The 57,671-nt window shown below is 71.7% G+C and carries 37 protein-coding genes (1 of these 37 only partly in view); 20 read left to right on the top strand and 17 right to left on the bottom strand.

Annotated features, from left to right (window positions below):
- Both OC490_RS33765 and OC490_RS33760 read left to right on the top strand, forming a co-directional pair.
- Positions 1–220, top strand: partial view of a DUF6493 family protein gene (locus tag OC490_RS33765; protein ID WP_262061825.1) — the end only. The gene continues 2,444 nt to the left of window position 1, outside the view; 220 of the gene's 2,664 nt are visible here — the last part of the coding sequence; its start codon lies beyond the left edge, outside the window; its stop codon occupies positions 218–220.
- A gap of 180 nt (positions 221–400) precedes the next feature.
- Positions 401–1,816: a GNAT family N-acetyltransferase gene (locus OC490_RS33760; protein WP_262061865.1), complete on the top strand. Its 1,416-nt coding sequence runs from the start codon at positions 401–403 to the stop codon at positions 1,814–1,816.
- Here the strand turns inward: OC490_RS33760 and OC490_RS33755 are convergent.
- Positions 1,785–3,056, bottom strand: coding sequence for a trans-sulfuration enzyme family protein (locus tag OC490_RS33755; protein WP_410099208.1), 1,272 nt, complete (start codon positions 3,054–3,056; stop codon positions 1,785–1,787). The genes OC490_RS33760 and OC490_RS33755 overlap by 32 nt on opposite strands.
- A gap of 60 nt (positions 3,057–3,116) precedes the next feature.
- On the opposite strand from OC490_RS33755, the gene OC490_RS33750 reads away from it, so the two are divergent.
- Both OC490_RS33750 and OC490_RS33745 read left to right on the top strand, forming a co-directional pair.
- On the top strand, positions 3,117–3,611 hold the full coding sequence (locus OC490_RS33750; RefSeq protein WP_262061824.1) for an Lrp/AsnC family transcriptional regulator: 495 nt from the start codon (positions 3,117–3,119) through the stop codon (positions 3,609–3,611).
- A gap of 33 nt (positions 3,612–3,644) precedes the next feature.
- Complete coding sequence (locus OC490_RS33745) at positions 3,645–5,336, top strand: DUF885 domain-containing protein (protein ID WP_262061823.1); 1,692 nt, start codon at positions 3,645–3,647, stop codon at positions 5,334–5,336.
- A gap of 124 nt (positions 5,337–5,460) precedes the next feature.
- On the opposite strand, the gene OC490_RS33740 is transcribed toward OC490_RS33745, so the two are convergent.
- Both OC490_RS33740 and OC490_RS33735 read right to left on the bottom strand, forming a co-directional pair.
- Entirely contained in the window at positions 5,461–5,979 is a 519-nt protein-coding gene (locus tag OC490_RS33740; protein ID WP_262061822.1) for an immunity 21 family protein, read from the bottom strand.
- 104 nt (positions 5,980–6,083) lie between these two features.
- A complete protein-coding gene (locus OC490_RS33735; protein WP_262061821.1) occupies positions 6,084–6,524 on the bottom strand; it encodes a rhodanese-like domain-containing protein in 441 nt (146 codons plus the stop codon).
- 123 nt (positions 6,525–6,647) lie between these two features.
- Between OC490_RS33735 and OC490_RS33730 the strand changes: the two genes are divergently transcribed.
- A complete protein-coding gene (locus OC490_RS33730; RefSeq protein WP_262061820.1) occupies positions 6,648–7,094 on the top strand; it encodes an Lrp/AsnC family transcriptional regulator in 447 nt (148 codons plus the stop codon).
- On the opposite strand, the gene OC490_RS33725 is transcribed toward OC490_RS33730, so the two are convergent.
- Both OC490_RS33725 and OC490_RS33720 read right to left on the bottom strand, forming a co-directional pair.
- Positions 7,088–10,078: an AAA family ATPase gene (locus OC490_RS33725; RefSeq protein ID WP_262061819.1), complete on the bottom strand. Its 2,991-nt coding sequence runs from the start codon at positions 10,076–10,078 to the stop codon at positions 7,088–7,090. The genes OC490_RS33730 and OC490_RS33725 overlap by 7 nt on opposite strands.
- Before the next feature lie 34 nt (positions 10,079–10,112).
- Positions 10,113–11,276 carry an exonuclease SbcCD subunit D gene (locus OC490_RS33720; RefSeq protein ID WP_262061818.1) on the bottom strand — a complete coding sequence of 388 codons (1,164 nt, stop codon included), beginning with the start codon at positions 11,274–11,276 and terminating at the stop codon, positions 10,113–10,115.
- Positions 11,277–11,770: 494 nt separating this feature from the next.
- Here OC490_RS33720 and OC490_RS33715 point away from each other — a divergent pair, with 494 nt between their 5' ends.
- A complete protein-coding gene (locus tag OC490_RS33715) occupies positions 11,771–13,750 on the top strand; it encodes a protein kinase domain-containing protein (protein WP_262061817.1) in 1,980 nt (659 codons plus the stop codon).
- 23 nt (positions 13,751–13,773) lie between these two features.
- Here OC490_RS33715 and OC490_RS33710 read toward each other — a convergent pair whose 3' ends face one another.
- Complete coding sequence (locus tag OC490_RS33710) at positions 13,774–14,400, bottom strand: YigZ family protein (protein ID WP_262061816.1); 627 nt, start codon at positions 14,398–14,400, stop codon at positions 13,774–13,776.
- Positions 14,401–14,525: 125 nt separating this feature from the next.
- Between OC490_RS33710 and OC490_RS33705 the strand changes: the two genes are divergently transcribed.
- Positions 14,526–16,511, top strand: coding sequence for an APC family permease (locus OC490_RS33705; protein WP_262061815.1), 1,986 nt, complete (start codon positions 14,526–14,528; stop codon positions 16,509–16,511).
- A 5-nt stretch (positions 16,512–16,516) separates the two neighbouring features.
- Positions 16,517–17,341 carry an SDR family oxidoreductase gene (locus OC490_RS33700; protein ID WP_262061814.1) on the top strand — a complete coding sequence of 275 codons (825 nt, stop codon included), beginning with the start codon at positions 16,517–16,519 and terminating at the stop codon, positions 17,339–17,341.
- An 8-nt stretch (positions 17,342–17,349) separates the two neighbouring features.
- Here the strand turns inward: OC490_RS33700 and OC490_RS33695 are convergent, their stop codons facing one another.
- The 3 genes from OC490_RS33695 to OC490_RS33685 form a co-directional block, all read right to left on the bottom strand.
- Positions 17,350–17,892 carry a SixA phosphatase family protein gene (locus OC490_RS33695; RefSeq protein ID WP_262061813.1) on the bottom strand — a complete coding sequence of 181 codons (543 nt, stop codon included), beginning with the start codon at positions 17,890–17,892 and terminating at the stop codon, positions 17,350–17,352.
- Positions 17,889–18,653: a hypothetical protein gene (locus tag OC490_RS33690; RefSeq protein ID WP_262061812.1), complete on the bottom strand. Its 765-nt coding sequence runs from the start codon at positions 18,651–18,653 to the stop codon at positions 17,889–17,891. Before OC490_RS33690 ends, OC490_RS33695 begins: the two co-directional genes overlap by 4 nt.
- A 129-nt stretch (positions 18,654–18,782) precedes the next feature.
- Positions 18,783–19,673, bottom strand: coding sequence for an alpha/beta fold hydrolase (locus OC490_RS33685; RefSeq protein ID WP_262061811.1), 891 nt, complete (start codon positions 19,671–19,673; stop codon positions 18,783–18,785).
- Positions 19,674–19,812: 139 nt separating this feature from the next.
- Here OC490_RS33685 and OC490_RS33680 point away from each other — a divergent pair, with 139 nt between their 5' ends.
- Positions 19,813–22,224, top strand: coding sequence for a BTAD domain-containing putative transcriptional regulator (locus OC490_RS33680; RefSeq protein WP_262061810.1), 2,412 nt, complete (start codon positions 19,813–19,815; stop codon positions 22,222–22,224).
- Between the two features lie 13 nt (positions 22,225–22,237).
- On the opposite strand, the gene OC490_RS33675 is transcribed toward OC490_RS33680, so the two are convergent.
- A complete protein-coding gene (locus OC490_RS33675; protein ID WP_262061809.1) occupies positions 22,238–24,196 on the bottom strand; it encodes a hypothetical protein in 1,959 nt (652 codons plus the stop codon).
- 192 nt (positions 24,197–24,388) lie between these two features.
- Here OC490_RS33675 and OC490_RS33670 point away from each other — a divergent pair, with 192 nt between their 5' ends.
- The 5 genes from OC490_RS33670 (at position 24,389) to OC490_RS33650 (ending at position 30,987) form a co-directional block, all read left to right on the top strand.
- The gene (locus OC490_RS33670) at positions 24,389–25,384 is read left to right on the top strand and encodes a LacI family DNA-binding transcriptional regulator (protein ID WP_262061808.1); all 996 of its coding nucleotides are present in this window, start codon (positions 24,389–24,391) and stop codon (positions 25,382–25,384) included.
- A 243-nt stretch (positions 25,385–25,627) separates the two neighbouring features.
- The gene (locus OC490_RS33665; protein WP_262061807.1) at positions 25,628–27,391 is read left to right on the top strand and encodes a right-handed parallel beta-helix repeat-containing protein; all 1,764 of its coding nucleotides are present in this window, start codon (positions 25,628–25,630) and stop codon (positions 27,389–27,391) included.
- Between the two features lie 70 nt (positions 27,392–27,461).
- Positions 27,462–27,902 (top strand): CoA-binding protein, encoded by a 441-nt coding sequence (locus OC490_RS33660; protein WP_262061806.1) that lies wholly within the window; start codon positions 27,462–27,464, stop codon positions 27,900–27,902.
- Positions 27,903–28,041: 139 nt separating this feature from the next.
- Positions 28,042–29,679: an APC family permease gene (locus OC490_RS33655; RefSeq protein WP_262061805.1), complete on the top strand. Its 1,638-nt coding sequence runs from the start codon at positions 28,042–28,044 to the stop codon at positions 29,677–29,679.
- Between the two features lie 84 nt (positions 29,680–29,763).
- The gene (locus OC490_RS33650; RefSeq protein WP_262061804.1) at positions 29,764–30,987 is read left to right on the top strand and encodes a 4-hydroxybenzoate 3-monooxygenase; all 1,224 of its coding nucleotides are present in this window, start codon (positions 29,764–29,766) and stop codon (positions 30,985–30,987) included.
- Between the two features lie 4 nt (positions 30,988–30,991).
- Here OC490_RS33650 and OC490_RS33645 read toward each other — a convergent pair whose 3' ends face one another.
- Complete coding sequence (locus tag OC490_RS33645) at positions 30,992–31,351, bottom strand: ArsR/SmtB family transcription factor (protein ID WP_262061803.1); 360 nt, start codon at positions 31,349–31,351, stop codon at positions 30,992–30,994.
- Between the two features lie 59 nt (positions 31,352–31,410).
- Here OC490_RS33645 and OC490_RS33640 point away from each other — a divergent pair, with 59 nt between their 5' ends.
- Entirely contained in the window at positions 31,411–32,463 is a 1,053-nt protein-coding gene (locus OC490_RS33640; RefSeq protein ID WP_262061802.1) for a cation diffusion facilitator family transporter, read from the top strand.
- Positions 32,464–32,475: 12 nt separating this feature from the next.
- Here OC490_RS33640 and OC490_RS33635 read toward each other — a convergent pair whose 3' ends face one another.
- Together OC490_RS33635 and OC490_RS33630 are read right to left on the bottom strand one after the other, a co-directional pair.
- Complete coding sequence (locus OC490_RS33635; RefSeq protein WP_262061801.1) at positions 32,476–33,033, bottom strand: YbaK/EbsC family protein; 558 nt, start codon at positions 33,031–33,033, stop codon at positions 32,476–32,478.
- Positions 33,034–33,064: 31 nt separating this feature from the next.
- Positions 33,065–33,649 (bottom strand): helix-turn-helix domain-containing protein, encoded by a 585-nt coding sequence (locus tag OC490_RS33630; RefSeq protein ID WP_262061800.1) that lies wholly within the window; start codon positions 33,647–33,649, stop codon positions 33,065–33,067.
- A 105-nt stretch (positions 33,650–33,754) separates the two neighbouring features.
- On the opposite strand from OC490_RS33630, the gene OC490_RS33625 reads away from it, so the two are divergent.
- A complete protein-coding gene (locus OC490_RS33625; RefSeq protein ID WP_262061799.1) occupies positions 33,755–34,612 on the top strand; it encodes a DMT family transporter in 858 nt (285 codons plus the stop codon).
- Between the two features lie 7 nt (positions 34,613–34,619).
- Here the strand turns inward: OC490_RS33625 and OC490_RS33620 are convergent, their stop codons facing one another.
- Positions 34,620–35,417 carry an acyltransferase gene (locus tag OC490_RS33620; RefSeq protein ID WP_262061798.1) on the bottom strand — a complete coding sequence of 266 codons (798 nt, stop codon included), beginning with the start codon at positions 35,415–35,417 and terminating at the stop codon, positions 34,620–34,622.
- Between the two features lie 108 nt (positions 35,418–35,525).
- On the opposite strand from OC490_RS33620, the gene OC490_RS33615 reads away from it, so the two are divergent.
- On the top strand, positions 35,526–36,053 hold the full coding sequence (locus OC490_RS33615) for a gamma carbonic anhydrase family protein (RefSeq protein ID WP_262061863.1): 528 nt from the start codon (positions 35,526–35,528) through the stop codon (positions 36,051–36,053).
- Positions 36,054–36,074: 21 nt separating this feature from the next.
- Here OC490_RS33615 and OC490_RS33610 read toward each other — a convergent pair whose 3' ends face one another.
- The gene (locus tag OC490_RS33610; protein ID WP_262061797.1) at positions 36,075–36,719 is read right to left on the bottom strand and encodes a DedA family protein; all 645 of its coding nucleotides are present in this window, start codon (positions 36,717–36,719) and stop codon (positions 36,075–36,077) included.
- Positions 36,720–36,938: 219 nt separating this feature from the next.
- Here OC490_RS33610 and OC490_RS33605 point away from each other — a divergent pair, with 219 nt between their 5' ends.
- From OC490_RS33605 to OC490_RS33595, 3 genes are read left to right on the top strand one after another with little or no spacing between them, the layout of a single operon-like run.
- Positions 36,939–38,642 (top strand): ABC transporter ATP-binding protein, encoded by a 1,704-nt coding sequence (locus OC490_RS33605; protein WP_262061796.1) that lies wholly within the window; start codon positions 36,939–36,941, stop codon positions 38,640–38,642.
- On the top strand, positions 38,639–40,447 hold the full coding sequence (locus tag OC490_RS33600) for an ABC transporter ATP-binding protein (protein WP_262061795.1): 1,809 nt from the start codon (positions 38,639–38,641) through the stop codon (positions 40,445–40,447). Before OC490_RS33605 ends, OC490_RS33600 begins: the two co-directional genes overlap by 4 nt.
- Positions 40,448–40,495: 48 nt before the next feature.
- Entirely contained in the window at positions 40,496–41,572 is a 1,077-nt protein-coding gene (locus OC490_RS33595) for an iron-siderophore ABC transporter substrate-binding protein (RefSeq protein WP_262061794.1), read from the top strand.
- Between the two features lie 58 nt (positions 41,573–41,630).
- On the opposite strand, the gene OC490_RS33590 is transcribed toward OC490_RS33595, so the two are convergent.
- Both OC490_RS33590 and OC490_RS33585 read right to left on the bottom strand, forming a co-directional pair.
- Positions 41,631–41,834, bottom strand: a complete 204-nt coding sequence (locus OC490_RS33590; RefSeq protein ID WP_093624131.1) for an MbtH family protein — start codon at positions 41,832–41,834, stop codon at positions 41,631–41,633.
- A 50-nt stretch (positions 41,835–41,884) separates the two neighbouring features.
- On the bottom strand, positions 41,885–57,671 hold a 15,787-nt coding region (locus OC490_RS33585; RefSeq protein WP_262061793.1), incomplete at its 5' end, for a non-ribosomal peptide synthetase.

The raw sequence follows: 57,671 nt of genomic DNA, 5'->3' as shown, positions 1-57,671 counted from the left end.
TCTGACCGCGCTGCTCGCCGATCTCGACGGGGACGTCAAGCCCGCCCTGGCGCGGGGGCTCGGGGACCTGCTCGCCGTGGGTGCCGAGTGCGCGGAGCGGTCCGGGGCTCAGGGTGAACTACCGCATCTGGCGCAGGCCGCGGACCGGACCGGCTCGTCCCGACTGGTCACTCAGGCACGTCGGCTGCGCAGCGCGCTGATGGCGGGGGTGGCCGCATGACGTAGGACGCCGGGGCTGACCTTCAGGGCAGCACACTCGTAAAAAGAACTGCAAAAGGTACAGAACCACGCTTTTACCGGTCGGTCACAGAGCGTTCGTGATCACGCAACACCCTTCCTTCACAGTGGTTGCATGAATCGAGACATGTCTGATGTGACGCGGGCCAGGCACGGGCGTCCGGTGCACCACTGGCGGCGCGACCTGGTGGAGCTGGCGGCGCTGTTCACTGCCGTCGCGGTGGCCGACGTCGTGGCGAATCTGGTTGGACACGGGCCCGGGGGCCCGGCGCTGCTGGCGATCTCCGCGCTGGCGCTGATCGCCACGGCGGGGTTCCACACATGGTGGTCACGCCGCCACGGTCACGCACCTCCTACGGGCGATACCGGCGCCCGGTCGGCCGCGCGGGTGCGGCAGGCCGGGCCCTCCGAATCGGAGTCCTCGATCGAATCCGAGTCGGAGTCCCAGCAGTCGTCCGCGGCGCCCGACGGCGTCGCCGAGTCGGCCACGCTGTGGCGCATGCGGACCACGGTGCGGGACGCGCCCGGATCGCTGGCCGCGTTGTGCACGGCGCTGGCCGGGCGCCAGGTCGACATCCTGAGCCTGCAGACACACCCGCTGGCCGAGGGCACGGTGGACGAGTTCCTGCTGCGGGCGCCGGGCGAGGTCGCGGCCTCCGAGATCACCCGGGTGGTCGCGTCGGCCGGCGGTTCGAGCACCTGGATCGAGCGGGCCGACGCCCACGATCTGGTGGACGCGCCGACCCGGATCCTCGGCCTGGCAACCCGCACGGCCCTGGACGCGGCGGAACTGCCGCTGGCGCTGCGGCAGTTGCTGGGCCGGTGCACCATCCGTTCGCTGCCTGCGGCCACTTCGGGCAAGGGACGCGAGCCGGAGTCGGTGCCGACGGAGGGGGCGTTGGAGGACACGGTGATGCGCCTGCGGGCGCCGGAAGGCGGAGTGATCACTGTGGAGCGGCCGTATCTGCCGTTCACGCCCACCGAGTTCGCCCGGGCGCGGGCGCTGGTGGAGCTGGATGCCCGGCTCGGTCCGCGCATCCCGCGCAGCCAGGACGTACTGACGCTGCCCGAGGGCAACGCGATCACCGTGCGGCGCGCGGACACCGGCGATCTGGAGGCGGCGCGGGAGATGCACGAGCGCTGCTCCGCGCGGACGCTCGGTATGCGGTACCACGGGCCGGTCGGTGACGCCGACCGCTATCTCAACCACCTGCTCTCCCCGCGCTTCGGCCGGACGCTCGCGGTGCAGACGGCGTCGGGGCGGATCGTCGGACTCGGGCACCTGTTGTGGGACGGGGACGAGACGGAGGTCGCGCTGCTCGTCGAGGACGACTGGCAACGGCGGGGAATCGGGAGCGAGTTGCTGGAGCGGCTGGTGGGGATGGCTGTCGAGGCGGGGTGCGAGAGCGTGTACGCCGTGACGCAGGCGTCCAACACGGGGATGGTGGCGGCGATGCGGGGGCTCGAGCTGCCGCTCGACTATCAGATCGAGGAGGGGACGCTGGTGGTCACGGCGCGGTTGGATGCGGCGGTGGGTGCCGTCGAGGTCACGGAGTTCGGTAGGGCCGAAGCGCCGTAGCGGTTGCGGTTTCGTTGGCGGGTGCGGGTGCGTTGTGGCTGGTCGCGCCCGGCGGCGGGGCCGCATATGAATGCGGCCCCGCGCCCCTCGGGACGGGCGCAAGCGCCCTGTCCAAGTCCGACCACAGGTCCTCTACATCCTCCAGGCCCACCGACAGCCGCAGCAGTCGGTCGCTCACCCCGGCACCCTTGCGGTCTTCCTCGCCCACCACCCGATGACTGATCGACGCCGGATGCTGAATGAGCGTGTCCACGCTGCCGAGGCTTACCGCCGGGGTGATGAGGCCGACACCTGCGATGACCTCGTGGGGGTCGCCGTGGGTCTCGAAGGCGATCATCGCGCCGCCGATGCGCGGGTAGTGGACGTCGGCCACGCGCGGGTCGGCGGAGAGGCGGCGGGCGAGTTCGGCGGCGGTGGCGGAAGCGGCGCGTACGCGGATCGGCAGGGTCGCGAGGCCGCGCAGCAGCAGATAGCCGGCCAACGGATGCAGTACGCCGCCGGTCGCGAAGCGGATCTGGCGCAGTCGCCCGGCGAACTCCTCGTCGCAGGCCACCACGCCCGCCATCACGTCGCCGTGTCCGCCGAGGTACTTGGTGGCGCTGTGCAGGACGAGGCGTGCACCGTGTTCGGCGGGGCGTTGCAGGACGGGCGTGGCGAAGGTGTTGTCCACGAGGAGGGGCACCGAGCCGCAGGAGTGGGCGACTGCGCGCAGATCGAGTTCGGCGAGGGTCGGGTTGGCCGGTGACTCGACGACGACCAGTCCGGTGTCGGGACGCAGCGCGTCGGCGATGCCGGCGGGGTCGGTCCAGGTCACCTCGGAGCCGAGCAGTCCGGCGGTGAGCAGGTGATCGCTGCAGCCGTAGAGGGGCCGTACCGCCACCACATGGCGCAGCCCCGTCGAGGCGCGCGCCAGCAGGACGGCGGTCAGGGCCGCCATGCCGCTGGCGAACGCGACCGCGCTGTCGGTGCCTTCGAGGCGGGCGAGGGCGGTTTCGAAGCGGGCGACGGTCGGGTTGCCGAGGCGGCCGTAGACGGGCGGGCCGTCGGGTTCGGCGCCGGTGGTGGCGAAGGCGTCGATGCGGGCGGCCTCGCCGCGGCTGTCGTACGACGGGTAGGTGGTCGACAGGTCGATGGGCGGGGCGTGCAGGCCCTGCCGGGCCAGGTCGTCGCGGCCGGCGTGCACGGCTTCGGTGTCCAGTGCCCGCCGGGCCGGGGAGGGGTGCAGGCTCGTTGTGTCCATGGAGAGAAGGGTGAACATCGACCGGGCCGACAAGCCAAATCTCCGTGTTACGTTCGCTGAATGACCGACTCTGTCGTACTTGATCCGGTGGATCTTCATCTGCTGCGGTTGTTGCAGAACGACGCCCGGGCGACGTACCGCGATCTGGCGGCGCAGGTCGGTGTCGCGCCGTCGACGTGTCTGGACCGGGTGGCGCGGTTGCGCCGGGCCGGTGTGATCCTCGGGCATCAACTGCGGCTCGATCCGGCGAAGTTGGGTCGCGGTCTGGAGGCGTTGCTGTCGGTGCAGGTCAGACCGCATCGGCGGGAGTTGGTGGGGCCCTTCGTGGAGCGGGTCCGGGCGTTGCCGGAGTCGCGGACCGTGTTCCATCTGACCGGGCCCGACGACTATCTCGTCCATGTGGCTGTCGCGGACATGGCGGATCTGCAGCGGCTGGTCCTGGACGAGTTCACGTCACAGCGGGAAGTGGCGCGCGTGGAGACCCGCTTGATCTTCCAGCAGTGGGACTGCGGGCCCTTGCTGCCCCTTGCCACGCCCGTAGCTGAATCGGGGTGACGGGGAGAAGTCCCAGGTATGAGGATGGTCCCCATGTCGCAGACCAACACTCCGCTGCCCCGGCAGGTCGCCGACGCCTACGTCGACGACCTCATCGCCCTCAACCCGGTCATCGGTACGTATCTCGGCGTGAAGGAGAGTTCGGGCAGGCTGCCCGATCTCTCCCCCGCAGGTCAGGAACGACTCGCGGAGCTTCAGCGGGCGACCCTCGCGAAGCTCGACGAGGCAGAGCGCCGACCCGGCGCGGACAGTGGTGTCGAGCGCCGGTGCGCGCGCCTGCTGCGCGAGCGGCTGACCGCCGCACTCGGTGTGCACGACACCGAGGAGGGGCTGCGCGAGGTGGGCAATATGCACACCCCCGCGCACACGGTGCGTGATGTGTTCACGGTGACTCCGGCGCAGACCGAAGAGGACTGGGCGGCGATCGCCGAGCGGCTGCGCGCGGTGCCCACCGCGCTGGCCGGCTACCGCGAGTCCCTCCAACTGGGCCTGGACCGCAAGCTGTTCGCAGGCCCGCGCCCGACGGCCACCTTCATCGGCCAGCTCACCGAGTGGTCGGACCCGGGCGGCGAGGGGCGTGGCTGGTACGAGGACTTCGCCTCGGCCGGACCCGAGTCCCTGCGCGCCGAGCTGGACGAGGCGGCCCGCGGGGCGACCGCGGCCCTGGTGGAGCTGCGGGACTGGCTGCGGGAGGTGTACGCGCCGGCGATCGAGGGCGCGCCGAACACGGTGGGCCGTGAGCGGTACGCGCGCTGGGCGCGCTACTTCAACGGTACGGAGCTGAACCTCGACGAGGCGTACGCGTACGGCTGGTCCGAGTACCACCGGCTGCTCGCGGAGATGAAGCGGGAGGCCGAGAAGATCCTGCCCGGCGCCGAGACCCCGTGGGTGGCCCTCGCGTACCTCGACGAGCACGGTCGGCACATCGAGGGTGTCGACGAGGTCCGTGACTGGCTCCAGGGCGTGATGGACAAGGCGATCGAGGAGTTGGACGGCACCCACTTCGAACTCGCCGAGCGGGTACGGCGGGTGGAGTCGCGGATCGCGCCCCCGGGCAGTGCGGCGGCGCCGTACTACACGTCACCCTCGCAGGACTTCTCGCGGCCGGGCCGCACCTGGCTGCCGACCATGGGACAGACCCGGTTCCCGGTCTACGACCTCGTCTCGACCTGGTACCACGAGGGCGTCCCCGGCCATCACCTCCAGCTCGCCCAGTGGGCGCATGTCGCCGAGGACCTGTCCAGCTACCAGGCGTCCGTCGGCATGGTCAGCGCCAACGCCGAGGGCTGGGCGCTGTACGCGGAGCAACTGATGGACGAGTTGGGCTACTTGGAGGACGCGGAGCAGCGACTCGGCTTCCTCGACGGGCAGATGATGCGGGCCACCCGGATCATCGTCGACATCGGCATGCACCTGGAGCTGGAGATTCCGGCGGACTCGCCCTTCCACCCCGGTGAGCGGTGGACGCCGGAGCTGGCGCAGGAGTTCTTCGGCGCGCACAGCAGTCGCCCGGCGGACTTCGTGGAGAGCGAGCTGACGCGCTATCTCACAATCCCGGGCCAGGCCATCGGCTACAAACTCGGCCAGCGGGCCTGGCTGTTGGGCCGGGAGAACGCGCGCCAGCGACACGGCGACGCGTTCGATCTGAAGGCGTGGCACATGGCCGCGCTGTCGCAGGGATCGCTGGGCCTGGACGACCTGGTGGACGAGCTGTCGCAGCTCTGATGCCAGGCCGGGGGTGAGGCATCGGCGGCCGGGTCCGGGAGTTCGGGACCCGGCCGCTACCCGCATCCAGCACCGGCACCAGCACCAGCGCCGACGCCGGTACCCAAGTCCCTTGTGCCGCCGGTCAGTTGGGAAGCCGTCGCAGTTGGACGAGGCCGAGCCAGGTCTCCGGGCCCGGCTGGGCGCGGCCCGCGCGGACGGCGTAACGTCCCGGTTCCAGGTCGACCTTCAGATGCTCGGTGCCTTCCGAATCCCGCCCGGGCCATGCCGAGTCGAACAGCACCAGCGGTCCGGGTACGTCCCACCGCACCTCGTTCTCCCAGGTCGCGCCGGCGAGCGCGGCGGGCACGCCGGCCAGCACCTCCTCCTCGGAGTCCGCGGCACACCACCGTACGAACGTGCCGTGCTCCGGCAGGAAGGACGTCGAGGCGGGCTCGTCGCCCAGGACCAGGGCCGCGCTGTCCCCTACCGGCAGGAGACCGACATACCCGCCGACCTCGCACGCCCGGTCGTAGTCCGAGGCCAGTTCATCGCCGTCGGCTCCCGTCCAGAACGGCAGCACCGTCTCCGGTACCGCTATGAGCGGCCCGCCGCCCGACTCCACCCACTGCACCGCCGTGCCCGGCTCCGCATATAACGCCATGGGCAGAACCTAACGCACAGCGAGCCCACATGTTCATGGTTCGAGCTGCCGCGCGCGCCGCCAACTCGCTTGCCGGTACGGCCCGTTCACGGTCGGCCCCGGTTTCAGCAGCCGCAGTCGTCCGTGTTCACCGGCACCGTCAGCGGGTCGGCCGGGCGCCGCTCCCGCCCCTGCCAGGTCTCGAACTCGAAGCCCTCGCGCACCCAGTACTCGAAGCCGCCGAGCATCTCCCGTACCTGGTAACCGAGTTCGGCGAGGGCGAGGGCCGCGCGGGTGGCGCCGTTGCAGCCGGGGCCCCAGCAGTACGTCACCACCGGCACGGATCTGTCGAGGAGTTGCCCGGCCTGTTCGGGTATGAGCGCGGTGGGGAGGTGGACCGCTCCGGGGATGTGCCCCTGGTCCCAGGACTCGGTGGAGCGTGAGTCCACGAGGACGAAGGCGGGGCCGCCGGAGGCGAGCGCGGCGGCGACATCGGAGACGTCGGTGTGGAAGGCGAGGCTCGCGCGGAAGTGGGCGGCGGCTGCCGCGGGGGTGGTGCTGCTCATGGACCGGCCTTTCACCGAGATGTCCTTACGACCGGAAATCTACGGTCGCCGGCCGGGTCCCTGAAGTGATGATTCCCGGCGTCCTGCTTGATCTGCCGGGGATTCCCCTGCTATTTCTCATGAATGACCACGTATTCCCCGGACGCCACCGACTGGCGCATCCTCGACGTCCTCCAGCGGGAGGGCCGGGCCGGTTTCGCCGAGCTGGCCCGGGCCGTCTCCATGTCCGCGAGCGCGGTCACCGAGCGGGTGCGGCGGCTGGAGGAGGCGGGGGTGATCCAGGGGTACACGGCGGTCGTGGACCCGGAGCGGCTCGGCCTGCCGATCCTGGCGTTCGTGCGGCTGCGCTATCCGAACGGCAACTACAAGCCGTTCCACGACCTGGTCGCGGTGACGCCGGAGATCCTGGAGGCGCATCACATCACGGGCGACGACTGCTTCATGATCAAGGTCGCGGCCCGCTCGATGCGCCACCTGGAGGAGGTGTCGGGGAAGATCGGCGCGCTGGGCTCGGTCACCACCAGCGTCGTCTACTCCTCACCGCTCCCCCGCCGACCGCTCGGTCACTGACCCCGCTGTCGTACGGTCGACCCCGCCCGCCCCTTCACGACCTCCAGCTGCGCGTGGATGCGCCGCCGCAGGTCGGCGACATGGCTGACGATGCCGACGCTGCGGTCCCGTTCGCGCAGGGAGTCCAGGACGTCGAGGACCTCGTCGAGGGTCTGCTCGTCGAGACTGCCGAAGCCCTCGTCGATGAAGAGCGTGTCGAGCCGGACCCCGCCTGCCTCGTCGGTGACCACATCCGCGAGTCCGAGCGCGAGAGCGAGCGAGGCGAAGAACGTCTCGCCGCCGGACAGCGTCGCCGTGTCCCGCTCCCGCCCGGTCCACGCGTCGACGACATGCAGCCCGAGTCCGCTACGGCCGCGCCCGGCCCGGTCGTCGGAGTGGACGAGGGTGTAGCGGCCGGACGACATGCGCTGCAGCCGTACGGTCGCGGCGGCGGCCACCTGTTCCAGGCGGGCGGCGAGGACGTACGACTCCAGGCGCATCCTGCGTTCGTTGTCCGCCGAAGTGCCTGCGGTGAGGGCGGCGAGGCGGGCCACGCGGTCGTACTCCTGGCGCAGCGGCGCGAGTTGACGCGCCCCGGCCGCCGACCGGGCGGAGAGCCGGTCGAGTTCGGTGCAGCGCCGGGCCGCCGCGTCGCGCGCGGAGGCCGCGTCCCGGGTCCGCCGCTCGGCCGCGCTCGCGGCGCGCTCCGCAGCGTCCGGGTCGGCGGGCGGCTGCTGCGCGGCTGCGGCGGTGTCGGCCTCCGCGAGGACGGCCCGTACGGCGGCCTCCTCCGACTGCCAGGCGTCCAGGCGCCGTTGGAGTTCGCGATGAGCGCCGTCGTCGAGGAGGGCGTCGGCCGCCGCCTGCGGCGTCTCGAACCCGGCGCGGAAGGCGGCGTCGGCCAGCCGCGCGTCGGCGTCCTTCAGCCGCTGCGCGGTGTCCTCGGCGACACGTGCGGTGTCGGCGGCGTCGGTGAGCAGCGCGGCCTGCCGCTCCAGCTGGGCCGCGCGCGCCGCCACACTGTCGGCGGTGCCCCGCGTGTGCGCCAACTCCTCTTCCAGCAGGGCGCGTTCACGGTCCAGGTTGTCGCGGAGGGCCGTACGGGAGGCGGCTCTGAGGGCGGCCTGCTGCTGGATGCCGGTCCGCCGGTCGTGCTCCTGCTCGGCCTTCCGCAGCTCCTCGGTCGCGGGGTGCAGCCAGGACGCGTCCCGGCGCGCCTGCTCGTACAGCCGCTCCAACTCGGCGACCTCGTCAGCGAGTTGATCGGTCGGTGTGTCCCCCGCCTCCGCCGTGGCGGCGGCGAGCGCTTCCCGTACGACGCCGAGGCGGCGCTCGGCCTCGGTGCGCTGTTCCTCGGCGTGCTGGTGGGCGGTGAGGGCCTGTTCCTCGGCCGCGCGGTCGACGTGTTCCGCGGACTTGCGTGCGGGCGCGGGGTGTTCGGAGGCACCGCAGACCGCGCAGGGTTCGCCGTCGGTGAGGTGGGCGGCGAGTTCGGCGGCGATGCCGTTCAGCCGCTGTTCCTTGAGGTCGAGCCAGTGGGTGCGGGCCTTCACGGCGCGTTCGGCGAGGGACAGCACCTGCCGCTGGGCGTCCTCGGTGTCACCGGCGAACTGGTCCCGCTGCCGGGCCGCCCGGAGCCGGCGCTCGGTGGGCTCGCGGCGCACGGCGAGCTGTTCGGCCCGGCCGGCGGCCTCCTGGGCGGACTCGATCCGCGTCCGCAGCTCCGCGCGGTTCGTGTCCCACCCGGCGAGCCAGGCCTCGGCCTCCTGCCGTACGTCCTCGTCGGCGCGCTCCTGCCGGTCCAAGTCGGCGCGCTCCAGGCCGAGTTCGGTCAGGCGCCGTTCGGCGCGGCGGGCCGACTCCAGGCCGCCCAGCTCCTCGGCGGCCCGGCGGGCGGCGGCGGTGAGCCCGGCCGCTCCGGCGCCCGCGAAGGTCTCCGGCAGCAGGTCACGGGCGCGTGCCTCGGCCCGGGCGGCCTCCCGGTGCTCGGAGTCGGCGGCCTCCCGCAGCTCCAGCGCCGGCGCCACCGCCTCCGCCTTCCGCGCCCGCTCCATCCGCGCCTGCGCCTGCCGATAGCCGTCGGCGCGCTCCTCCAGGAGCGCGGCCCGCTCCCGGGCCTGCGCGAACCGCTGTTGCAGGCGCGCCAGTTCGCGTACGTCGGCGAGCACGCGGTCGGCCGCGGCGCGGGCGGACTCGGCGGCGGAAAGGCGGCTGTGCGCGATGGTCAGCTGTTCGCGCGCGGTGCTGCGGGCGACGGCCGCCGCGCCCAACACCTCGGCGGCGAGGCCGGGTTCGCCCGGTGCGAGGTCCGGCAGCTCCATGGCGTTCCCGGCGGCCTGCTGCATGCGGTGCGCGTCGGCCAGCAACTCGGCGTCGCCCTGGCGGACTTGGGCCTCGGTGGCCCGCCGCCGGTCGGCGAGCCGCTTCTCGACCTCGGCGAAGCGGTGGGTGTCGAAGAGCCGGCCGAGCAGCTTGCCGCGCGCCTCGGCGTCGGAGCGCAGGAACCGCGCGAACTCCCCCTGGGGCAACAGCACGACCTGGCAGAACTGCTCCCGGCTCATCCCGAGCAGCTGGGCGATCTCCTCGCCGATCTCCTGGTGCGAGCGGCTGAGGTCCTTCCAGTCGCCGGCCGTCGCGTCGTACTCGCGCAGCCAGCTCTGTGCCTTGTCCAGTGTGCTGCCGGTGCCGCGCTTCTTGGGGCGGGCCCAGGGCGGCTGCCGGGTGAGTTCCAACCGCCGCCCGGCGACGGTCAGTTCGAGCCGGACCTCGGTGCGGGTGGCGGGCGCCGCGTGGTCGCTGCGCAGGGTGAGCCCCTGGCCGGACTGGCGTACGCCGGGCACCGATCCGTAGAGCGCGTAGCACACGGCGTCCAGGACGGAGGTCTTGCCGGCGCCGGTCGGGCCGTGCAGGAGGAAGAGGCCGGCGGAGGACAGTCCGTCGAAGTCGACGGTCTGCGAGCCGCCGAAGGGCCCGAAGGCGGTGATGTCGAGCCGATGCAGCCTCACCGGCCACCGCCCCCTTCCTCCACGCGCCGCGCGTTCACGGCGACACCTCCCGGACCACCGCGTCCGCGCGCACCGCGTCGAACGCCTCCTGGAGCACGGTCTGTTCGTCGTCGTCGGGTCCGGCGCCCCGCACATGGGCCACGAAGTCGTCGGCGATCTCCTGGTCGCTGCGGCCCGCGAGGCGCCTGGCGTACGACACGTCGGGGTCGTCCGGGGTCCGCTCGGGGTCGAAGACCAGGCTGAGGGTGTGCGGGAAGCGTTCGGTGAGCCGGGCCATGGGGTCGGCCGGGCGGACCGGGTCGGTGAGCGTCGCCTCGACCCAGGCCTCCGCGTGCCGCGCGAGCTGCGGGTCGTCGAGCAGGTCCTCCAACATGCCCCGGATCCTGGCCAGTTCGCGCGGAACCGGGCAGTCGACGCGTTCGGCGGTGACGGTCCCGTCGGCGTCGAGGTCGACGAGCCACATGCTCTTGCGGTGGTCGGCCTCGGAGAAGGAGTACGGCAGCGGGGAGCCCGAGTAGCGCACGCGCCCGGTGATGGTCTGGGAGCCGTGCAGATGCCCGAGCGCCACGTAGTCGACGCCGTCGAAGACCCCGGCCGGTACGGCGGCGACCCCGCCGACGGTGATGTCCCGCTCGCTGTCGCTGGCCTCGCCGCCGGTGACGAAGGCATGGGCGAGGACCACGGACCGGGTGCCGGGCGGGCGGTCTGCGAGGTCGGCGCGGACGCGCTCCATGGCTGCGGCCAGTACCGCTTCGTGCCCGGCCTTCTCCACCCCGAACTCGGCCTTCACCAGGGCGGGTTCGAGATACGGCAGCCCGTAGAAGGCCACGTCGCCGAACGCGTCCGGAATCACCACGGGCGTCCCGCAGGCCGACGGTTCGGTGCGCAGATGGATGCCCGCGCGGTCGATCAGTCCCGCGCCGACGCCGAGCCGACGGGCCGAGTCGTGGTTCCCGGAGATCATCACCGTGGGCACGCCCAGGTCGGCGAGCCGGTGCAGGGTGTCGTCGAAGAGCTCGACGGCGGCCAGCGGCGGTACGGCGCGGTCGTACACGTCTCCCGACACGACCACGGCGTCCACCGCGCGCTCGCGCACGGTGGTGACGAGGTGACTCACGAAGTCGGCCTGGGCCCCGAGCATGTTCACTCGGTGGAACGCCCGGCCCAGGTGCCAGTCGGAGGTGTGCAGCAGTTTCATGGAGCCACCACGCTAGCGCCTGTGGCCCCCCTGCTTCACCACGGCCACACACTCGCCAGCACATCGACGAACAAAACGCCCCAAATATCCCTTATGTCGACACCGAACACCCTTTATGTCATGGCCTGGTACACGAGGTTGCGCAACTGACGACGTATCGGTCACGACGTAGAGGCCCAGCCCGAACCCGCAGCCCCGGTGCTCGTCGAAGACGGATATGGGCGCCTGCGCCCACCCCGGCCGGGCCGGCACAGGCACCCCTACGAGTCCCCGGCCCTCCCCACCGACCCGGCAGCCACCGCTCGGCCCGGGGTGGGGGTCAGCCGGGGGCGGCGAGCGATTCGCCGTCGCCCCGGACCACTCGCGCGGCCTTCTCGGCACAGGTCTCCCGCGAGGCGGCTGAGCCCCCGCAGGAAACCCCCAACTCCCCTGCCACACACGGGAGCTGCGCTAATCTCACGTCACACGCACCACGCGAGAGACACAGGGTTCCCATGCCAGTCGAGTACCGCGGTCGGTCCGAAACGATGGCCTATGCGGCGGCGGGGATGGAACCGCCGCCCGAGGTCCCGTTGCGGAAGAGCGACCCCCGGCAGGCGGGCCCGTACCGCTTGCTGTCGGTACTGGGCAGCGGCGGGATGGGCCGGGTCTATCTCGGCCGCGACACCACGGGCGGCACCGGCCCGGCCGCCGTGAAGGTGATCCGTCCCGAGTACGCGGAGGACCCGCAGTTCCGCAAGCGCTTCGAGCGCGAGGTCGGCGCCCTGGACAGCATCCAAGGAGCGCACATCGTACGGCTGTTGGGCAGCGGCTGCGAGGAGGACCTGGTCTGGGTCGCCACCGAGTACATACCCGGGCCCACCCTGGACCAGCTGGTCGACGCGCGCGGACCGATCGACGCGGCGGCGGCCTGGCGGCTGTTCGCCGACGTGGGACGCGCGATCGAGGCGATCTGGCGCGCCGGGCTGGTGCACCGCGACCTCAAGCCGTCCAACGTCATCCTCGGTGCCGACGGCGCCCGCGTCATCGACTTCGGTGTCGTCCAGGCCACCGACGGCACCTCGATCACCGCCACCGGCCAGAACGTGGGTACCCCCGCCTACATGTCCCCAGAGCAGGTCCGCGGCCAGGAGGTGACCGCCGCCTCGGACGTCTTCTCACTGGCCTCCACGCTCACCTACGCCGTCGCCGGGGAGGCGCCGTTCGGCGAGGGCACGGGCGTCGACGTGCTGCACCGGGTGGCCTTCGACCCGCCCCGGGAGGAAACCCTCGACAAGGTGGCGGCCGTAGACACGGACCTGGCCGCGTTCATCCGCGTCTGCCTGGACAAGGACCCCGAGCAACGGCCGTCACCCGAAGCCGTGTTCAGGACGGCCATCGGACATCAGCTGTCCGGGCCGGTCGGCGACCCGCCACGTGTAGCCGCTCCCGAGCGGGGGGCCTCCCCCGGGCTCGCGATCTCCCCCGCCGCCCGTCCCGTCGCGACGCCCCCGGAACCGCCTGCCGAGAAGCCCGGCAAGCCCCAAGTCGCTCCCGGGAAACGCGAGTTCGCGTCCGGGAAACGCGGAAAGTTGATCGTGGGTGCCGTCGCCGCCGCCGTCCTGGTCGCCGGCAGCATCACCGCGACGCTGCTGCTGCACCACGACGACGGGACGTCGGCCGGTGCCGGGCCGGAGGCGTCCTCGGCAGCGGCCGTGCCGGAGAACTCGCCCTCGGCGCCGAGCAGTTCGCCGAACGGGGACTCGACCCTGCCGGGCACGGGGAACGTGGCGTCACAGAGCCCGACGAAGGCGCCGGCCACTCACGATCCCGCGACCCTCGACATCCGGATCGCCTCGTGCGTCGCCGAAATCGCGTCGCACTCCCACGGCGACTGCGTCAAGGCCCTCCAACTCCTGCTCGCCGGCTACGGGTTGCACGTCACGGTCGACGGCGACTACGGGGAGACGACGAGCGACGCGGTGAAGGCGTTCCAGACCGAGGCCGGAACCACTCCGAGCGGGTCGGTCGACGCGCAGACGATGAAACTGCTGTACGGCGCGGAGCGCGGACCGGTCAGGGCCGGTTCGGTGACCGTCACCGAGAACGTCCACGCCGTCGAGGTCGCCCGGTGCCTCGACGCCCGCGTCTCGGCGGTGCAGGTGTGGGGGTGCAACGGCACGCCGGCCCAGAAGTGGGCGCTCTACCGCGTGCCCGGCCACGCGTCCCAGTACCTCGTCGTCAATCAGGGCGACCACACCTGCCTGGACGCCGACGCCGACACCGTCGGCCAGAACTTTTCGAAGATCCGGGCCAGGAGCTGCGACGGGCTGAGCGCGCAGCGGTGGCAACTGGGCAGCGCCGGGACCCTGGTCAGCGCCCCGGACGGCTTCTGTCTGGACGCGGAGGCCTCCAAGTCGGGGCAGGACGGTCAGCCGGTCCAGACCTTCGGCTGCGCGGGCAGCTCCAACCAGGTCTGGCACTGGCGCTCCTGACACATCGTCAAAACCCTGTGCGGTCAGGCGTCTCCGTACGCCTCGCCGCCCAGTTCCAGATTCGCCGTCCCGGCGGTGGCATCGGCCAGCCACGCCCGGAACGCGTCCACGTCCGCGTCCGGCAGACCGATCTCGATGGTGACCGCCTCGCCGTAGCGGACATCGCGGACCTCGCGGCCGGTGGCGTGCAGGTCGTTCTGGATCTTGCCGGCCCGCTGGTGGTCGACGGTCACCGTGGCGAGCCGGAAGCGGCGGCGGGTGAGCGTGCCGAGGGTGTCGAGCGCTTCGCCGACCGAGCCGCCGTAGGCCCTGATAAGGCCGCCCGCGCCGAGCTTGACGCCGCCGTAGTAGCGGGTGACTACGGCGACGACGTACCGCATGTCGCGGCGCAGCAGCATCTGGAGCATGGGGACGCCGGCGGTGCCGCCGGGTTCGCCGTCGTCGCTCGCCCGCTGGATCGCGGCGTCGGCGCCGATGACGTAGGCGAAGCAGTTGTGCGTGGCGTCGGTGTGTTCCTTGCGGACGCGGGCGACGAAGTCCTGCGCCTCCTGCTCGGTGGCCGCCGGGGCGAGGGCGCACAGGAAGCGGGAGCGGTTGACCTCGGTCTCGTGCACGCCCGGGCGGGCCACTGTGCGGTACTCGTCCTGCATCCGGCCAGCCTATGCGCAGGGTCAGGGGTCGCCCCCGGTCCGGGTGCGGGTGACGATGTGGTGGATACTCGCTCCTCGTTGCCCGGGCCCCGGGCACGCTCGTCCGATCTCAGGGAGTTCTCAGCATGACCGGCGCGCAGGCGGAGCCTACGGAGAGCACGGAGTCCGACGGTTCGGGGTCCGCCGCCGAGCGCTGCCGGACCTGGCTCCTGGACGGTCTGAGCGAGCAGAGCGCACGGCATCCGGGGCCGCACGCGACCCCGAACCCGGAGCACGAGGGTCACCGCTGGTGGCGGGTCATGTGTCTGACCGGCGTCGACTACTTCTCCACCCTCGGCTACCAGCCGGGCATCGCCGCGCTCGCGGCCGGGCTGCTGTCGCCGCTGGCGACGGTCGTGCTCATTGGGCTTACGTTGCTCGGGGCGCTGCCGGTGTATCGACGGGTGGCGCACGAGAGTCCGCACGGCGAGGGGTCGATCGCCATGCTGGAGCGGCTGCTGCCGTGGTGGTCGGGGAAGATCTTCGTCCTGGTGCTGCTGGGCTTCGCGGCGACCGACTTCATGATCACGGTCACCCTGTCGGCGGCGGACGCGGCGGCACACGTCGTGGAGAACCCCTTCGCGCCGGGCTGGATGCACGGCGGCAACACCTGGATCACCCTGGTACTGGTCGGTGCGCTGGGCGCGGTCTTCCTCAAGGGGTTCCGGGAGGCCATCGGGATCGCCGTGGTGCTGGTGGGCGTGTATCTCTCGCTCAACGTGGTGGTCCTCGCGGTGTCCGCCTGGGAGGTGCTGAGCCATCCGGTGAAGATCGGCGACTGGACGGACGCGATGACGGCCGCGCACTCCTCGCCGCTCGCGATGGTCGGGGTCGCACTGCTCGTGTTCCCGAAGCTCGCGCTCGGCATGTCCGGCTTCGAGACCGGTGTGGCGGTGATGCCACAGGTCAAGGGCGATCCGACGGACACCTGGGAGAAGCCGACGGGCCGCATCCGCGAGACCCGCAGGCTGCTCACCACGGCCGCCGTGATCATGTCCGGCTTCCTGCTCCTGTCCAGCCTGGCGACGACCATCCTCATCCCGCAGAGCGCGTTCAAGACGGGCGGCCCGGCGAACGGCCGCGCGCTCGCCTATCTCGCGCACGAGCACCTGGGCCAGGTCTTCGGCACGTTCTACGACGTCTCGACGATCGCGATCCTGTGGTTCGCGGGCGCCTCCGCGCTCGCCGGGCTGCTGAACCTCGTCCCCCGCTATCTGCCGCGCTACGGCATGGCGCCCGAGTGGACGCGGGCGGTGCGCCCCCTGGTCCTCGTGTTCATGGTGACGGCCGTCCTCATCACGCTCTGGTTTCACGCGAGCGTCGATGCCCAGAGCGGTGCGTACGCGACCGGTGTGCTGGTCCTGATGCTCTCGGCGGCGTTCGCCTCCACGGTCACCGTGCACAAGCGCGGCCATCGCAAGGCGACGCTCGGCTTCGGCACGATCACCGCCGTGTTCGCGTACACCCTCGTCACGAACGTCATCGAACGGCCCGACGGCATCAAGATCGCCGGCATCTTCATCGTGCTGATCCTGGCGACGTCGTTCGGTTCGCGCATCCACCGCGCCTTCGAACTCCGCGCCGCCGAGGTCACGTTCGACGACACGGCAGCCCGTTTCGTCGACGAGGCGGCCCGCTCCGGCCCTCTGCGACTGATCGCCAACGAGCCACAGGAGCACAGCACGCGTGAGTACCGCGCCAAGGAGTACAGCCAGCGCGAGCACACCCACATCCCGGACGGTGGGCCGGTGCTCTTCGTGGAGGTGACCGTCCGCGACTCCTCGGACTTCACCGCCGACATCACCGTGCACGGCGACAAGAAGTACGGGGTACGGCGGCTCCGGGTCGAGGGCCCCACGGTGCCCAACGCGATCGCCGCGGTCCTGCTCGCCCTGCGGGACCGTACCGGCGAGGTCCCGCACGCCTACTTCGACTGGACCGAGGGCAACCCGGTCAGTCATCTGATCCGTTTCCTGGTCTTCGGCGACGGCGAGGTCGCACCGGTCACCCGCGAGGTACTCCGCCGCGCGGAACCGGACCGGCACCGGCGGCCCCGCGTCCACGTCGGCTGACCGCTGTGAGAGTCCTTGTGGTCGGCGGCAGCGGTTTCCTGGGCACGGAACTCGTGCGCCGGGCGAGCGCGGCGGGCTGGGCCACGGCGGCGACGTACTGCTCCGCACGACCCGGTACCGCGCCGCCCGGCGTCTCCTGGCACCGGCTCGACCTGCGCGCGCCCGACCGACTCGACGACCTCCTGGCCGAGTTGACCCCGGACGCGATCATCAACGCGACCAGCGGACTGAGCGACTGGGCGGTCACCGCCGACGGCTCGGTCCGCGTGGCGATGGCCGCGGCACGCCATGGCCGCCGCCTGGTCCATGTCTCCAGCGACGCCGTGTTCTCCGGTTCCCGGATGTCCTACGACGAGTCGTGCCTGCCCGACCCGGTCACCCCGTACGGCGCGGCGAAGGCCGCCGCCGAGACAGCCGTACGCCTCCTGACACCGGCCGCCGCGGTCGCGCGCACCTCGCTGGTCATCGGCCACGGCGGCTCCGCGCACGAGCGCATGGTGCACGAACTGGCCGCCGGTGCTCGCGAAGGCGTCCTGTTCACCGATGTCGTCCGCTGTCCGGTCCACGTCGAGGACCTGGCCGCCGCCCTGCTGGAACTCGCGCTGTCCGACGAGTCGGGCATGTTCCACCTGGCCGGGCCGGACGCCCTGAGCCGCCACGACCTCGGTGTGCTCATCGCCCGACGTGACGGACTCGACGCGAGCAGGCTCCCCGCCGGGCGCCGAGAGGGCGAGTCCATGGCCCTCGACGTCCGTCTCGACAGCCGAGCCACACAGGAGCGGCTGGGCACACGGCTGCGCGGAGCTCAGGAGTTCCTCCAACTCCCCTAGAGCCGGGCCTACTTCTTCTTGCCTCTCGGCACGGTCAGGCCCGTCAGCAGGGCCGTGCCCGGGGCGAGGTCCTTCCAGGTGCGACCGTGCCAGGCCAGGACCGCGATCGCCGAGGTCGGGAACTTCACCCGGACCTCGTCGAGCGTGTCGTCGAGACCGTCACCGGCGAGTTCGAGGACCAGTTCCTCCAGGCCCGGGTTGTGCCCGACGACGAGCAAGGTCTCGACCTCGTGCGGCACTTGGTGAACGGCGTCGAGAAGGTCCGCGACATCGGCTGCGTAGAGCCGTGGTTCGTACCGCACCGGCGGCGGGGTGCCCCACTCGGCCGAGGCCAACTCCCAGGTCTGGCGCGCCCGTACGGCCGTGGAGCACAGCGCGAGGTCGGGCAGGGAGTCCGTCTCGGCGAGCGCGATCCCGGCGGCCGGGGCGTCACGGAGACCGCGCGGGGCGAGCGGACGGAGCTGGTCGGGAACGCCCGCCGGCCAGGCCGACTTGGCGTGCCGCAGCACCACAAGTCGGCGCAGCGGGCGGGCCCCGGAGCGGCCGTTCACGCCAACGACCCGATGTCACGGGTGAGTTCGAGCCCGAGGAGCCGGTCGGCGTAGGCGTACGTCTCGAATCGGGCGCCGTCCGGCAGGTCGGGCCAGGTCTCCACGCGACGCAACACCGCCAGCACGGCAGGCACGTCGAGGTCGTTCTCCCAGGCGCTCCGCAGCTCGACGCGCACCTCGTCGGGCACTGGCCGCGAAGGCCGCCGCGCCCAGTCGGCGACCGACCCGCGCCAGTGCGCCAGGGTCCGCCGCGCCTCGTCGAGGGCCACCGCGTCGAGCCGTACCGGCAGGTCCCGTGGGTGCGCGAGCAGGGCGAGGCGGAGCGCTCCCGGGTCGGAGAGGTCCGGGGCAGCGGTCGTAGGAGATTCGACGGGCGCTACGGCGACCAGGGCTCGCCCGGGTGTCGCCTCGCTCCCGGCGGTGACGTGGAGGACCTGGGCCTCGCCGAGTCCGGAGCCGAGGTCTCCCCCGTCCTCGAAGGGGCGGATGCCCAACGCGCCTGCGGCGGCGCGGAGTTCGGCCTGGTCCCGTTCTCCGGTGAGCAGGGCCCACACGGGTGTGCCGCCGAGTTCGAGGGCGCGCACGAGGAGGTCGGCGACGAGGAGGACACGTAGTGCCGTGGGATCGAGGCCCGACGCGTGCGCCTCGACCCTGGTCAGGCCACGGCGGGCGGGGGCGGCTTCGGTGGAGTCGCCGGTTCGGGCGTCGATGATGCGCAGCACGGCCCGAGCGTAGGCGGGGGGAGGGCCGTACGCACGCATGTTCGCTCTGTTCAGGCCGGAGTGGCGGGTTCGCCCGGGCCTGTCGCTCATGGATCGGCGCGGTTCACCCGCTGGACGAGTTCGGCGATGAGCGATCCCCGCTCGAACGAAGTCGAGAGGGGAACGCGTTCAGCGGGCGAGCAGGTCCCGAAGGGCCTTGGCCACGTCGGCGGGTGCCTCCTCCGCCATGAAGTGGCCGCAGGTCACGGTGGAGTGCCGTACGTCCGGTGCCCAGGCGCGCCACAGGGCCGCCGCGTCGAAGCCGAGGGCGGCGCCCCAGTCCTGCTGGAGCACGGCGACCGGCATCCGCAGTTGGTGGCCGGCGTCCCGGTCGGCTCGGTCGTGGGCGAGGTCGACGCCGGCGGAGGCCCGGTAGTCGGCGACGATCGAGGGGACCGCGGCACGGCAGGCGTCCAGGTAGGCGGTGCGGATGCGGGCGGGGATCGCCTGCGGGTCGTTGGTCCAGATGTCGAGGAAGTGACCGAAGAACGCGTCGGGCGCGGCGGCGATCAACTCCTCGGGCAGGCCCGGGGGTTGGGCCATCAGGTAGAGGTGGAAGCCGACGGCGGCGGTGACGCCGTGCATCACCTCCCACATGTCGAGGGTGGGGAGTACGTCGAGACAGGCCAGGTGCGTGATCCGGTCGGGGTGGTCGAGTCCGGCGCGGAAGGCGACGAGGGCGCCGCGGTCGTGCCCGGCGAGTGCGAAGCGATCGTGTCCCAGGGTGTGGGCGAGGGTCACGATGTCGTCGGCCATGGTGCGCTTGGCGTAGCCGGAACCGTCGCCGCCCTCGTCGGACTCGGCGGGCTTGTCGCTCGCGCCGTAGCCGCGCAGGTCGGGGCAGATGACGGTGTGGTCGGCCGCGAGGTCGGCGGCGACATGGCGCCACATGAGGTGGGTCTGCGGGAAGCCGTGCAGCAGCACGAGCGGGCTGCCCGAACCGGACACGGCCGCGTTCAGGGACACGCCGTCCGCGACGGGAACGCGGTGGTAGGTGAAGCCGGGGATGGTCGGTGGCATGGTGCGCCCTGCTTTCATGCTTGCGTCGGTGCTGTCGTCAGTGCTGTCGGTGGTGTCTCCGAGCCTGCCGCGCGCCGATGAGCAATGGGTGAGCGCGCTACGGTGACCTGGGGCGATGCGCCGGAAAGGGTGGTCGGTGATGGAGGTCGCGTTCGGGGTGCTGGGGTCGGTGACGGCCTGGGACGGTGCCGGGGACGTGATCGCGCTGAGGGGGCCTCGGCACCGGGCGGTGCTGGCCCGGCTGCTCGTGGCCCGGCGCCGGGTCGTCCCGGTCGGGCGGCTGGTCGAGGATCTGTGGGCGGGCCGGGAGGAGCCGCCCGCCGACGCGGTGGGCGCGGTGCGCACCTTCGTCGCCGCGCTGCGCCGGGCCCTGGAACCGGAGCGCCCGCCGCGCGCGCCGGCCCGGCTGTTGGTCACCGAGGGGCCGGGGTACGCGCTGCGTGCCGGGTCGGAGGCCGTGGACGCGTGGCGGTTCGAGCGGGCGGTGGCCGCCGCCGGAGCCATGCCGGAGGTGCGGGCGCTCGCCCGGCTGGAGGAGGCCCTCGGCTGGTGGCGGGGTCCGGCCTACGCCGACTTCGGCGCCGAGACCTGGGTCCGCGCGGAGCGCTCCCGCCTCGCCGAGCTGCGGCTGCACGCCGTCGAGCGCCGGGCCGAGACCCAACTCGCCCTGGGCCGGGCCGCGGAGGCGGTGCCGGACCTGGACGCGCATGTGGCCGAGCACCCGTGGCGCGAGAACGCCTGGCGACTGCTGACACTGGCCCTGTACCGCACCGGCCGCCAGGGCGACGCCCTCGCGGTACTGCGCCGGGCCCGCACCCTCCTCGTGGAACAACTCGGCGCGGACCCGGGCCCGGCCCTGCGCCGCCTGGAGTCGGACATCCTCACGCATGCTCCGCACCTCGATCCTGTGCTCGGAGGTCCGCAGGAACGGGCAGGGGCACACACAGTCGGCGGCCCACCGGAACTGGCGTGGGCGCACGGGGACGGCGATCTGCGGGGACACGGGCGGGCGGGGGCGGACGGCAGCCCCCGGGAACAGGGCCGAGCCCAAGCGGATGCCGACCCGCAGGAACAGGCGCCATCCCAGGCAGACGGCGGCCCGCCGGAACCTGCGCGGGCTCACGGGGACCGCGATCCACAGGGGCAGGGGCGAGCACAGTCGGACGGCGGCCCGCGGGAATGGCGACGCGCCGAAGCGGACGGCGAGCGAGCGGAACGGGCGTGGGCACACGCGGACGGCGAGCCACCCCGACCAGGGCAGGCGCAGGCCGACGACAGCTCGTCGGCACGGACGCGAGTCCGGGCAGAGGGTGACCCGGCGGAGCAGCCCCGGTCGCAAGCCGTCGGCGGTCCCGCGGAGCAGGTGTGGGCAGCCGCCACCGCCGCCTACGACCGGACCGTGGCGGCCGGTGCCAGGGCGCGGCTGGAGTCGACGGTGGGGCTGCTGCGGGGTCTCGCGGTGACCGGTGGCGGCGGGCTGGAGGCGGCCCGCGGGCACCGGCTCGCGGCGATCACCGCGGCGGCGGAACTGGGCGACCCGGAACTCACCGCCCGGGTGATCGGCGCCTACGACGTCCCGGCGATCTGGACCCGTGTCGACGACCCCCGGTCGGCGGCGGAGACCGTGGCCGCCGCCGAACACACGCTTGCCGCGCTTCCACCGGACGCCCATCTCGCCGCGCGGGCCCGCCTGTTGGCCACGATCGCCCTGGAGTCACGCGGTACCCGTTCGGCGCGCGGAGCACAGGCCGCCCGCCAAGCAGAGGACATCGCCCGCCGGTTGAACGACCCCGCGCTCCTCGCCTTCGCCCTCAACGGGGTGTTCATGCAGACCTTCCACCGTGCCGGCCTGGCCCCGCAACGGGACGTCATCGGCGCCGAGTTGGTTGCCCTGTCCGTCCGGCACGGCCTGGTCACCCACGAAGTGCTCGGCCATCTCGTCCGGCTCCAGGCCCGCAGCGCGCTCGCGGACTTCACCGGAGCGGACCTGCACGTGGCAGCCGTGGAGCAGCTGGCGGAGCGTCATGAACTGCCGCTGGTGGGCGTGTTCACCCAGTGGTACCGGGCCCTGCGGCTCGCCGAGAGCGGCAGGGCCCGGCTGGAGGACGTGGAGGCGGCCTACCGGGACGCGGCGCGACGGCTGGAGGGATCCGGTATGCCCGGGCTGGAACACGGGCTGCTGCCGCTGGCCCTGCTGTGTCTGCGTGTGCGGCACGGGCGGCCCGCCCAGACCGACGGACACCTCGACTGGGGGCCGTACGAACCGTGGGCCCGGCCGCTCGTGTCACTGGCCCACGGTCGGCCCAACGACGCCCGGGCCGCACTGCGTTCACTTCCGGAGCCGCCGCGCGACCTGCTGTTCGAGGCCCTGTGGTGCCTGGCCGCGCGGGCGGCGCTCGCCGTGGGCGACCAGGACACGATGGAGCGCGCCCGGGCCGAACTGACGCCCGCCGCGGCCGAGTTGGCCGGGGCGGGCAGCGGTCTGCTCACCCTGGGCCCCGTCGCGCGGTATCTCGACGATCTCGCCGGCGCGCTACGGGGCCCTCGGTGAGCGGGAGTTCGCGTCAGTCGCCCACCTGGACGACCGTCGTCGCCCCGGCCCGGACCGTCGGCGTCGCGTAGGTGTAGGTCACGCCGTGGACTGTCTTGACGCGCACGTGCTGCTGGACGCCGTTGACCTTGATCTTCTTGTGGACGCCGGCGAAGCGGGCCTCCCAACTGTAGGAGCCCTTGCGGGAGTTGTTCGTCAGCGTGGTCTTCGTGGCGCCGTCGTGCCGCACGGTGACCGTACCGGTACCGATGGGGACGTCCGCCGCCTGGAGCCACTTCATGCCGGTCGGCAGCTGCGACTGGGTGGTCACCCGGTGGTCCGGCGCGTCCGGTGTGATACCCATCAGACCCTGGATGGTCTGGCTGACCAGGGTGAACGACACCTCGGGGTAGTCGCCGTTGGGGCCCTGGCTGGAGTTGACGTGCTGGGTCTCCCGCTCGCCGTAGATCTTCTGCATCCACTGCCAGGCGGTGTCGGCGCGGTTGTTCTTGAAGAACATGTCGGGCAGGTAGGTCGTCGACTCGATGTTGGGTGATCCCTGCGGTCCCAGTTCCTGCTGCTCGATGTAGTCGAGGTAGGCGTCGTTGCGCGGGCCGGGGTCGATGATCTGCTTCATCGGCATGAAGACGCTGTTCTCCTTCCCCCAGCCGGTGACCGGGGTGCCGGAGACGGTGTAGGCGCGGACCATGTCGGTGCCGCTGCCGGTGCGGCTCCAGGTGTCGTTGAAGTACGTCCTGAGGTCGGCGGCCCGCTTGTCGTAGGTCTTCGCGAGCTTGGTGTCGCCCCTGCCGCGGGCGAGCACGGCCATCGCCAGGTACGCCTGGTACTCGGAGGCGATGGTGTCGCCGGCCTCGGCGAGGTCGTCACCGTCCTGTTCGTTGTAGCTGGCGGCGCCAGCGAAGATGCCCTGGCCGGTGCCCTCGGCGACCTTGACCTTGCCGTTGTCCTTGGCGGAGTCGTGCAGGTCGATGAACTGCTCGGTGGCGTGCCGGTAGAAGTTCCACAGCACCGGGTCGTCGACGTATCTCCGGTCGCCGGTCCACTGGTAGGCCTGGGCGGCCTTCTCGACGAGTTCGAAGACGGCGGGCACCTCGCGCACGAAGTTGTCCGGGCTCTTGTAGTCGATGCTCAGGTAGGTCTTGGCGTCGAAGTTGAGGGACCACACCGGGAAGTACTTGTGCTCGGCGGTGGCGGACTCGGCGTACGAGCGGAGCATCGTCTCGTTCTCGGCGTCGAGGCCGATGAGGTGGGCGCCGGCGAGCTGGTGGGTCATGTCGCGGGAGTAGTAGGCGCTGCGGTTGGCGTATCCGGCCCAGTAGGTGGGCTCGTACGTCGCGGTGCCGGTGCCGCCGGTCTGGTACTCGTCGACGTTGACCGGGCCCACCGTGCCGGGCAGTTGGACCCAGCTGTTGGCCTTCTGCTGCGCCCAGGAGAACATCTCGACCACCGCGGGGTCGGACGAGGTGACCTTGGGGTCGGCGGGCGCGGCGGGCGAGATCATCAGGTCGTCGGCGTTGACCCAGGAGCTGCCGGAGCCGAATTCGATCTGCAGCCGGTCACCGGTCCGCAGTTCGACGTTGCTGATGGTGTAGCGGGCGTAACCGGGGTGCTGCGGCAGGGTGATGGTCTGCACGGTCTCGCCGTTGCGCCGGATCGTGTACGTGCCGCCGGTGCCGGCGCTGCCGATCCACGCGGAGAAGTCGTAACTGCCGTTGCGGGGCGCGACGATGGTCGTTTGCCCGCTCTTGCCTGCTCCGGAGTCGAGGTAGAGGAAGCGCTCGCCACCGTGTCTGTTGCCGGTGCCGACGCCGGCGCCCGAGGTGAAGGTCCAGCCCGTGCCGCCGTTCTCGAACCCGGGGTCGGGGATGGCGAGTTGGGGGCGGGGGGCGGCGGACGCGGTGGCCGACAGAGCGGGAGCCATCGGTGCGAGCAGGGCAACAGCGGTGAGCAGCATGAGCCTTGAGGGCTTCATCGGGTCTCCCGGGTCTTCGGTCACTGCGGATGGGGGCCGCGTGGTGGCCGGAAAGCTAGCAGGGGCCGAAGTGGCGATTCAATGGTCATGCGCAAGAAACATGGAAGACATGCAGTCTCACTGCTATGTTGCGTGGGAGGTTGAATTGAAAGTTTTCATCCGACTATTGCAAGTCGGGGTGGAGGGAACCGTATGAAGGTCGGCATCACCGAGGTCGCGGACCGGGCGCAGGTGAGCGAGGCCACGGTCAGCCGGGTCATCAACCGGCGCCAGGGCGTGTCCCGCAGGACCCGCGAGGCCGTCGAGCAGGCGATGGCCGACCTGGGGTACGAGCGGCAGACGCGGGGGCAACTCGTCGCGGTCGTCACGGAGTTGGTCTCCAACCCGTTCTTCGCCGATGTCGCCGAGCGGATCGAGTCGGTGCTCGCCCCGCACGGCCTGAAGACGGTGCTGTGCCCGTGTTTCCCGGGTGGGGTCCAGGAGTTGGACTTCGTGACCTCCCTCGCGGACCGGGGTGTGGCCGCCGTGGTCTTCCTCTCGGCCAGCAACACGATCGAGGGCGCGGATCCGCAGGCCTACGAGCTCCTGAGTTCCCGCAGGATCCCGTTCGTGGGGATCAACGGCCGGTTCGAGGGCGTGAGCGAGGCGCCGGTCTTCTCCACGGACGATCTGCTGGCCGCCGAACTCGCCGTCGACCACCTCTACCGCCTCGGTCACCGCCGTATCGGCATGGCGTCGGGGCCAGTTGGCAACCGGCCGGCCGACCGGCGGGTCAGCGGCTTCGTCGCCTCGCTCACCAAGCGCGGTGTCGAGGACGCGGAGCAGTGGGTGGTCCGGCAGTCGTACACCGTGGAGGGCGGTCAGTCCGCCGCGATCTCGCTGCTCGGCCGCGGCGCGACGGGGATCGTCGCCGCCAGCGACTACATGGCGCTGGGCGCGATCCGCGGGGCACGCCGACAGGGGTTCGACGTCCCGGGCGATGTGTCGGTCGTGGGCTACGACGGCTCCATGATCATGGACTTCGTCGACCCGCCGCTCACCACGGTCCGCCAGCCCGCCGACCGGCTGGCCTCGGAGGCGGGGCGCAGTGTCCTCGCCCTGGTCGGCAACCGTGACGTCCCCGTCGGGGAACTCCTCTTCGACCCCGAGTTGGTGATCCGCGCGAGCACGGCGGCGCCGAAGGCGTGAACTCCCTTACTTGTCCGGACCATTGACCCAGAGGTCGGATCTATAGACACTCCAGTCGGAGATCCGACCGACTCGAACCGGCCGTAACTCCGTTTATTCATCGGGTGTTTGGCGACTCATGAATGCTCCGGAGGGGCTATGTATCGGTCTCGGTTCGTGTTTTTGGGGGTGGCGCTCGCGCTGCTCGTGGGCGGCGGGGGTCCCGTCGCCGCGGCGTCGAGAGCGACGCCCGCGCCTGCGGTGGTGAGAGTCGACGCGTACGGCGCCGACCCGACGGGGCGGACGGACTCCACGCCCGCCGTCGTCGCGGCGTTGCGGCACGCGAAGAGGGTCGATCGCGGCCGGCCGGTCAGGATCGTCTTCTCCAAGGGGACGTACCAGCTCTACCCCGAGCGGGCCGAGACGCGTGAGCTGTATGTCTCCAACACCGTTGGCGCCGACCAGCGTTACCGGGACAAGAAGATCGGGCTGCTGATCGAGGACATGCACGACGTCACCGTCGACGGCGGCGGGGCGAAGCTCGTCAACCACGGTCTGCAGACGGCGTTCGCGTCGATCCGGTCGACCGATGTGACCTTCCAGAACTTCTCGTTCGACTACGCGGCCCCCGAGGTCATCGACGCGACCGTCGCGAGCGCCGGTGTCAGCGACGGGCACGCCTACCGCGTCCTGTCGATCCCGGCCGGCAGCCCGTACCAGGTGAACGGCACGCACATCACCTGGCTCGGCGAGAAGAGCCCGGCCACCGGACAGCCGTACTGGTCGGGCGAGGACGGACTCCAGTACACCCAGATCCACGACCCCAAGGCGCAGAAGACCTGGCGCGGGGACAACCCGCTGTTCAACGACGTCTCCTCGGTCACCGACCTCGGCAACCGCAGGATCCGCATCGACTACAGCACCACGTCACAACCGTCGGACGCCGGTCTCGTCTACCAGATGCGGCTCATCGAGCGCACGGAGCCGGGCGCCTTCATCTGGCAGTCGAAGAACGTCACGATGCGCTCGATGAACGCCTACTACCTCCAGTCCTTCGGTGTGGTGGGGCAGTTCAGCGAGAACATCACCATCGACAAGGTGAACTTCGCGCCCGATCCGAAGTCCGGCCGGTCGACAGCCTCGTTCGCGGACTTCGTGCAGATGTCCGGCGTCAAGGGCAGGGTCTCCATCACCCGGAGCCTCTTCGACGGCCCGCAGGACGACCCGATCAACATCCACGGCACCTACCTCGAAGTGGTCGGACAGCCTGGCCCGAACACCCTCACCCTCGCCTACGAGCACCCGCAGACCGCCGGGTTCCCGCAGTTCGCCCCGGGTGACGAGGTCGAGTTCACCACCCAGCGCACGATGACCCCGGTGACGGACCCGCACGCGAAGGTCACGGCCGTGGACGGCCCGAGCGGCATGGACCACGACAAGCCGCTCACCACGATGAACGTCTCCTTCGACCGGCCGGTGCCCGCCGGGGTGCAGATCGGCGGCACCGTCGTCGAGAACATCACGGCCACCCCGTCGGTCGTCATCTCCGGCAACACGTTCCGCAACGTGCCGACCCGAGGCATCCTGGTCACCACCCGCAAGCCCGTCCTGATCAGCGGCAACCACTTCGACGCGATGTCCATGGCGAGCATCTACGTCTCCGCCGACGCGTACCAGTGGTTCGAGTCCGGCCCGGTGGCCGATCTGACGATCCGCGACAACTCCTTCACCCGCCCCACGGGTCCCGCCATCTTCGTGGAGCCCACCAACCAGGTCGTCGACCCGGCCAACCCGGTGCACCATGACATCGCGGTCGAGCACAACTCCTTCGACATCGGTGACGTGACGGTCGTCAACGCCAAGAGCGTGGGCGGCTTCGCCTTCACCGGCAACACGGTCCGCCGCCTGGCCGCACCGGACCAGCCGCCGTACACCTCCCCGCTGTTCGTCTTCCACGGCAGTACGGGGATCAAGATCGCCCGCAACCACTACGACAAGGGCCTCAACACCTCGGTGGTCTCCGACTGAGGGAATCCCCGCCCGCCGCGCGCCGTTGTGCCACGCGTCAGACTCCGCACGCACACCAAGGAGGCCGAGCGTGTACGGCGACTCAGCAACGGTCCGCAAGATCCTCACCGAGTCCGGTGACACCTGGGCGGTCGTGGGCCTGTCCTCGAACCGGTCCCGCGCCGCGTACGGCGTCGCGCAGGTGCTGCAGCGCTTCGGCAAACGCGTCGTCCCGGTCCATCCCAAGGCGGAGACGGTGCACGGCGAGCAGGGGTACGCCTCGCTCGCGGACATCCCCTTCGAGGTCGACGTCGTCGACGTGTTCGTCAACGGCGACCTTGCCGGGGCGGTCGCGGACGAGGCGGTCACCAAGGGTGCGAAGGCCGTCTGGTTCCAGCTGGGCGTGATCGACGAGGCCGCCTATGAGCGGACCCGGGCAGCGGGCCTGGAGATGGTGATGGACCGCTGCCCGGCGATCGAGATCCCGGCGCTCGGCCGCAGCTCCGGACGAGACAGTGAGAAGGCGCTGTAAGAAGCCTGTGAACATGTCAAAGAACACCTCGAAGGCAAGTCAAATTTCAGGCAACAGACTTCTGTAAATATTCATTCATTCCTAGCCTGAGGCCTCCCGTCCGTTAAGCATCCGTGCTGACTTCGAGAGGCCCCTTGACATGGTGAGTGTTGACAAACTCGTCCCGGAGGCCACCAGGGATCCGAGCGGTTTGCGGCGGGACGTCGGCCTGATCGGACTGACCTGGGCATCGGTCGGCTCGATCATCGGCTCCGGATGGCTCTACGGCGCGCACGACGCGGTCATCCAGGCCGGCCCCTCGGCGATCATCTCGTGGGTGATCGGCGCGGTCGCGATCGTGCTGCTGGCGCTGGTGCACGCCGAACTCGGCGGTATGTTCCCGGTGGCGGGCGGTACGGCCCGCTACCCGCACTACGCGTTCGGCGGACTGGCCGGCATGTCGTTCGGCTGGTTCTCCTGGCTCCAGGCCGCGACCGTGGCGCCGATCGAGGTCGAGGCCATGATCGGCTACGCCGGTCACTGGTCGTGGGCGAAGCACTTCGAGCACACCGACAAGACCCTGACCACCAGTGGTCTGTTGGTGGCGGTCGTGCTCATGGCGGTCTTCGTCGCGGTGAACTTCTTCGGCGTACGGGTGCTCGCGCACACCAACAGCGCCGCGACCTGGTGGAAGATAGCCGTTCCGCTGGGCGCGATCTTCATCGTCGCCGCGAGCAACTTCCACCCCGCCAACTTCCATTCGGAGGGCTTCGCGCCGTTCGGCGCCAAGGGCGTGCTCACCGCGATCAGCACCAGCGGCATCATCTTCGCGCTGCTCGGCTTCGAGCAGGCCATCCAGCTGGCGGGCGAGAGCCGCAACCCGAAGCGGGACCTGCCGCGCGCCACGCTCGGCTCGGTCGCGATCGGTGCCGTCATCTACGTCCTGCTCCAGGTGGTGTTCATCGCCGCACTGCCGCACAGCACCTTCGCCAACGGCTGGGGCCACCTCGCGTTCAAGGGCGACAGCGGCCCGTGGGCCGGCCTCGCGACCCTGGTGGGCCTCGGCTGGCTGGCCTGGATCCTCTACCTGGACGCGATCATCTCCCCCGGCGGCACCGGCCTGATCTACACCACGGCCACCTCCCGGGTCTCCTACGGCCTGGCGAAGAACGGTTACGCTCCCAAGATCTTCGCGAAGACCGACGCGCGCGGTGTGCCGTGGTTCGGCCTGATCATGTCCTTCCTGACCGGCGTGATCTGCTTCCTGCCGTTCCCCAGCTGGCACAAGCTGGTGGGCTTCATCACCTCGGCGAGCGTGCTGATGTACGCGGGCGCTCCGCTGGCCTACGGCGTCTTCGCCGACAAGTTGCCGCGCCTGGAACGCCCGTACCGGCTGCCTGCTGGCAAGGTGATCTCCCCGCTGTCGTTCGTGGTCGCCAACCTGATCATCTACTGGGCGGGTTGGGACACCCTGTGGCGGCTCGGCCTGGCGATCCTGCTCGGATACCTGCTGCTCGGCGGATACGCCTACTACGCCCACAGCAACAACCTGCCGGACGCGCCCCGACTGGACTTCCGGGCCGCCCAGTGGCTGCCGGTCTACCTGCTGGGCATGGGCCTGATCTCCTGGCAGGGCGGCTTCGGCGGCCAGGGCAACATCCCGCTGTGGTGGGACATCCTGCTCATCGCGGTCTTCTCGCTCGGCATCTACTACTGGGCCAAGGCGACTTCGTCCACGGTCGAGGACATCGAGCGCAGCATCGACGAGGTCGTGGTCACGGACGCGCCCGCGCACTGATCCGTCCCTCCTCACCCGCGATCCGAACCGGCCGCCGTCCAGGCGGCCGGTTTTCGGTTGTCGGGACGCGGTCATACTGAGCCGGTGACTTCTGCCTCCCCCCACCCCAACTCGCCCTCCACGCCCCGCTTTCCGGTCGTCGTCGTGGGCGCCGGTCCCGCCGGGCTCACCGTCGGCAACATCCTGCGCGCGGCCGGAGTCGACTGCCTGGTCCTGGAGACCGAGACCAGGGAGTTCATCGAACAGCGGCCCCGGGCCGGGGTCATCGAGGAGTGGGCCGTCCGCGGCCTTCAGCAACGGGGCCTCGCCCAGAACCTGTTGGAGCGGGCACAGCGGCACACCCAGTGCGAGTTCCGTTTCGGCGGGCAGCGACACCGGTTCTCCTACACGGAGTTGACGGGGTATCACCACTACGTCTATCCGCAGCCGTTGCTGGTGACGGACCTGGTGCGGGAGTACGCGGACGTGCGCGGCGGCGAGATCCGCTTCGGCGTGCGCGACGTCGAGCTGCACGACCTGGACACCGACCGCCCGGCGGTGTCGTACACCGACCCCGAAACCGGTCAACGGCTGCTGGTGCACGGCGACTTCGTCGCGGGCTGCGACGGTGCGCGCGGGGTGAGCCGGGCCGCGATACCCCCGGAGCGGGCCCGCACCGCGCGGCACGACTACGGCATCGGCTGGCTCGCGCTGCTCGCCGAGGCACCGCCGTCCTCGGACTGCGTCCTGTTCGGCGTCCATCCGCGCGGCTTCGCCGGGCACATGGCGCGCAGCCCCGAAGTCACCCGCTACTACCTCGAATGCACGCCCGGCGACGACCCCGACAGCTGGCCGGACGAACGCGTCTGGTCCGAGCTGCAGCACCGGCTCGCCGCGACCGGCGCCCCGCCGCTCACCGAGGGCCGGCTGATCGAGAAGCGCGTGCTCGACATGCACAACTACGTTGTCGAACCCATGGTGTTCGGCCGGCTCTACCTCGCGGGCGACGCGGCCCACCTCACCGCGCCCATCGCCGCGAAGGGCATGAACCTCGCCCTGCACGACGCGTTCCTGCTCGGCGACGCGCTCGTCGCCCACCTCACGAGGGGCGACTCGGCGGGCCTGGGCGACTACTCCGAGGCCTGTCTGGGCCGGGTGTGGGAGTACCAGGAGTTCTCCCGGTGGCTCTCCGAGGTGTACCACGGCGCCTCGTCCGGCGACCCGTACCTCGCGGGCACCACCCTCGCGCGGCTGCGCCGGGTCTTCGAATCCCCTTCCGCAGGGCTCGCGTTCGCCGAGTCGTACCTGGGCAAGGACCCTCAGCGCTGAACCGTCAGTCGTGCGGCGGGCGGTCGCTCAGCCGGTGGTCCGCCACGTTCAACGCCTCGTCGACGAGCCGTCGTAGATGACCGTCACTCAGTGCGTAGATGACCCGGCGGCCCTCCTTCCGCGTGGTCACCAGCCCCGCGAGACGCAGCCGCGCCAGATGCTGGCTGACGGCCGGGCGGGCCGCGTCGCACGCCTCCGTGAGCGTGGTGACGTCGGCCTCGCCCGCCGTCAGGGCATGGAGGAGGGTCAGGCGGGTGCGGTCGCCGAGCAGGGCCAGGAGTTCGGCGGCCAGCGCGAACTGTTCCTCGCCCGGGGTACGCGGGTGCGCATCGTGCGCAGGTGATAGGTGCGTGCGTGCGCTCATACGCACATAATGGTCCCGTGGACGCCGTACGTCCACCCGCGCACCGGAAGGGGACGCACGTGAGCGACCAGCACCACCACGACCACAGCCATGACCACGAGCACCACCATCACCACTCCCCCAAAGGTGTCCGCCACCGCCTCACCCACCTCCTCACCCCCCACTCCCACGAGACCGCCGACAAACTCGACTCCGCCCTGGAGTCCTCGGCCCGCGGTATGCGCGCGCTCTGGGTGTCGCTCGCGGTGCTCGGGGCGACGGCGCTGGTGCAGGCGGTCGTGGTCGTGATGTCCGGGTCGGTCGCACTGCTCGGCGACACGGTCCACAACGCGGCGGACGCGCTGACCGCCGTACCGCTGGGCATCGCGTTCGTGCTCGGCCGCCGCGCGGCGACCCGGCGCTTCACCTACGGCTACGGCCGGGCCGAGGACCTGGCCGGTATCGCGATCGTGCTGACGATCGCCGCGTCCGCGGCCTTCGCGGCCTGGGCGGCGGTGGACCGGCTGCTCGATCCGCGGCCCGTCACGCATGTCATGGCGGTCGCGGGGGCCGCGCTGGCCGGCTTCGTAGGCAACGAGTGGGTGGCCAGGTACCGGATCCGGGTCGGGCGGGAGATCGGGTCGGCCGCGCTGGTCGCCGACGGACTGCACGCCCGTACCGACGGGTTCACCTCGCTGGCCGTGCTGATCGGTGCCGGTGGTTCGGCGCTGGGGTGGCAACTCGCCGACCCACTCGTGGGGTTGGCGATCACGGCCGCCATCGCGCTGGTGCTGCGGGACGCGGCGCGCGAGGTGTTCCGGCGGGTGATGGACGCCGTGGACCCCGAACTCGTGGACCGGGCCGAGCACGCCGTCCGGGAGGTCCAAGGGGTGCGCGGCGTGGGCGAGTTGCGGCTGCGCTGGATCGGGCACCGGCTGCGCGCCGAGGTGGCGGTGGTCGTGGACGGGGAGGCGACGGTACGGCAGGCCCACGCCGTCGCCGTGGCGGCGGAACACGCGCTGCTGCACGCGGTACCGAGACTCACCGCGGCCCTGGTGCACGCCGACCCGGCACCGGTGCCGGGCGAGGCGGACCCGCACGGGGAGTTGGCCCACCACCACAGCATGGCCTGAGCCCGGAGCGGGTCAGGCGACGCCCAGCCCCTCCAGCACCACCGCGCCCGGGATCTCGGCGAACGCCTTGCCGGGGACGAGGAGTTTGCCGCGGCGGCGTCCGCTGCCGACCAGGACGTACGGGAGGTCGACGACGGCGGAGTCCACCAACACCGGCCAGTCGGCGGGGAGTCCGACGGGTGTGATGCCTCCGTACTCCATCCCGCTCTCGCCGGTCGCCGTGTCCATGGAGGCGAACGATGCCTTGCGGGCGCCGAGTTGGCGGCGCACGACACCGTTCACGTCGACGCGGGTGGTGGACAGGACCACGCAGGCGGCGAGCGTGGTGTCGGCGCCGCGCTTTCCGGCAACGACCACGCAGTTCGCGGACTGCTCCAGCAGCTCCCGGCCGTAGTGCTCGACGAAGGTGGCGGTGTCGGCCCACTCCGGGTCGGTGTCGACGTAGACGATCTGTTCGGCGGGGACGCTGCCGTGCCAGCCGCGCACGGCCTCGGCGACCGGGCGGGTCAGTTCGTCGAGGCAGTCGGGGGCGGGGGTGGCGTGGTCGAAGTGTCCGATGGGTGCGCGCATGACGGCACGCTAACAGTCGTACGACGGCCGTTCACGGGGTGTCGCGGTGCACCGGCGGGACGGACACCGCCATCACCATCTCCATCGGCACCTCGCCCCGATTCCCGTACGTGTGGGGGGTGTTGGCCTCGAAGGTGGCGCTCGCGCCGGCCGGGACCAGGTGGTCCTCGCCGTCCACGGTGAGGGTCAGTTCGCCGGTGGTGACATGGACGAGTTCAACGGTGCCGGTGGGGTGGGGCTCGGAGGGGCTGCTGTCCCCCGGCATCAGCCGCCAGTCCCACATCTCCAGCGGTCCGGGTGCCTCGGTACCGGCGAGGAGGCGGTTGTAGCTGCCGGCCTCGGTGTGCCACAGCCGTACTGCACGGTCGGCGGGGACGATACGGACCTTCGGGCCCTGTTCGTAGTCGAGCAGGGTGGTGATGCTGACCCCGAGGGCGTCACCGATCTTGACGACCGTACCGATGCTGGGATTGGTGCGGGCCTGCTCGATCTGGATGAGCATGCCCCGGCTGACGGCGGCCCGGGCGGCCAGCACGTCCAGGGTGAAGCCGCGCACCGAGCGCCAGTGCTTGACGTTGCGCGCCAGGGACTGGTTCAGCAGGTCGAGGTCCGACACGTTCCGCCCATACCTTCAGTTCAATATCATGGATGACAGAGTTCACTTTGCTGAACTACGGTGTGATGCACCGATCGTTCACCGAACTGTACTGCGAGGCACCCCGTGACAGCATTCTTCGCCCTGGCCACCAGCCTCCTGTGGGGGCTGGCCGACTTCGGCGGAGGTCTGCTGACCCGGCGGTCCCCGGCGCTGACGGTCGTCGTCGTGTCGCAGGGGATCGCGGCGGCCGTGCTCGGCGCGGTCGTGATCGCCGCCGGCGGCTGGAGCGAGGCCGGACCGCGGCTCTGGTTCGCGTTCGCGGCGGGCTTGGTGGGACCGATCGCGCTCCTCTCCTTCTACAAGGCGCTCGCGCTGGGCCCGATGGGCGTCGTCTCACCGCTCGCCACACTGAGCGTGGCCGTGCCGGTCGGTGTCGGACTGTTCCTCGGGGAGCGGCCCGGGCTGATGCAGGTGGCGGGGATCGCGGTCGCCGTCACGGGAGTCGTCCTGGCAGGCGGTCCGCAGTTGCGGGGTGCGCCCGTGCAGCGGCAGACCATCCTGCTGACGCTGATCGCCGCGCTCGGCTTCGGCACGGTGTTCGCGCTGATCGCGGAGGCGTCCACCAGTGTCACCGGTCTCTTCCTCGCCCTGTTCGTGCAGCGCCTGACGAACGTGGCCACGGGCGGGGCCGCGCTCTACGTCTCCGTACGGCGGGGCGGGACCGCGCTCCCGGAGGGCGGGTTCCGCTGGGGTTCGCTGCCTGCGCTCGCCTTCGTGGGACTCGCCGATGTGGCGGCCAACGGGACGTATTCCGTTGCCGCGCAGCATGGGCCGGTGACCGTGGCGGCGGTGCTCGCCTCGCTCTACCCGGTGGTGACGTCCCTGGCCGCGCGCGGATTCCTGAGTGAGCGACTGCGGGCGGTCCAGGCCGCCGGGGCGGGGCTCGCGCTGGTGGGGACGTTGTTGCTGGCCACGGGGTGAGCGCTGCTCAGGCTTCGGCGTCGAGTTCGGCGAGCCGCGCGATCGTGTCGTCGTCGAGTTCCGCGAGCCGCGCCGCGGTCTCCTCGTCCAGGCCTGCGAGCGCGTTCAGCTGGTCCGGGGTGACGCCCTCGGGGATCGGCACCGGCGCGGGCGTCCGCAGCGGTGGCTGCCAGCCCTCCGCCGGAGTCCAGCGGCGTACGACCCGTGCGGGCGCGCCCGCCACCACGGCATGGTCGGGCACCGTGCCCCGGACCACCGCGCCGGCCGCCACCACCACGTTCCGGCCGATCCGCGCACCCGGCAGGATCACCGCGCCGGTGCCGATCCAGCAGCCCGGGCCGATCTCGACGGGTTCCATACGCGGCCACTGCTTGCCGATGGGCTCGTGCGGGTCGTCGTAGGAATGGTTCGTGGAGGTGACGTAGACGTACGGGCCGAAGTAGCAGTCGCTGCCGATGGTGACCGTCGTGTCGGCGATGACGTGGCTGCCGCGGCCGAGGACGACGCCGTCGCCGAGACGCAGGATGGGGTCGGGGCCGAGGTCGAGGTCGGGCATCAGGCCGGCGGTGAGGGTGACCTGTTCGCCGACGATGCAGTGGGCGCCGAGATGGATCCAGGGTTCGCCGAAGACGGTGCCCAGCGGGAAGGCGAGTCTGGTACCTGTTCCCATCGCGCCGAAGCGGAAACGTCCCGGGTGTGCGGCGGTCACGGAGCCCGTGCGCTGCACCCAGGCCCAGCCCGCGTGGACGGCGCGTTGCGCGAGGTGGCGGCGCCATTCTGAGAACGTGTTCTTGCGCTTGGACACCCGTTCACGGTACTCAGCGTGAGCCGCACCCATGAGGTCCGGCCGCTGTGATCTTCGCCCTACCTGATGACGTACCGTGCGGGTGTCTTCGACGAGAGGGAGAGCACGATGACGCACAAGGCGTTGATCACGGGTATCGGCGGCAGGGAACCGAAGGTCGACGAGTCGGCGTTCGTCGCCCCTACGGCGTCGGTGATCGGGGATGTGACGGTGTCGGCGGGGGCGAGCGTCTGGTACGGCGCCGTGTTGCGCGGTGACGTCGAGCGGATCGCCGTCGGAGCGAGCAGCAATATCCAGGACAACTGCACGCTGCATGCCGACCCCGGGTTTCCCGTGACCGTCGGGGAGCGGGTGTCCGTGGGGCACAACGCCGTTGTGCACGGGGCGACCGTCGAGGACGACTGTTTGATCGGGATGGGGGCTACGGTGCTCAACGGGGCGGTGATCGGGGCGGGTTCGCTTGTTGCCGCGCAGGCGTTGGTACCGCAGGGGATGGTTGTGCCGGCGGGGTCACTGGTCGCGGGGGTGCCGGCGAAGGTGCGGCGGGAGCTGAGCGGTGAGGAGCGGGAGGGGTTGACCCTCAACGGCACCATGTATGCGGAGTTGGCCAAGGCGCATCGCGAAGTGCATCAGTAGGCCGAGTGGCGGCTGCGGGCCTCACTCGCCGGCGTTGACCGGTGCGGGTTCCTTTTTGTCGGCTGACATCTTCTTGGCCTTGCGCCTGACCATCAGCATGGAGGCCAGTCCCACCAGTACCGCCGCTGCCAGACCGAAGTACGAGAAGCGCTTCAGCCAGTCCTCGGCGACGATTCCTACGTAGTAGACGACTGCCGTGGTGCCGCCTGCCCAGATGATCCCGCCGAGGAGGTTGGCGGTCAGGAACTTCCAGTACGGCATGTGCAGTACGCCTGCGAGCGGGCCGGCGAAGATGCGGAGCAGGGCGATGAAGCGGCCGAAGAAGACGGCCCACATGCCCCACTTCTCGAACGACCGCTCGGCGGTGGCGACATGGCCCTCGCTGAAGTGCCTGGGGAACTTGTTGGCGAGCCAGGCGAGCAGCGGGCGTCCGCCCTTGCGGCCGATCGCGTAGCCGATGGAGTCGCCGATCACGGCGCCGAGGCTGGCGCAGGCGCCGAGGATGATCGGGTTGATGCCGGAGTGCTGGGAGGAGAGCAGCGCCGCCGAGACCAGGACGATCTCGCCCGGCAGCGGGATGCCCAGGCTCTCCACCCCGATGACCAGCGCCACCACGGCGTAGACGGCCACTGGGGGAACCGTGTCGAGCCATTCCTGGACGTGCAACGCCGGTCCTCCCGAGTTCGCGTACCGCCTTGCCTGCGCGCGCCGCGCAAAAGGGCGCACTCCGGGAAGGGTACCGCTCGCCGTCACGGGTCGACGCCCCGCCGATCGACCGCATCGGAACCGCTCCGTTACCTACCGAGCGGGCAGAAAGGGCTCTCACCTCCCGCAATTCACTTAAGGTAGCCTTGCCTAAGTTGGCCGGGTTCCGGAGGGTGGCTGGTGGGAGCAGGGGAACTGTCGGGGCGGGACGTCCTGGCGCGCTCGGTCAAGGGACAGCTACGGCGCGTCGCTCTCGGCTCGGCGCTCGGATGCGTGCACCAACTGGGGGAAGCCCTGGTGCCGGTGCTCATCGGTGTCGTCATCGATCAGGCCGTCGCCGGTCAGGACGCGGGGCGACTGGCGCGCTGGCTCGGCGTACTGGCCCTCATGTACGTGACGCTGTCGTGGAGTTTCCGGCTGGGCGCCAAGGCCGGCGAGCGCGGGGCCGAAGAGGCCGCGCACACACTCCGGTTGGCGATCGTCGGGCGGGTGCTGGACGCCCGCGGCGGGGCCGAGGAGGGGCGGCTGCCCGGTGAGCTGGCCAATGTCGCCACCGAGGACGCCAAGCGGGTCGGCGCGGTCAACATGGCTTTGATGAGCGGGATCTGGGCCGTCGCGGGTGTCGCCGTGAGCGCCGTCGCACTGCTGCTGATCTCGGTGACGCTCGGGCTGATCGTGCTGCTGGGCACCCCTGTTCTGCTGTGGCTCGGGCATCTGCTGTCCAAGCCGCTGGAGCGGCGCAGCGAGGCCGAGCAGGACCGGGCCGCCCATGCCTCGGGCGTGGCCGCCGACCTGGTGGCCGGGCTGCGGGTGCTGAAGGGGCTGGGCGCGCAGCAGGCCGCCGTCGAGCGGTATCGGCGGACGAGCCGTATCTCCCTTGCCGCCACGCTGCGTTCGGCGCGTGCCGAGTCCTGGCAGACCGGGCTCGTGCTCGCGCTCACCGGTGGGTTCATCGCGCTCATCGCCCTGGTGGGCGGGCGGCTGGCACTCGACGGGTCGCTCACATTGGGGCAGTTGGTGTCGGCTGTGGGGCTCGCGCTGTTCCTGCTGGGGCCGTTGGAGACGTTCGCGTGGGTCAACGCCGAGCTGGCGCAGGGCCGGGCCTCGGCCGCCCGGGTCGCCGAGGTGCTCGCCGCCCGGCCCGCCGTCCTGGACGGCGACGACCCGGTCGCCGAACCCGTGCGCGGCGAACTGCGGCTGCGGGGCGTACGGCTCGGCGGTCTCGACGGCGTCGATCTCGACCTGCGCGCCGGGCAGTTGACCGGCATAGCGGTGACCGATCCGGCCGGCGCCGAAGCTCTGTTGCGCTGTCTGGGCCGGGAGATCGACCCCGAGTCGGGTTCGGTGGAGCTGGACGGTGTGCCGCTGACCCGGCTGGATCCGACGGGACTTCGGGCGGCGGTACTGGTCGCCGCGCACGACGCCGCCCTGTTCGAGGGCTCGTTGGCGGCCAACGTGACTCCGGAGGAGGAGTCGGCCGACGACCAGCTCCTTACCGAGCGCGCCATGGCCGCCGCCCGTGCCGACGAGGTGGCCGAGTCCCTGCCGTACGGCACCGCCACCGGTGTCGGCGAGGGCGGCCGGTCCCTGTCCGGCGGTCAGCGTCAACGCGTGCTGCTGGCAAGGGCCTTGCGTGCCGGGCCGTCCGTCCTGGTCGTTCACGATCCGACGACGGCCGTCGACACGGTGACCGAGGCGCGGATCGCGGCGGGGCTGCGCGAGTTCCGGCAGGGCCGCACCACGATCGTCGTGACCAACAGCCCGGCACTCCTCGCCGTCACCGACCACGTGATCCTCCTCGACGCCGGCCGTGTCGGCGCCGAGGGCACCCACGCGGACCTGGTGCGGACCGACACGACCTACCGGACGGCGGTGCTGGCATGACGACGGACGACATACGGACGGACTCCGAAGGCCTGCGGACGGACTCCGACCGTGCTCTCCTCCCCACCGCCACGCCCGCCCGCACCCGTGCCGCGGTGCGCGAACTCCTGCGTCCGCAGCGGGGGTTGGCCCTCGCCGGGTTCGGGCTGATGGTGGTCGCCACGGCCGTCGGGCTGATCACGCAGCCGCTGCTGGGCCATATCGTCGACGTGGTCACCGAGCGCCGCTCCCCCGACGCGCTCACGCTGCCCGTGGTCGCGCTGGCCGGGGTCGCCGTGGTCCAAGGAGTGACGACCGCACTCGGTATGTCGCTGGTGTCCCGGCTCGGGGAGACCGCGCTCGCGCGGCTGCGCGAACTGTTCGTCGAGCGGGCGCTGTCGTTGCCCCTGGACCGGATCGAGAAGGCCGGCTCCGGGGACCTCAACTCCCGTGTGACGCGGGATGTTTCACGGGTCGCGGACGCGGTGCGCGGCGCGCTGCCCGAGCTGGCGCGGTCCGCGTTGTCCATCGTGCTGACGCTGGGCGCGCTCGCCCTGCTGGACTGGCGTTTCCTGCTCGCCGCGCTGATCGCCGTGCCCGTGCAGGCGCACACCGCCCGCTGGTATGTGCGCAACGCCGTTCCGCTGTACGCCAAGGAGCGCATCGCGACCGGGACCCAGCAGCAGCAGTTGCTGGACACCATCGGCGGGGCGCGGACCGTCCGGGCGCACCGGCTGCAGCAGGGGCACACCCGGCAGGTCACCGAACGCTCGCGCGCCGCCGTGGAGTTGACGATGAGCGGGGTGCGGCTGATGCTGCGCTTCTACAGTCGGCTGCACATCGCGGAGTATCTGGGGCTGTCCGCCGTCCTGGTCACCGGCTTCCTGCTGGTGCGTGACGGTTCCGCCTCGGTCGGTACGGCCACCGCAGCTGCGCTCTACTTCCACAGTCTCTTCGGTCCGGTCAACACCGCGCTGGTGCTGCTGGACGACGCCCAGTCGGCAACGGCCGGACTGGCAAGGCTAGTTGGGGTCGTGGACGAACCCGCGCCGGTGGTCGCCGGGCGCGCTGACGACCGTACGGCTGCGGCCGGGCCCCCGTCCGTGACGCTGACCGGTGTCTCGCACGCGTATGTGCCGGGCCGCCCGGTGCTGCACGACGTCGACCTGGAGATCCGGCCCAAGGAGCGGGTCGCGCTGGTCGGGACGACCGGTGCGGGCAAGACGACGCTCGCCAAGCTGGTCGCGGGGCTGCACCGCCCTCAGTCGGGCCGGATCGACGTCGGCGGCCAGGAGCCGGACGAGGCAGGACAGTTGGTCGGGCTCGTCACGCAGGAGGTCCATGTCTTCGCCGGGCCGCTCGTCGACGATCTGCGGCTGGCCCGACCGGACGCGCACATCGAGGAGCTGCGGGAGGCGCTGGAAACGGTGGGCGCGCTCGGCTGGGCCGAGGCGCTGCCGGAGGGCCTGGACACGGTCGTGGGCGACGGCGGTCACCGGCTGACCGCTGACCGCGCCCAGCAACTCGCGCTGGCCCGGCTGCTGTTGGCCGACCCGCCGGTCGTCGTGCTCGACGAGGCGACGGCGGAGGCGGGCAGTTCGGGCGCCCGTCAGCTCGACGAGGCCGCCGAACAGGCCCTGCGCGGCCGTACGGCGCTGGTCGTGGCGCACCGGCTGAGCCAGGCCGCCTCCGCGGACCGGGTGGTCGTCCTCAGCGGCGGCCGGGTCGTGGAGAACGGCACGCACGACGAACTCCTCGCCGCCCAGGGCCAGTACGCCGCTCTCTGGCAGGCCTGGTCCAGCAGCCGTTCCTCCATCACTCCCTGAACCCGTCACCCCCCGCCGACCCATCGCGACGAACAGAAGGATCATCCGATGCCCCGCGCCACCAGAGCCTCCCGGCTGTCCGGCCTGCTCGCCTCCGTACTCCTGCTGGCCGTCACGGCGGTGGGCTGCGGATCCTCCGACTCCGACTCCACCTCGTCCGCCACCAGCACGTCGGGTTCGGAGGCGAAGGCCTCCGCCGACGCGTTCCCCGTGACGATCGCCCACAAGTTCGGCAGTACGACGATCAGGTCCGAGCCCAAGCGCATCGTCACCGTCGGCCTCACCGACCAGGACGCCGTGCTCGCCCTGGGCAAGGTGCCGGTCGGCACGACCGAGTGGCTCGGCGGCTACAAGGGCGCCATCGGCCCGTGGGCCCAGGACAAGTTGGGCAGTGCGGCTGCGCCGACCGTCCTCAAGGACACCGGCACCGGGCCGCAGGTGGAGAAGATCGCCGCCCTGAAGCCCGATCTGATCCTCGCCGTCTACTCGGGTCTCACCAAGGCGCAGTACCAGAGCCTGTCGCAGTTCGCGCCGGTCGTCGCCCAGCCGAAGGCGTACAACGACTACGGCGTGCCGTGGCAGCAGCAGACCGAGGAGATCGGCCAGGCGCTCGGCAAGTCCGCCGAGGCCAAGACCCTGGTGGCGGGCGTCGAGGCCAAGTTCGACGCGGCCAAGAAGGCCAACCCCGCGTTCGCCGGCGCCTCGGCCGTCATGGCGACCCCGTACGAGGGCGTCTTCGTCTACGGCAGCCAGGACCCGCGCTCCCGACTCCTGTCCGACCTGGGCTTCTCGCTCCCGAAGGACCTCGACAAGGTCATCGGGGACACGTTCGGCGCCAACATCAGCAAGGAGCGCTACGACCTGCTCGACCAGAAGGTCGCCGTGTGGATCGTGCCGGACACCACCACGGCCGTCACCAAGCTGCACGACGACAAGATCTACGGCGATCTGAACGTGGTGAAGCAGGGCCGCGAGGTCTTCATCAAGGAGACCGGTGACTACGGCAACGCAGTATCCCTCTCCACCGTGTTGAGCATCCCCTACGTCCTGGACCGGCTGGTGCCGCAGCTCGCGGCGGCGGTGGACGGCAAGACGTCGACGAAGGTGGAGCAGCCCGCCTCCTGACCCAACTGAAGGGGGGCCGGTCCGAGTTCACCACTCGGACCGGCCCCCTTTCGTGTGCTCAGACCCCGTCGACCAGGCTCTTGGGCCGCATGTCCGTCCAGTTGGCCTCGATGTGGTCCAGGCACTCCTGCCGGGCGGCGGGTCCGTGCGCGACCGTCCAGCCGGCCGGTACGTCCACGAAGTCGGGCCACAGGCTGTACTGGCCCTCGTCGTTGACGAGGACGGAGTAGACGCCTTCGGGGTTCTCGAACGGGTTGCTCATGTCGGGGGTTCCTTGCCTCTCGTGCGTTCTGGTGGGTAAGTGCGTTTCGGTCAGGTCCTGTTGAGAGCGTCCGCCCGTCGTACGACGGCCTCCAGGGCCCGGAACCAGGTGCGGGCCAGGTCCTGCACCTGCTCCTCGGTGAGGAGTTCGGCGGCGTACGCCCAGTGGGCGCTGAGCTCCGGGCCCTCGGGGCGGTTCTCGGTGATGGCGTTGAGGGTCAGGGCGTGGGACATCGGCTGGCCGGGGTCGGCGTCGAGGTCGGCCGCGTCGTCCTCGGGCGCGTAGGACCAGTCGGCCGCCGCCGGGCGGTCGAAGCGGCCCATGTAGTTGAACTCGATCTGTGGCTCGGCGACTTGGGCGAGGAGCGGGCCGGTCCGGGCGTTGAGGTGGCGCAGCAGCCCGTGCCCGATGCCGGCCGCGGGCAGCGCGGTGAGGTGGGCGCGGACCCGGGCCAGGGCCGTGTCCAGCGCGGGCCCGCCCGCGAAGGCGTCCGCCAAGTCGGCCTGGCCCGGGTCGAGTCGTACGGGTACGACGCTGGTGAACCAGCCGACCGTACGGGACAGGTCGGCGTCGCCGGCGAGTTGCTCCTCGCGGCCGTGGCCCTCCAGGTCGACGAGGACGGGCCCGCCCGTGTCCCGCGCGCCGAGTGTCCGGGTCCGCCAGTCCCCGACCGCCAGCGCGAACGCCGTGAGCAGGACGTCGTTGACAGTGGCGCCGAAGGCGGCCGGGGCGCGGCTCAACAGCGGTTCGGTGAGGTCGGCGGGCAGGGTCAGGGAGAGGTGGCGGGTGGTGGCGACGGTGTCCCGGGCGGGGTCGAGCGGACGAGCCAGCGGAAGGCCCGCCCCTTCGGCGAGGGCGGAGGTCCACCACGGCAGTTCGTCCTCGGTGGCGGGATCGCCCGCGCGGGTCCCCAGGAGCCGGGACCAGCGGGCGAACGACAGCTCCACGGGCGCGAGTTCGACCTTACGACCGCCTCGGACCGCTGCCCAGGCGGTGGCCAGGTCGGGCAGCAGCACGCGCCAGGAGACGCCGTCGACGACCAGGTGGTGGACGAGGATCAGCAGCCGCCCGGGCTGTCCGGGTCCGGCGTCGAACCAGACCGCCCGCACCATCGCACCGGCGTCCGGGTCGAGCGCGGAGCGCGCGGTCTCGGCGTGGTGGGAGATGGCGGCGCGCAGACCGGCCTCGTCCAGCCCACGCACATCGGCGCGGGTAAGCCAGGTGCTGACGTCGGTGTCCTCGGCCGGGGGCACCCGCAGAGTCCATTCCGCTGCGCGCACGAGCCGGGCCCGGAGCATGTCGTGCCGGTCGGCGAGCGCCTTGAGGACGGTCAGGAGTCCGTCTTCGGTCAGGTCGGCGGGGGTCTGTACCAGGGCCGCCTGGTGGTAGGCGGCGATGGGGCCGCCGCGCTCCAGCAGGCCGCGCATGATCGGGGTGAGCGGGACGGTGCCGGTGCCGTCGTCGTGGACGGCGTGCCGTTCGCCGGTGCCGAGCGGGACGGCAACTGCCGCGAGGGCGGCGACAGTTCGGTGCTGGAAGACCTGGCGCGGGGTGACGCGCAGGCCGCCGGCCCGGGCGCGGGCGACGAGTTGCATGGCGACGATGCTGTCTCCGCCGAAGGTGAAGAAGTCGTCGTCCGTGCCGACCGCCTCGGCGGGTAGCCCGAGGGCGTCCGCGAACAGGTCGCGCAGGGTGTGCTCGGCGTCGTTCTCGGGGGCCCGGCCGCCGCCCGTAGCGGTGAAGTCCGGGGCGGGCAGGGCCGATCGGTCGAGCTTGCCGTTGGACATCAGCGGCAGTTGGTCGAGGACGACCACGGCGGCCGGGACCATGTAGTCGGGCAGCACGGCGTCGGCGTGGGCGCGAAGGGCGGTCCCGTCCGTGTCCTCGGCGACCGCGTAGGCAATCAACTGCCGGACGCCCGGCCGGTGTTCGCGGGCCACGACGACGGTCTGGGTGACGGCCGGGTGGGTGTCCAACGCGGCCTCGATCTCGGCGAGTTCGATGCGGAAGCCGCGGATCTTGACCTGGTCGTCGGTACGGCCGGCGAACTCCAGCAGGCCGTCCTCGGTCCAGCGGGCCAGGTCGCCGGTGCGGTACATGCGTGTGCCGGGGGGCCCGAACGGGTCGGCGACGAAGCGTTCGGCGGTGAGGTCGGGCCGGTCGAGGTAGCCGCGGGCGAGACCCGGGCCCGAAAGGTACAACTCGCCGGTGACGCCGGGCGGTACGGGGCGCAGGGCGGTGTCGAGGACGTAGGCACGGGACTCGTGGACGGGGCGTCCGACGACCGGGGTTGCGCTGTCGCGGACCCGGCCGACGAGCGCGTCGACGGTGGCCTCGGTGGGGCCGTACAGGTTGAACGCCTCGGTGTCCGGCAACGCGGCGAGCCGCGTCCACAGCGACTCGGGGACGGCCTCGCCGCCGAAGCCGACCACCGCGAGCGGGCAGTCGCCCTCGGCGCCGATCAGTCCGCTGTCCGCCATCTGCGCGAGCAGCGACGGGGTGACCTCGATGAAGTCGATGCCCCGGCCGCGGATGAACTCGGCGAGGAGTTCGGGGTCACGGCGGGTCTCGTCGTCCGCGATGTGCAGGGCGTGTCCGTCCAGCAGCCACAGCTGCGGCTGCCAGGAGGCGTCGAAGGAGAACGACCAGGCGTGCCCGACCCGCAGGCGCCGGAGTCCGGTGCGTTCCCTGGCCACCTGGTGCAGGTCGTGGCGGTGGCTGTGGAAGAGGTTGGCGATGCCTCGCTGGGTGACGACGACGCCCTTGGGGCGGCCGGTGGAGCCGGAGGTGTAAATGACGTAGGCGGGGTGGTCGGGGCCGGGGGCGACGGGTTCCGCCTGCGGCAGCCCCTCGGCCGGGGCGTCAAGCCGCAGAACCGGTACGCCGGTTGGGGGCAGCGTGGCGGCCGTCTCGCCCGTGGCCAGGATCAGCACGGGGCGGGCGTCGTCGAGCATGCCGGTCAGGCGGGAGGCGGGAAGGTCGGGGTCGAGGGGCAGATAGGCGGCGCCCGCCTTCATCACGGCGAGGATCGCGGCGATGTGGTCGACGGTGCGGGGCAGTGCGAGGGCCACGATCCGCTCGGGCCCGGCGCCGTGTCCGGCGAGGGTGCGCGCCAACTGGTCGGTGCGGGCGTCCAGTTCGGCGAACGTGTAGGTCGTGCGGCCATCCGTGACCGCTATCGCGTCCGGTCCTGCGGCGGCCTGCGCGGCGAACAACTCGGGGACCGTGCCGAGGCGTTCGGAGTCCGGGAGCGCGGTGTCGTTCCAGCTCTCCAGGACGGTGTGCAGGTCGGCGGGGCCGAGCAGGTCGAGGCGTCCGACAGGCCGGTCGGGGTCGGCCGCCATCCCGGTGAGGAGGGTGGTCAGCGCGTCCGAGATCCGTCGTACGACAGCCGGTCGGAACAGGTCGGGACGGAACTCGGCGGTCAGCCGCAGCCGTTCGGCGGGCTCGACGGCCCACGCGAACGGGTAGTGGGTGGAGTCCTCGTGGTCCCGGACGGTGACGCGCGGACCGTCCCCCGATTCCTCCGCGTCGGCCACGGGATACGACTCGAACACCACGAGGGTGTCGAAGAGTTCACCGAGTCCGGCGGCCCGCTGGATGTCGGCGAGGCCGAGGTGCTGGTGGGCGATGAGAGCGGACTGCTCGTCCTGGAGCCGTGTCAGCAGGGCGGCCGTGCTCTCCTCCGGGCGGACGTTCACCCGTACCGGCACGGTGTTGATGAACAGGCCGATCATTGACTCGGCACCGGCCAGTTCGGGCGAGCGCCCGGCGACAGTGGCACCGAACACCACGTCGGTGCGCCCGGTGAGCCGGCCGAGGAGCACGCCCCAGGCGGCCTGGACAAGGGTGTTGACGGTGACACCCCGGCGGCGCGCGAACGCCTCCAGTTCCGCCGTACGGTCCGGGTCCAACTCCACGGTGTGGGTGCTCGGTACGACGGCGGCCCGGTCGGGGTCGACGGGTGCGAGCCGGGTCGGCTCGGGCAGCCCGCCGAGCGCCTCGGCCCACGCGGTGGCAGAAGCGGCCGGGTCCTGGGCGGCGAGCAGCCGCAGGTGTTCGCGGTACGGGGCGGCCGCGGGCGGGGTGCGGCCCTCGTAACGGGCCCACAGTTCGGCGGTGAGCAGCGGCAGCGACCAGCCGTCCAGGAGGAGGTGCTGGTGCGAGAGCACGAGCCGGTGCCGGTCCGGACCGAGGCGGGCCAGCAACAGCCGTAGCAGCGGCGGCTGTTCGGGATCGAAGCGGCGCCGCTCCTGGACGAGCAGCCGGTCCCACTCCCCGGGCTCGTCGGCCAGGTCGAGCTGCCGCCACGGCAGGACAGCCGTACGCGGTACGACGGCCACGGGACGTCCGGAGGACAGGTGCCGGAAGCCGCTGCGCAGGTTCTCGTGCGCGTCGAGCACGGACTGTGCGGCGCTGTGCAGCCGGTCGGGGTCGAGGGGGCCTTCGAGGTCGTAGGAGACCTGGACGGTGTAGACGTCCGGGCCGTCGTCACCCGAGTCGAGGGCGGCGTGGAAGAGCAGGCCGGCCTGGAGCGGGGAGACGGGCAGGACCTCGGATCCGGCAGGCAGCGCGGCGAGTTCGGCGCGCTCGTCGTCGGTGAGGTCGAGCAGCACGGTGTCGTCGGCGCGCTCGGCGGTGAGCGTGGTCGCGGTCACGGTGGCGAGCCCGGCCGCCGACTTGTGGCGGAAGACGTCACGCGGGCTGAAGGTGAGCCCGGCGGCACGTGCGCGGGCCACGAGCTGCATGGCCACGATGCTGTCGCCGCCGAGAGTGAAGAAGTCGTCCTCGACACCGACCCGTTCGAGCCCGAGGACATCCGCGACGAGTGCGCAGAGGGTCTCCTCCAGCTCCGTGCGCGGCCGGGTGTCGGTGACCTTGGCCGCGAAGTCGGGCGCGGGCAGGGCGCGGCGGTCCAGTTTGCCGTTGGGGGTGAGCGGGAGGGCGTCGAGGGTGACGACGGCGGCCGGGACCATGTGGTCGGGCAGCGAACGGGCGGTGTGGGCGCGGAGTTCGGCGGATTCGGCCGGGGTTCCGGCCGGTACGACGTACGCCACGAGCCGGTCGTCGCGTACGACGACGGTGGCGTGCGCGACGCTCGCGTGCGCGGCCAACACGCTCTCGATCTCGCCGAGTTCGATACGGAAGCCGCGCAGTTTGACCTGGTCGTCGGCGCGGCCCAGGTACTCCAGTGCGCCGTCCCGGGTCCAGCGGGCCAGGTCGCCGGTGCGGTACATGCGGGCGCCGGGCTCGGTGGTGTACGGGTCGGCGACGAAGCGTTCGGCGGTCAGGGCGGAGCGGCCGAGGTAACCGCGCGCCAACTGGACGCCCGCCAGATACAGTTCGCCGGCCACGCCGGGCGGTACCGGGCGCAGGTGGGCGTCGAGGACATAGGTGCGGGTGTTCCACACCGGGCGGCCGATCGGCACGGTGGCCGGGTCGGCGGGCACCTCGTGGGCGGTGACGTCGACGGACGCCTCGGTGGGGCCGTAGAGGTTGTGCAGCCGGGTGTCGGCGAGAACCTGGTGGAAGCGGGTGGCCAGCGGGGCGGGCAACGCCTCGCCGCTGCACATCACTTGGCGCAGGTCGGTGCAGCCGGCGGCGGTGGGTTCGCCGAGGAAGGCGCGCAGCATCGACGGCACGAAGTGGGCCGTGGTGATGTGCTGACGCCGGATCAGTTCGGTGAGGTAGGCCGGGTCCTGGTGACCTTCGGGCCGGGCCACGACGAGGGTGGCGCCGGTGATGAGCGGCCAGAAGAACTCCCACACGGACACGTCGAATCCGGCCGGGGTCTTCTGCAGGACCCGGTCGTCGGCGTCGAGGCGGTAGGTGTCCTGCATCCACAACAGGCGGTTGGTGATGCCCTGGTGGGGGACGGTGACGCCCTTGGGGCGGCCGGTGGAGCCGGAGGTGTAGATGACGTAGGCGGGGTGGCGGGGATCGTGGGCGGTGGGCAGGGGTGCGTGTGCCGGGTGGTCGGGCGTGCCGTCCGTGTCGACCGTGAGGGTGGGCACGTCGGTGTCCGGGAGGGTGACGCCGTCTGTGGTGACCAGGCAGACCGGGCGGGCGTCGGTGAGCGTGTGGGCGAGTCGTTCGGCCGGGTGGCCGGTGTCCAGGGGCAGGTAGGCGGCGCCCGCGCGGTGGGCCGCCAGGAGAGCGACCACGAGGGCGAGGGAGCGCGGCAGGGCGACGGCGACGACGGCCTCCGCCCGCGCGCCGTGCGCCGCGAGGGTGTGGGCCAACTTCTCTACGCGCAGGTTGAGTTCGGCGTAGGTGAGAGTGGTGTCCTCGAAGACGACCGCCGTGGCCTCGGGGGTGCGGGCGACCTGGGAGCGGAACAGCTCGGGCAGGGTGAAGTCGGGGACGGTGCGGGTGGTGGCGTTCCAGTCGGTGAGGACGAGGGCGCGTTCGTCGTCGCGGAGGATGTCGAGGGCGCCGATGCGACGGTCGGGGTCGAGGACTGTCTGGGCGAGCAGCGACTCCAGGCGCTGGGCGAGGAGTTCGGCGGTCGACTCGTCGAAGAGGTCGGCGCTGTACTCGATCCAGCACCGCATGCCGTCCGCGCCCTGCTCGACGAAGTCGAAGCTGAGGTCGAACTTGGCGCCCTGCTGGCCGAGTTCCTCGCGGCGCGCGGTCAGTCCGGGCAGGGTGGGGGTGGCGCCCTCGTCGTCGAGGTGGACGACCATCACCTGGAACAGCGGGTGCCGGGCCAGTGAGCGGGTCGGGTTGACCGCCTCGACCAGGCGCTCGAAGGGCAGGTCCTGGTGCTCGTAGGCGGCGAGGTCGGTGTCCCGGACGCGGGCGAGCAGATCGGCGAACGTGGGGTCGCCGGACAGATCGGTGCGCAGGACAAGGGTGTTGACGAAGAACCCGATCAGGTCTTCGAGGTGCTCGTCGGCCCGTCCGGAGATCGGTGCGCCGAGCGGGATGTCGTCCCCGGCACCGAGCCGGTGCAGCAGCGCGGCGACGGCGGCCTGGGTGACCATGAACATACTGACGCCGTGGCGGCGGGCCAACGCCCGCAGGTCGCGGGTGCGTTCGGCATCAAGGGTGAGTCCTACGGCACCGCCCCGGTGGCTGCTCTCCAGCGGGCGGGGCCGGTCGACGGGCAGCGCGAGTTCGTCGGGGAGTCCCGCCAACGCCTGCTGCCAGTAGGCGAGTTGGCGGGACTGGCGGCTGTCCGGGGCGTCGGGGTCGCCGAGCGCCTCGCGGTGCCAGAGGGCGTAGTCGGCATACTGCACGGGAAGCGGCGCCCACGCGGGTGCCCGCCCCTCGCGGCGGGCCTCGTACGCGGCGGCCAGGTCCCGCCACAGCGGCCCGTCGGACCACTGGTCGCCGGCGATGTGGTGCAGCACCAGCAACAGCACGTGCTGGTCTTCACTCACCTCGAACACATGGGCGCGCAGCGGGAGTTCGCGGTCGATGTCGAAGCCGCGCGCGGCGGCCTCGGCGAGCAGGGCGGACAGCTCGGTCTCCGTGACCCGGCTGTGGTGCAGGGGGACCGAGGCCCGGTCCAGCACGACCTGGTGGGGGCGGCCGTCCCGCTCGGGGAAGACCGTGCGCAGGCTTTCGTGGCGTGCGGCGAGGTCGTCCAGCGCGGCGGACAGCGCGTCCCGGTCGAGTGTGCCGGTCAGGCGCCAGGCGGCCGGGATGTTGTACGTGGCGCCCGGACCCTCGATGCGGTGCAGCAGCCACAGGCGCTGCTGGGCGAAGGAGAGCGGGAGTTCGTCGGGTCGTTCGGCGGGGACGAGGGCGGGGAGTCCGCCGGCCCTGTCGTCGAGGCGGGCCGCGAGGAGTGCGGGGGTGGGCGCCTCGAAGACGGTACGGACGGTGAGGTCGGCGCCGAGCAGTCCGCGGACGCGGCTGACCAGGCGCATGGCGAGCAGGGAGTGGCCGCCGAGCGCGAAGAAGTCGCCGTCTGCGCCGACCTGTTCGAGGCCGAGGATCTCGCCGAAGAGTCCGGTGAGGATCTCCTCGCGCGGGCTGCGGGGCGGGGTGCCCGTGTCCGTGCCGGTCGTGAAGTCGGGGGCGGGCAGGGCGGCGCGGTCGAGCTTGCCGTTGGGGGTGAGGGGCAGCGTGTCGAGGGTGACAAAGGCGGCCGGGACCATGTGGGCGGGAAGGGCGGCTGAGGTGTGGGCGCGCAGGGACGTCACCTCGACGGGCCCGGCCGGGACCACATACGCGACGAGGGTCTGCTCCCGGACCACCACGACCGCGTGCGCGACGGACGGGTGCGTGGTCAACACGCCCTCGATCTCGCCGGGTTCGACGCGGAAACCGCGCACCTTCACCTGGTCGTCGGTGCGGCCCAGGTACTCGATCGCCCCGTCGGCGTCCCAGCGGGCCAGGTCGCCGGTGCGGTACATACGGGCGCCGGGTTCGGTGGCGTACGGGTCGGCGACGAAGCGCTCGGCGGTCAGGCCGGGCCGGTCGAGGTAGCCGCGCGCGAGCTGGATGCCCGCCAGGTACAACTCGCCCGGGATGCCGGGCGGTACGGGACACAGTCCGGCGTCGAGTACGTAGGTGCGGGTGTTCCATACCGGGCGGCCGATCGGCACGCTCGTCGCGTCCGGTCCGATCTCCACGGCCGTCACGTCGACCGAGGCCTCGGTGGGGCCGTAGAGGTTGTGCAGTTCGGTGCTGGTCAGGACGTCGTGGAAGCGGTGGCTGAGGGCGACGGGCAGGGCCTCGCCGCTGCACATCACGCGACGCAGGCCGGTGCAGTCGGCCGCGGTCGGTTCCTCCAGGAAGAGTTGGAGCATCGAGGGCACGAAGTGGGCGGTGGTGACGTCCTGTTCGCGGATCAGCCGGGCCAGGTAGGCCGGGTCGCGGTGGCCCTCGGGGCGGGCGACGACCAGGGTGGCACCGGTGATCAGGGGCCAGAAGAACTCCCACACCGACACGTCGAAGCTGGACGGTGTCTTCTGCAACACCCGGTCAGCAGGGGTGAGTCGATACGCGTCCTGCATCCACAGCAGCCGGTTGACGATGCCCTGGTGCGGGACGACGACACCCTTGGGCCGGCCAGTGGATCCGGAGGTGTAGATGACGTAGGCGGGGTGCGAGGGGTCGTAGGACGTGGGGAGTTGGGCCTCAGGGCCGGTCGGCAGAGTGTCTCGGACCACGTACACCGGGCGGGCGTCCTCGACCATGAGGGCGAGGCGGTCGTCCGGGTAGTCGGGGTCGAGCGGGAGGTAGGCGGCTCCGGCGCGGTGGACGGCGAGCAGGGCGACGACGAGTTCGAGTGAGCGCGGCAGCGCCACGGCGACGGTCTGCTCGGGGCCTGCGCCGAGCGCGGCCAACACCCCTGCCGTGCGCTCCACTTGGGCGTCCAGTTCGCCGTATGTCAGCCGCTGTCCCTCGAAGACGAGGGCCGTGGCGTCGGGGGTGCGGGTCACCTGGGCGCGGAAGAGTTCCGGCAGGGTGGTGGCCGGGACGGGGTGCTCGGTGACGTTCCACTCCCCCAGGACCAGGGCGCGTTCGCCGTCCTCCAGGAGGTCCAGGTCCCGCACCGCGCGGTCGGGTTCGGCTGCCGCACGGTCCAGCAGACGGGCCATGCGGCCTGCGATGCGTTCGGCGGTCGACTCGTCGAAGAGGTCGGTCGCGTACTCCAGGATCAGGACCACCCGTTCGCGGCCGGTCTCGTCGACGAACGTGAAGTGGAGGTCGAACTTGGCCATACCGGTGTCCATGTCGAACCACTCGGTCGCGAGGCCGAGCACGTCCGGGTCGCCTTCGGGGCGGTGGTGGTAACCGAGCATGACCTGGAAGAGCGGGTTGCGGCCCGCCACGCGCGGCGGGTTGAGGGCTTCCACCACCCGGTCGAAGGGCAGGTCCTGGTACTCGAAGGCCGCGAGGGACGACTCCCTTGCGCGAGCGAGGAGTTCGCGGAAGGTCAGCTCGTCGCCGGACACGTCGGTGCGCAGGACAAGGGTGTTGACGAAGAAGCCCACCAGGTCGGCGAGGGCCTCGTCGGTGCGGCCTGCGACAGGGGCGCCGAGCGGGATGTCGTCGCCCGCGCCGAGCCGGTTCAGGAGTGCGGCGGTGGCCGCCTGGAACAGCATGAACATGCTGGTCCCGGTGGCGGTGGTGAGGTCGCGCAGGGCGTGGCCGGTGGCAGCGGGCAGTTCCAGGCGGACCTTCCCCCCGTGGCCGGTCGGGTCGGCGGGGCGCGGCCGGTCGGCGGGCAGGGCGAGTTCGTCGGGCAGACCGCGCAAGGCGTCGGCCCAGTGGGCGAGTTGGGCCTCGCCGGTGCGGGCCAGCAGGTCCTCCTGCCAGAGGGTGTAGTCGGCGTACTGCACCGGCAGCGGCGGCCATGCCGGCTCCCGTCCCTCCCGGCGCGCGGCGTAGGCGGTGTTGAGATCTGCGAGGAAGGGCCGGTCGGACCACTCGTCGGTGGTGATGTGGTGCAGGACGACGGCCACCACCTGCTCGTCGAATCCGAGCCTGAACACCTCGCACCGCAGCGGGAGTTCGGTGGTGAGGTCGAAGGGGCGGCGCTGGGCGGACTCGATCAGCGCGGGCAGTTCGTCCTCGGCGCAGTCGACGACCGTGCAGGCCGGGACCGCCGCATCGGCGGGGAGAAGCCGCTGGTACGGCTCGCCCTCATGTGCCGGGAACACCGTCCGCAGAGCCTCGTGCCGTCCGGCGACGTCCCGCAGGGCGGCGGCCAGCGCGTCGGTGTCGAGGATGCCGCGCAGTCGGAAGACCAGCGGGAAGTTGTAGGCGACACCGCTGCCGGTGATCTCCTCGACGAGCAACAGCCGTCGCTGGGCGGCCGACAGCGGAACGCGGGCCGGCCGGTCCGCGATGTGCGTGACCGCCGGACGGGCCGGGCTCGCCGCGTCCGCACGGCCCGCGAGCAGGGCGGGTGTGGGGGCTTCGAAGAGGTCACGGATGGCGAGTTCGGTGCCCAGCTCGGTGCGGGCGCGACTGACCAGCCGGGTGGCGAGGAGTGAATGACCGCCCAGGTCGAAGAAGTTGTCCTCGGCGCCGACCTCGGGGAGCCCCAACACCTCGGCGAACAGGCGGCAGAGCACCTCTTCCTGCGGGGTGCGCGGGCCGCGTCCGCCGCCGAGGGCGACGGCGGGTTCGGCGTCGGGCAGGGCACGGACGTCGAGCTTGCCGTTGGCGTTCATGGGCAGGCCGTCGACGGTGACGAAGGCCGACGGGACCATGTAGTCGGGCAGTTCGCGGCCCAGGTCCTCACGCAGGCGGCGTACGAGCGCGCTCGCCTCGCGGGCGGCGGTGGGGTCGTTGGCGTAGGGGTGGGTGCCGCCGCCGGGCCGGAACAGGCCGCCGGTCAGGCGGAGTTCGTCGGAGCGCAGGAACACGGCGTCGTACGTGCCCTCCTGCTCCGACCAGGTCGTCAGCACCCGGTATCCGGCCGCCGTACCCAGCTCGTGCAGGTGCTCGGGGTCGACGCCCGTCTCGCTCGTACGGCCGTCCGGGATGCCGGTGAAGCGCAGCGCCTCGGGCCGTTCGCCGCGCGGGCGTTCGGCGGTGGCGCCGGTCACGGACCAGCCGCCGCGCAGGAGTTCACCGATCGCCTCGGCCGACGACCAGTCGCCGCGCAGGAGTTCGCCGATGGTGTTGCCTGTGGCCCAGTCGACGGACGGGGTGTTGTCCAGGCTCACGTCCGGGTCGTCGGCGTAGAGGACGACGTCGTAGCGGTGCCGGGACAGTTCGTTGTGGTGGTGGGCGCGCTTGGTGCGCAGGTCGACGCCGTAGCCGAGGGTGGTGAAGTAGTCGGGGTCTACGAGGAGTTCCTTCTCCAGGCGCAGTCCGCGTTCCACCGCCCGCTCCAGGTCCGCCTCGGCGGTGCCCCTGGCGCGCTGGATCTCGGTGTGGAAGGTGCCGGCGAGCCGCAGGTTGCGGACGTCGCCGACGAACAGGGCGCCGCCGGGCGCGAGCAGGTCCATCAAGCCGTGTATCACGGTGGTGAGGTGGTCGATGCTCGGGAAGTACTGGATGACGGAGTTGATGACGATCGTGTCGAAGTAGGCGAACGGCAGCCCGCTCAGGTCCTCGGCCGGGCGGCAGCGGAGTTCGACCTTGGCGGCGAGCGCGGGGTCGCGCCGTACTTCCTCGCCTATCTTGCGGATGACGGGGGCGGCGAAGTCCGTGGCCCAGTACGCCTCCGAGTCCGGGGCCAGCCGGGACAGCAACAGGCCGGAGCCGACGCCGACTTCGAGGATGCGGCGGGGCTTGAGGGCGCCGATGCGGGCGAGGGTGGCCTCGCGCCACTCGTGCATCTCCTCGAAGGGGATGGGCCGGCCGTCGTAGGAGCTGTCCCAGCCGTCGTACCGCTCGGTGAAGACGGCGGTGCCGATCTCCTCGTACTCGTCGGAGTAGATCTCCTGCCACTCCCCCACCTGCGCGGCCTCGGCGGCGGTGCGCTCCGCCGAGTCGGCGCCGGACGGTACGACATAGCCGACGAGGCGTTCGTCGCGGACGACCACGGCGGCCTGGGAGACGAGCGGGTGGCGGCTGAGAGCGGTCTCGATCTCGCCGGGTTCGATGCGGTAACCGCGGATCTTGACCTGGTCGTCGGTGCGGCCGAGGAAGTCGAGGTTGCCGTCCGGGTTGCGGCGGACCAGGTCGCCGGTGCGGTACATGCGCTCGCCGGGCTCGCCGAACGGGTCGGCGACAAAGCGTTCGGAGGTCAGCGCGGGCCGGTCCAAGTAGCCGCGGGCCAGGCCGATTCCGGCGATGTACAGCTCGCCGGGCACCCCGTCCGGCACCGGGCGCAGCCAGGCGTCGAGGATGTGGGCGCGGGTGCCCCGGATGGGCTTGCCGACGGTGGGGGTGTCGCTGTCGCGGGTGCCGCCGCCGAGGGTGTTGATCGTGTACTCGGTCGGCCCGTACAGGTTGTAGCCGTACGTGCCCTCGGTGTCGCGCAGGGCCGTCCACACCGTCTCCGGCACGGCTTCGCCGCCGAGCAGGACGAGCGGCGGGACGTGGCCCTCCAACAGGCCCTGCTCGATGAGGAGTCGGGCGTAGGTGGGGGTGACGTTGACCACGTCGACGCGGTGGCGTTCGCAGTAGGCGACCAGCGCTTCGGCGTCGCGCCGCAACTCCTCGTCGCAGACGTGCACTTCGTGGCCCTCGACGAGCCAGAGCAGTTCCTCCCACGACATGTCGAAGGCGAAGGACACGGTGTGCGCGATGCGCAGCCGTCGCCCGCCGGCCGAGGCGATGGCGGGTTCGAAGATCTCCTTCTGGTGGTTCAACTGCATGTTCGTCAGGCCCCGGTAGGGGGTGACGACGCCCTTGGGGCGGCCGGTGGAGCCGGAGGTGTAGATGACGTAGGCGGGGTGTTCAAGGCTGAAGCGGAGGCGGACGGGAGCGTCCGGCTGATCCGCCAACTCCCCCTTCACGTCCGGGTTGTCGAGCAGGACGCGGGTCGTCTCGCCGTCCAGCGTGGCCGATACGGCCGTGGTGCTGAGCAGGAGGAGCGGGCGGGCGTCGGCCAGCATCAGGGACAGGCGGTCGGCCGGGTGGTCCAACTCCAGGGGGAGGTAGGCCGCTCCGGTGCGCAGGACCGCGAAGAGGGCCACCACCATGTCGAGGGAACGCGGCAGAGCGAGGGCGACGACCCGCTCGGGGCCCGCGCCCCGGTCGATCAGCAGCCGGGCCATGCGGTTCACGGCCGCGTCGAGTTCGGCGTACGTCATGCTGCGCTCGCCGAAGACCAGGGCCCGCTCGTCCGGGGTGCGTTCGGCCTGCGCCGCCAGCAGGTCGGCGATGGTGTCCTCGGGGTCCGGGACACGGCTGGCCGCCGACTCCCGCCGCAGCGCCTCGTGTTCGGCGGGGAGGAGGGCGTCGAGGGAGCCGACCGGTGCCGTGAGGTCGGCGGTGAGGCGGTCGACGAGGAGCGCGAAGCGGTCGAGGAGGGCCTGTGCGTGGGCAGTTGGGACGAGGTCGGGGCGGTGGGTGAGGGTGACGGCGATCTCGCGGCCGGGGGTGATGACGAGGTTGGCCGGGTAGTGGGTGGCGTCGACGTTGGCGACGGCGGTGGCGCCGTGCCGGGTCTTGAGGTCGGCGAGCCGTTCCTCGGTGTCGTTGTTGCGCAGCACGAACAGCGTGTCGAAGAGCTTGCGGTGTCCGGTCTCGGCCTGGAGGACACCGAGGCTGAGGTGCTCGTACGGCATGAGGTCGAGGCGTTCGCCCTGGATGCGGCGGAGCAGGTCGAGGACCGGCTCGGCGGGGTCGAGGGCGATACGGGTCGGGACGGTGTTGAGGAACAGGCCGATGATGTTGCCGACGTCCGGGACCTCGCTGGGGCGGCCGGCGACGGTGGTACCGAAGACGACGTCCGCGCGGCCGGTCGCGGAGGCGAGGGTGAGACCCCAGGCCGCGTTGAGGATCGTGTTGAGGGTCAGGCCGTGGGCGGGCGCCAACTTGCGGAGCCGGTCGCCGAGTTCGGCGGGGAGACGGGTGTCGAGCTGGTCGGGGATGACCGGTTCGAGGCCGTCGGCGGCGGTGGGTGCGAGCAGGGTCGGCTCGTCGAGGCCGGCGAGCGCGGTGCGCCAGGCGGCCGTGGCGACGGAGTCGTCCTGCTCCTCCAGCCAGGTCAGGTAGTCGCGGTAACTGCCCGGCTCGGGCAGGGCGTTGCCGTCGCCGCCCGTCTCGTAGAGCGCGAACAGCTCGTCGAGGAACAGCCAGGCCGACCAGCCGTCCCAGAGGATCAGATGGCGGCCGATGACCAGTCGGTCGCCGCGTTCCGCGCCGAGGCGCAGCAGGAGGAGGCGGAACAGCGGGGGTGCGGACAGGTCGAAGCGGCGGTTGCGTTCGGCGTCCGTCAACTCCCTTAGGAGTACGTCCTGTTCGGCTGCCGGGAGGAGCGAGAGGTCAACCTCTTCGAGGGGGATCTCCGGGTCCTCGACGATGAACTGGACCGGCTGGTCGAGGCCGTCGCTGGTGAAGCCGGCGCGCAGGCCCGGGTTGCGGTCGAGGAGGGTACGGACGGCGGCGCGCAGACGGGTGGTGTCGAGGCGGGTGGCGAAGTCGAAGGTCTCGTGGACGGTGTAGACGTCCAACGCGCCCTCGTCGTAGGCCGAGTGGAAGAACAGGCCCTCCTGGAGGGGGGCCAGCGGCCATACGTCGGCGACGTCCGCCGGGGCGGCGACGGCGCGGACACGGGCGTGTTCGGCGCCGGTGAGGGTGAATGCCTCAACACGGTTGGTGGCTACGGCCGTTGCGGTGCCGGCCGCCAGCGCGAGGGCGGCGGGCGTGCGGTGCGTGAACACGTCGCGCGGGCTCAGGTCCAGGCCCGCCGCGCGGGCGCGACTCGCGACGCCGATGGAGCTGATGCTGTCGCCGCCGAGGCGGAAGAAGTCGTCGTCGGGGCCGACGTCCTCGATGCCGAGGACGGCCGCGAAGATCTCGGTGAGCCGCTGTTCCAACGGCCCTGCGGGCAGGCGGCGTTCGGCGCGCTCGGCCTCGGGGACGGGCAGTGCGGCCTGGTCGAGCTTGCCGCTCGGGGTGAGCGGGAGGTCGGCGAGGACGACGTACGCCTCCGGGACCAGGGGCGCGGGCAGCGCCTCCGCGAGGGCGGCGCGCAGGTCCGCGGGGTCGACGCCCGCCCCGGCCGCCGGGACCGCGTAGGCGATGAGCCGCTGGTCACGGATGACGACCGCGCCTCGGGCCACAGCTGGGATGCGGGTCAACTCGGCCTCGATCTCGCCGAGTTCGACGCGGTTGCCGCGCAGCTTGACCTGGCGGTCGGTGCGGCCGAGGTAGTCGATCGTGCCTTCGGCGCGGCGGCGCACCAGGTCGCCGGTGCGGTACATACGGGCGCCGGGTTCGGTGGCGTACGGGTCGGCGACGAAGCGG

Source organism: Streptomyces sp. STR69 (genome assembly GCF_024519455.1).
Lineage (GTDB): Bacteria > Actinomycetota > Actinomycetes > Streptomycetales > Streptomycetaceae > Streptomyces.
The sequence above is the reverse complement of the archived record's forward strand: the minus strand, read 5'-3'. Positions and strand labels throughout refer to the sequence as shown.

Bases quoted from the DNA above. Each gene is read 5' to 3' on its own strand.
- OC490_RS33755 (WP_410099208.1), bottom strand. From the start codon at position 3,056: ATGGACACAACGAGCCTGCACCCCTCCCCGGCCCGGCGGGCACTGGAC.
- OC490_RS33750 (WP_262061824.1), top strand. From the start codon at position 3,117: ATGACCGACTCTGTCGTACTTGATCCGGTGGATCTTCATCTGCTGCGG.
- OC490_RS33745 (WP_262061823.1), top strand. From the start codon at position 3,645: ATGTCGCAGACCAACACTCCGCTGCCCCGGCAGGTCGCCGACGCCTAC.
- OC490_RS33740 (WP_262061822.1), bottom strand. From the start codon at position 5,979: ATGGCGTTATATGCGGAGCCGGGCACGGCGGTGCAGTGGGTGGAGTCG.
- OC490_RS33735 (WP_262061821.1), bottom strand. From the start codon at position 6,524: ATGAGCAGCACCACCCCCGCGGCAGCCGCCGCCCACTTCCGCGCGAGC.
- OC490_RS33730 (WP_262061820.1), top strand. From the start codon at position 6,648: ATGACCACGTATTCCCCGGACGCCACCGACTGGCGCATCCTCGACGTC.
- OC490_RS33720 (WP_262061818.1), bottom strand. From the start codon at position 11,276: ATGAAACTGCTGCACACCTCCGACTGGCACCTGGGCCGGGCGTTCCAC.
- OC490_RS33715 (WP_262061817.1), top strand. From the start codon at position 11,771: ATGCCAGTCGAGTACCGCGGTCGGTCCGAAACGATGGCCTATGCGGCG.
- OC490_RS33710 (WP_262061816.1), bottom strand. From the start codon at position 14,400: ATGCAGGACGAGTACCGCACAGTGGCCCGCCCGGGCGTGCACGAGACC.
- OC490_RS33705 (WP_262061815.1), top strand. From the start codon at position 14,526: ATGACCGGCGCGCAGGCGGAGCCTACGGAGAGCACGGAGTCCGACGGT.
- OC490_RS33690 (WP_262061812.1), bottom strand. From the start codon at position 18,653: ATGCGTGCGTACGGCCCTCCCCCCGCCTACGCTCGGGCCGTGCTGCGC.
- OC490_RS33685 (WP_262061811.1), bottom strand. From the start codon at position 19,673: ATGCCACCGACCATCCCCGGCTTCACCTACCACCGCGTTCCCGTCGCG.
- OC490_RS33680 (WP_262061810.1), top strand. From the start codon at position 19,813: ATGGAGGTCGCGTTCGGGGTGCTGGGGTCGGTGACGGCCTGGGACGGT.
- OC490_RS33675 (WP_262061809.1), bottom strand. From the start codon at position 24,196: ATGAAGCCCTCAAGGCTCATGCTGCTCACCGCTGTTGCCCTGCTCGCA.
- OC490_RS33670 (WP_262061808.1), top strand. From the start codon at position 24,389: ATGAAGGTCGGCATCACCGAGGTCGCGGACCGGGCGCAGGTGAGCGAG.
- OC490_RS33655 (WP_262061805.1), top strand. From the start codon at position 28,042: ATGGTGAGTGTTGACAAACTCGTCCCGGAGGCCACCAGGGATCCGAGC.
- OC490_RS33645 (WP_262061803.1), bottom strand. From the start codon at position 31,351: ATGAGCGCACGCACGCACCTATCACCTGCGCACGATGCGCACCCGCGT.
- OC490_RS33635 (WP_262061801.1), bottom strand. From the start codon at position 33,033: ATGCGCGCACCCATCGGACACTTCGACCACGCCACCCCCGCCCCCGAC.
- OC490_RS33615 (WP_262061863.1), top strand. From the start codon at position 35,526: ATGACGCACAAGGCGTTGATCACGGGTATCGGCGGCAGGGAACCGAAG.
- OC490_RS33600 (WP_262061795.1), top strand. From the start codon at position 38,639: ATGACGACGGACGACATACGGACGGACTCCGAAGGCCTGCGGACGGAC.
- OC490_RS33595 (WP_262061794.1), top strand. From the start codon at position 40,496: ATGCCCCGCGCCACCAGAGCCTCCCGGCTGTCCGGCCTGCTCGCCTCC.
- OC490_RS33590 (WP_093624131.1), bottom strand. From the start codon at position 41,834: ATGAGCAACCCGTTCGAGAACCCCGAAGGCGTCTACTCCGTCCTCGTC.